The sequence below is a fragment of the Aeromonas sp. 75A genome (genome assembly GCF_051919425.1).
Lineage (GTDB): Bacteria > Pseudomonadota > Gammaproteobacteria > Enterobacterales > Aeromonadaceae > Aeromonas > Aeromonas veronii.
The window spans coordinates 633,241-690,911 of the sequence record NZ_JBQBES010000002.1; the positions used below are offsets into that span (position 1 = coordinate 633,241).

Consider the following 57,671-nt stretch of genomic DNA (forward strand, 5'->3'; position numbering starts at 1 on the left):
ATCACCAATAAAAATTTCGCTTTTGTCTGTGATTATTATGTTTTTTTATTTATGCAAACTCATTTTCAAATATATATTTCGTGCTAGTTGTGCGGGCCTAAGGACCACCCAACCAGTATAAAAGTTAGGCGATAGATATACCCCTAACATTTAATACCATGCCACATTTACCTTACAGACTTAACTCCTGAACAACAGAAATTTTGTCCAGACAAGCTATATCACTTAACCAGCCAATCTGATATAAAAATAAAAATTATGTTTTTAACATGGTAACTAACGGGCGAATCTTTTTAAATTTAAATAGATACATAAAAAATATATTGAGTAATTTACAAAATAAGCAATAGTAGCACCTTGCGTACCAATACTTGATACAAATAAATAGCTCAATGCAACAAATGACAAAGAAAAGAACGTTTCCGTGCAAACAAACCATTTGGTTGCACCACGCGACAACATTGGATAGGCGAAAAGCCAACTCGCAATTTTAATAACATCCCCAGTTAACTGAACAGCGAACAGATCACGAGCATTACGAAACTCATTGGTAAATAACAATGAAATCGCAACGTCACGTAGTAGATACACTCCTAGTGCCATTAGGGCAACAATAGGGATTATAACTCGTGCTGTTTTGTGAATTTCAGAAATAATAGAATCTACATCACTGAGAGATGATAAGCGTGGCAAGTAATAAGTGCCAAGCGCCATAGTTATCACCCCTAAATAGACTTCAGAGATTTTATACACCGCTTGCCATTGGCCAGTGGCATCCCAGCCTACTTGATCAATTAAAATATTGCGCACCAAGATTAGTGAGATCGGCACGGTCAAGGCACTGGTGATTGCCATCAGCATATAACCGCCGATTTGCTTGCGCGCTTTAGGCTCCACCGCGCCCCACCAATAACGCAGCTTAAACCAAGGCTGTCGCAGGTTAGCAATTAACATCACAACACCAATCAAGGCTGCTTGCACTGCGGCGGCTAATAGTGCACCTTCAATATTTTTCCAAGCAATCATGCCCAGCATAACGCAGCCAGAAATCAGCGCCGAGAGTACACCCAGGCATACATAACGGCGATATAACTGTTGACCGTTGATAACTGAGTTACACAATGTGCCAATAGCTGCGAGTGGCAATGTACAGATAGTAGCTATCACAATCCATGCCAAGGAATTATCTTGAAACAACCAAGCTGCGATAGACTTCGATAATATTAAGCCACAGGGAATTGCAACCAAAGAGATAATCAACACCCATTGAAAGGCCGCACGCCACCAAGGTGTACAGGCTTCAAAGCCTTGGTCCTTATATTCAGCGGTAAAACGTACGACTCCGCTACCGGCAGGTGCGTTAATAATCCCGTTCAAGCTACCAACCATACTTTGCACTTGGCCAAGCATGGCCAAGCCAGTGGGGCCAGTATAAATGGCCACCACCTTGGCAATAACAAACCCCATCGCCATTCTGAGCAAGGTTAATAACCCTGTCATAGCGGTGACTTTGAGTAAACGCTTCATGTATTAAACCCATTAACAGCAGCAATTACTTGCGCAACCGCAGCGTCACTCATCGTAGGGTCAAGCGGAAGAGAAAGAACTTGCTGATGGATATCCTCTGTCAATGGCAGAGATATACTGTTCCACTGGCTATATGCCTGTTGTTTATGTGGTGCGACTGGATAGTGAATCAGGGTTTGAATACCTTGCTCCATTAAATAAGCTTGCAGTGCTTCACGCGTTTCACAGCGCACAACAAACAGGTGCCAAACATGCGCCAACTCATCGATTACATTAGGCAAAATGACCAGTGGATTAGTGATCCCCGAGCGATAAGCTTGAGCAATTTGTTGGCGACGAATGGTCTCAGCTTCCAGATACGGCAACTTTACACGCAGCATGGCGGCCTGAATCTCATCAAGACGGCTATTCACCCCTTGATACAGATTTTCATACTTTTTATGAGACCCATAATTACGCAGAGCTTTAAGAGTCTGTGCAAGTTTATCGTCATTGGTGGTGATAGCACCAGCATCTCCTAGAGCACCGAGATTTTTACCCGGGTAAAAACTAAAGCCAGCAGCATCGCCCCAGTTACCAGCTCGTTGACCGTTCATCTCGGCACCATGAGCCTGAGCACAATCTTCCAGCACCAATAAGTTATGCTGTTTGGCAATGGCCATAATTTCTGGCATCGGGCACAACTGGCCATATAAATGCACCGGCAGAATGGCTTTGGTTTTGGGGCTAATGGCGGCGGCCAGCGTGGCGGGGTCGAGGTTATAGCTTGCAGGGTTTGGCTCAACCAATACCGGCACCAAGTCATTTTCAGTGATGGCCAGTACAGAAGCAATATAGGTATTAGCCTGGACAATCACTTCATCACCTGCTTGCAATTTACCCAGTTCCTTCCAAGCACGTAAGGTAAGGATTAATGCATCCAGCCCATTGGCCACACCAATCGCGTGCTTGGTGCTGCAATATGCAGCAAACTCGGTTTCAAATTGGATAAGTTCATTACCCATGATATACCAACCGGAATCAATGACGCGGGCACAAGCCTCTTTGAGTTCTTGTTGGTATTGATTGTTGATGGTTTTTAAATCGAGGAAGTTTATAGTCACTATTTTATCTCTTTAAATTCATTATTCCAAAAATCAATCACAACATCAGGATAACCACGATGAAAGCGGAAACGCCATGGGTAAGCCTTTTGCTTTATATTCTTATGCATTCGTAATATTTTTGCATCACAGATGATTTTTGATGGATTACCACTAGCCAACTTACCATCTGGAATATTATCTTTTATTACTGAACCTGCTGATATAACGCAGTCTTTACCAATGATAACACCAGGTAAAATTAGAGATTTAGAGGCTAAAACAGAATAATCCCCGATTGTAACCCCTAATAAATCTTCACTTGGTGGAGTTGGGTCATTTGTCAGTAATACCTCTGGGAATAGCCATACGAACTTACCAACATTAGAATATTTACCAATGTGAACATCTGCATGACATTTGGTATAGTCACCTATTGAACAGTCACCTTGAACATCAGAACGATTACCAAACTGACACCCATGACCAATAATAGCATTTTCTCTTACATTGACGTAATGACCTGTATTTAGTGCATCACCAATTTGAGAACCAGCATAAAAAACATTGTGACTTCTAATATTACAATTTTGGCCGAACACCAAATCTTTTTTTTGGGCAAGTGGTGTAGGCAAGCCAAGCTCACAAAACGAACCAACTTTTGTCCCAACACCAAGATGAACATGATCATGAACAATTGTATACGGCCCAATTTCAACATTTTCCTCAATAATTGCCAATGAAGAAATAATAGCCGATGGGTGTATTTTAACTGTCACTATGCTGTGCTCCCTGCATCCACTGTTAATGTCGTCCCCGTAATTGATGCAGCAGCATCAGATAGTAAAAAAACAACCGCGGATGCTGCATCATCAACATTTGCTAAACGCCCTAACGGACTGCGCCTTTTTATTGATGCTAACTTATCTCCTTGCAAACCCGCTGTCATTGCTGTTTCCATATAGCCAGGGGCTAATGTATTTACCGTAATATTAGCTTTACCTACTTCTCTAGCTAAAGACTTAGTAAAACCAGATAGAGCTGACTTTGTGGCACCATAAACGCTTAGTCCATTAAAGCCAGTGCTTCCGATTATTGAACCAACATTCACAATACGCCCTGCACCATTTAAAAGCATTGAACGTGAAGCATATTTTGTTAATAAAATTGGTGCGGTAACGTTTGTTGTAACTAATTGAAAAATATCCTTTTCATGCATAGTGGCCAAGACGCCATCATGTCCGATAGCGGCATTATTAACCAACCCAAACAGACGTCCATGCTCTTTGGTTATTTTTTTAACCAAATCAGATATCCCGTCTGTTTCAGAAAAATCATAGGTATAAAAAAAAGCTTTATCAGGAGAACTTTCAATTAAAGAAGAGAAATCCCCTTCACTTCTACTTATCCCTATAACTTTAAAATCTTCAGTGATCAATTTTTTAGATATTGCCAGCCCTAACCCTTTACTCGCTCCGGTTACAATAACTGTTTTCATGAAGCCAGATTCCTTTTTATTTTCCCAACTGAATTTTTCTCAATTTCATTGACAAACTTTATCAAAACAGGAATTTTGAATGAATCAAGGTATTTCTTCGTGTATTCCTGTATGCTTTTTTTCAAATCAGAACTGGCCAATCTGGGATCTATTATAACGACATCACAAGCCACCAACATGCCCATCATTGAACTTGCCTTTCCGAATACACGACATTCTGAAATCAATGGGTGAGTAAGTAATACATTCTCTATTTCTTCTGGAATAACTTTATTACCACCAACATTAATTGTTCCACTTTCACGACCTAAAAATAAAACCCTATCCCCTTTTATACAAACCAAGTCACCAGTATTAATATACCCAAACTCATCAAACTCAAAAGTCCCACTAACAATACTTTCTGCTGTAGAGGCTGATTTTATCCACAATGTTTCATTTTTTATTTTCAACGATGTAGATGTAGATGTAGATGTAGATGTAGATAATAGCGTTTTATTATCTATATAGTTTAACGGAAAACCTTCTTTTGCATCTTTAACAACAAAACCAACACCAGCTTCTGTTGAGGCATAGATATGCGATATTTTAGATAATGGGTATAGCCTTGATAAGCTATTTAAAATAGTTTGATCTGCAATTTCACCACCTAATGTAATTCTTTTCAAATCAATAGAATCACACCTAGGATTCATAAGCAATTTACGGAAAAATGATGGTGTTGCAGATAAGCAATTCACATTGGTCTGAACTAAAACATCTATAACCGATTCAAGACTATCTGCTTGCTCTAAAACCGTTAATTTAGAACCAGACATCAGAGCCTGAAAATAAACCTGCAAGCCAGCAAATCTATTAACATCGTATATCAGAGCCCAATTATAGAGTGGCCCCTTACTCAAATCGGTTTTGGTTGAATTGGTTAGTTGTTGCAAACCATAAGAAACTAATTTAGGCTTCCCGGTTGTACCAGATGTAGCTAATATCCAATTTCCATTTCGAGTGGTATTATCTGAATCTGTTTCTGCGAACTCAGTCAACTTATTAATTTCAATACCATCATCCATGCATCTAAAGATATATTCAATATTAGCTTTGTCAAAGAAAGAATTAACAACCTCATCATTGAGGCCAGATGGAATGATCAGGAGATTTTTAGCTAACTCAGATAATGAAGGCAGAATTTGACAAGCTAATGCTCTAGATTCAAAGCTGACAGCAATATTTTTTCCAGCACAAAAACCATATTCAATTAGTTTTTTTTCAGAAAAATCAACTATATCTGCATAAGTTAAATTGATGCTGTTATTAACCAAAAATGGACGCTCGCCCGGCACTAATTTTAAGAATGCCAGCAAACTGTTTACGTTTTTATTTTGCATACTTTTCATAAATAGCAACAAATTCACCGAATGTTTTGGGATATACAGCATCATCCATCATCTGGAATGGATCGTAATCAAGCTCTTCCTCTAACAACGTTACTAAAATAGCAAAACCTAATGAGTCTAATTCGGTTTCTAACAAAACCACCCCGTCAGCGATTTCTTCATACTGTTTAGATACATTAATTTGGTCTAAAGCCTCATTAAATTTATTTAAAATAACATTTTTCAACATAAAATCATCTCCATAATTAGAAAATAAGAAGTGTTATTGCGTATTTTGTTTAATATACCGAACAACTTTTGCCGGCGCTCCAACAACAACTGCATAGTCAGGCACATCTTTTGTGACTACTGCACCGACACCCACCATAGCATGTTTACCGATGGCAATCCCCGGTAATAAAGTAGCATTGGCCCCAATAGATGCATGGTCTTCAATAGTGATACGAGCAAACGCTTCAGGATACACTTTGGAACGCGGCATTTTATCATTGGTAAAGGTGGCACAGGGGCCAATGAATACGTTATTACCAATGGTGGTACCATCCCAAATATAGACGCCCGATTTCACGGTGACGTTATCCCCTAGCACTACATCGTTTTCAATCAGGGTATGGGCACAAATATTACAATTACGGCCAATGGTGGCCTCTTTCAGGACAACGGCGAACTGCCAAATGCGGGTGCCTTCACCTATATTGTTGCTTTTTACATCACTGAGCGGATGAATGAACATGGGTATTAGCCGCCTCAATAAATTGTGTATACTCGCGGATATAGTCTGACTCATCATAAAGCTGATCAGCCAACACCATCAGCACACAATCCTCAGAAAAGTCGTACATCTCGTGCCACTGCATGGCATTAATTAGCAGGCCTTTGTCTGGTGTTGCCAAGATCACGTCTTGTTTATCTTTGCCATCATCCATTACAAAGCGGCAAGATCCTTTTAAACAAATCGCGACTTGTTTAAGCACCTTGTGGGCATGAAAGCCACGAGCCACTCCTTGGGATGTGCCATAAATATAATAAACTCGCTTAATATCAAATGGGATGTGGCGATTTGATTCTAGCGCGACTAACGCACCACGCTCATCACCTAGCGCAGGAAAATCGATTAGATTAATCAGATTCATTGCAATCTCTATTATTTATTTAATAAATCAAACAAATATTGGCCATAGCTATTTTTGGCCATTTTATTTGCTGCATCGCTAAGTCGGTCATCTGTTAGCCACTTATTGCGCCAAGCGATCTCTTCTAAGCAGGCGATTTTATAACCTTGACGTTTTTCTATGGTTTCTACAAACGAAGCAGCATCGTGCAGGCTTTCATAAGTGCCGGTATCGAGCCAAGCAAAACCACGCCCCAGCAATTCGACATTTAGTTCACCAGCGTTGAGATACATCTCATTTAATGTGGTGATTTCCAGTTCGCCCCGATGTGAGGGTTGCACCTGCTTGGCCAGTTCCACGACCTTGTTGTCGTAGAAATAGAGACCCGTCACAGCGTATTGAGATTTGGGTTGGGCGGGCTTCTCTTCAATTGATACCGCCTTCATGTCCGCATCAAATTCCACCACGCCAAAGCGTTCAGGGTCTTTCACCTGATAGCCAAATACAGTGGCACCTCTTGAGCGCTGCGCCGCACGTTTTAAAATGGGCGAGAAGCCTTGGCCCCAGAAAATATTATCGCCCAAGGCCAAACAAACACTGGAATCACCGACAAACTGTTCACCAATCAAAAATGCCTGTGCCAACCCATCGGGGCTTGCTTGTACTGCATATTCCAGCGTGATGCCAAACTGGCTGCCATCACCCAGCAAACGCTGAAATGACACTTGATCGTCTGGGGTGGTAATAATCAAAATTTCACGAATGCCCGCCAGCATTAATACCGAAATCGGGTAATAGATCATCGGCTTATCGTATATAGGCAGTAACTGCTTGGAAACACCCATGGTAATCGGATAGAGACGAGTGCCTGAGCCGCCAGCCAGAATAATGCCTTTCATTATTTTTCTTCTCCGTACTGAAGATCAATCCAAGACTGATAGGCCCCACTCTTGACGTTATTGACCCACTGCTGGTTATCCAGATACCACTGCACGGTTTTGCGAATGCCAGACTCGAACGTTTCTAGCGGTTGCCAAGCAAGCTCACTGCTCATCTTGGTCGCATCGATGGCATAGCGGCGATCGTGACCGGGACGATCCGCTACATAGGTGATTTGCTCACGATAAGAGCCCGCCTTCGGCACCATCTCGTCCAGTAAATCACAGATGGTGTGTACCACCTCCAGATTCTGCTTCTCGTTATGACCGCCGATGTTGTAGGTCTCCCCGACCACGCCCGTGGTCACCACCTTGTAGAGCGCGCGCGCGTGGTCTTCTACATAGAGCCAGTCACGGATCTGGTCGCCCTTGCCATAGACCGGCAGCGGCTTGCCATCCAGCGCGTTGAGGATCACCAACGGGATCAACTTCTCGGGGAAGTGATAAGGGCCGTAGTTGTTGGAACAGTTTGTGACGATGGTCGGCAGACCGTAAGTCCGGCGCCAGGCGCGCACCAGATGGTCACTGGAGGCCTTGGAGGCGGAATAGGGACTACTGGGGGCGTAGGGGGTAGTTTCGGTAAAGAGTGGCAATGGCTCACCGGCTGCGACTTCATCCAGATGAGGCAGGTCGCCATACACCTCGTCGGTGGAGATATGGTGGAATCGGAAGGCCGCCTTGCGCACCTCGTCCAGACCGTTCCAATAGGCGCGAGCCGCTTCCAGCAACATATAGGTGCCAACGATATTGGTCTCGATAAAGTCAGCAGGACCTGTGATGGAGCGGTCAACATGGCTCTCGGCAGCCAGATGCATCACGGCATCCGGCTGGTGCAGGGTAAACACCCGATCCAGCTCGGCACGATTGCAGATATCCACCTGCTCAAACGCATAACGATCGCTTGACGATACATCGGCCAGGGATTCCAGATTGCCGGCATAGGTGAGTTTATCGAGATTGATAACGGAATCTTGGGTATCACGGATGATATGGCGCACGACAGCAGAACCGATAAAACCAGCGCCACCGGTAACGAGAATTTTCATAGATATGTTATCTCTTGCGAGGAGTTGATATAGATGCGGTTGCGGGCTGAGTCAGAAATAAAAAACTGCTCACAGGGGTCTCTTAACATCACCAGAATGTGTATTGGTGAGTACTATTTAATCAAGTTTGCGACAAATGCTATGGCTACCGCCCCTGGGTTACAGCCCCCAGTTTGCTGCTTTTAACCTGATTGTATTTGCTGTTGGTCATCACGTCCTCCAGCATTGTTATGTTGTGATGGTGCATAAGCATGTGTTCATTTCGCGTAATACCGCGAAAAAGAGCTTTGCTTGGAAAAACAGCGCACCGTACCAGCCCGATGGAGCGGAAGATTCTATCTCGATTCCGATAAGACTGCACACCAAAAATGTTTCAGCATCTTGTTTTCAATCAAGATTCGATAGAAAACCACAAGAGCTGTATGACCCCACCAAAGACACAATCAAAAATCAACCGAACATTGCCAATTGGAACAAAAAATGGGGCAACCGTTTTGGTTGCCCCATTTTCACATCAGATCCGAATAACCCCGCATTCTGATGGTGCAGGTTAGCGCAGAGAATAACTGCATGCCATCAGTCATGTTTTGACTCATGGGTATGGGTCAGGCGCTCTTCTTTGCTACTGTGTTTGGTGAAGTAGCGCATCACCAGCACAAAGAAGAGCGGTACGAAGAAGATGGCCAGCACGGTGGCGCTGATCATCCCCCCCATCACGCCGGTACCGATTGCGTTACGACTGCTGGCACCCGCGCCGGAGCTGATCACCAGCGGCAGCACCCCGAGGATAAATGCGAGCGAGGTCATCAGGATCGGACGCAGACGCAGGCGTGCCGCCTCCACCACAGCTTCACCCAAGCCCATCCCTTTGTCATAGAGCTCTTTGGCAAATTCCACGATCAAAATCGCGTTTTTTGCCGACAAGCCTATGGTGGTGAGCAGACCAACCTGGAAGTAGACGTCGTTCTCCAACCCGCGCAGGGTGGCAGCCACAATGGCCCCCAGTACCCCGAGCGGCACCACCAGCATCACCGAAAACGGAATGCTCCAGCTCTCGTAGAGGGCCGCCAGACAGAGGAACACCACCAGCAAGGAGATGGCGTAGAGCGCGGGTGCCTGTGAACCGGCCTGCCGCTCCTGGAAGGAGAGCCCGGTCCACTCGATGCCCACCCCTTCCGGCAGCTGTTTCACCATCTGCTCGATGGCTGCCATCGCATCACCGGTACTCTTGCCGGGCGCCGCTTCACCGACGATCTCCATCGCCGGTACGCCGTTGTAACGCTCCAGACGCGGCGAGCCGAAGCTCCACTCGGTGCTGGCAAAGGCGGAGAAGGGCACCATCTGACCGGCACTGTTGCGCACATACCAGAGTTTCAGATCTTCCGGGTTCATCCGGAAGGGGGCATCCGCCTGCATGTAGACCTTCTTGATCCGGCCACGGTCAACGAAGTCATTAACGTAGGACGAGCCCCAGGCGGTAGCCAGGGTGTTGTTGATGTCCGCGATGGATAGCCCCTGCGCCAGCGCCTTCTCGTAGTCGATCTTGATATCGAGCTGCGGCGTATCTTCCATCCCGTTCGGGCGTACCCGCACCAGAGTGGGATCCTGCGCCGCCATGCCGAGCAGCTGGTTACGCGCCGCCATCAGCTTGTCGTGACCAATACCGCCGCGATCCTGCAGGAAGAAGTCAAAACCGGTCGCCGTACCCAGCTCCGGGATCGGAGGCAGGTTGAAGGCGAAGACCTGCGCCTCCTTGATGCTGAACAGATAGCCCATGGCGCGGCCGATGATGGCATTGGCGCTGCGATCCGGGCTCTTGCGCTCGCTCCAGTCCTTGAGCTTGATAAAGGCCATACCCGCATTCTGGCCACTACCGGCGAAGCTGAAGCCGGATACGGTCAGCACAGAATCGACATTATCCTTCTCGTTTTTCAGGAAGTAGTCGCGCATGTCTGCCAGCACCACCTCGGTGCGCTGCTTGGTCGCCCCCACCGGCAGTTGGACCATGGACATGATGACCCCCTGATCCTCTTCCGGCAGGAAGGAGGTGGGCATCCGCATAAAGAGCACTGCCAACACCGCCAGCATGGCACCGTAGATCAGGCTGTAGCGCACGCCCTGCTTGATCACCTTGCGCACGCCGCTCTGATAGCGATTGGTACCGGCATCAAAGGCGCGGTTGAACCAGCCAAAGAAGCCACGCTTGGCCCCAAACTCGCCATGTTTCATCGGCTTGAGCAGGGTGGCACAAAGGGCCGGGGTAAGGATCAACGCCACCAGCACCGACAGCACCATGGCCGAGACGATGGTCAGCGAGAACTGGCGATAGATGGCACCGGTCGAGCCGCCGAAGAAAGCCATCGGAACGAACACGGCGGAGAGCACCAACGCGATCCCCACCAGCGCACCGGTGATCTGGGTCATCGACTTGCGGGTCGCTTCCAGCGGGGAGAGGTCCTCCTCGCTCATCAGCCGCTCCACGTTCTCCACTACCACGATGGCGTCATCCACCAGCAGGCCGATGGCCAGCACCATACCGAACATGGTGAGGGTGTTGATGGAGAAGCCGAACGCCGCCATCACCCCGAAGGTACCGAGCAGCACCACAGGCACCGCAATGGTCGGGATCAGGGTGGCGCGGAAATTCTGCAGGAACAGATACATGACGCAGAACACCAGGAAGATCGCCTCGATCAGGGTCTGCACCACCTCCTCGATGGAGATCTTCACAAACGGCGTGGTGTCGTAGGGGTAGACGATCTCCATGTTGGCCGGGAAGTAATCCGACAGCTCATTGAGCTTGGCACGCACCTTCTCGGCGGTATCCAGCGCATTGGCGCCGGTAGCCAGCTTGATGGCGACCGCGGCGGTAGACTGGCCGTTGTAGAGCGCATCGGCGTCATAGCTTTCGCCCGCCAGCTCGACCCGGGCCACATCTTTCAGCCGTACCTTGGAGCCATCCTGATTCACCCGCAGCAGAATGTCGTTGAACTGCTCCACGGTAGATAGGCGGGTCTGACCCATGATGGTGGCGGTGAACTGCTGATCTTCCACCGACGGTGTGCCGCCCAGCTTGCCGAACGCCACTTGGGCGTTCTGCGCCTTGATGGCTGCCTGCACATCACCCGGGGTCATCTGCACCCGGTTGAGTTTGTTGGGATCGAGCCACACCCGCATGGAGTACTGGCTACCGAACAAGGTGATATCCCCTACCCCGTCCAGACGGCTCAGGGGCTCCTTGATGTTGGAGACCACATAGTCCGCCAGATCGTCGTTGTTCATCGAGCCATCGCTGGAGATGAAGGCCGCGACCATCAGGAAGCTGCTGGAGGTCTTCTGTACCCGGATCCCCTGCTGCTGCACCTCTTGCGGCAGCAGCGACATCGCCTGCTGCAGCTTGTTCTGCACCTGCACCTGGGCAATATCGGGATCGGTCCCCGGCTGGAAGGTGAGGGTCACCGACACCCGCCCCGCGGAGTCAGACTGGGAAGACATGTAGAGCAGGTGATCCAGCCCGGTCATGTTCTGTTCGATGATCTGGGTCACCGAGTCTTCCACCGTTTTGGCGGATGCGCCCGGATAGCTGGCAGAAATACCGACAGCGGGCGGCGCAATGCTCGGATACTGGGCGACCGGCAATTTGATGATGGCCAGGCTGCCCGCCAGCATGATCACCAGCGCGATCACCCAGGCAAAAATGGGTCTGTCTATAAAAAATCGAGCCATGAGGCGACTACTCCATCCTACTTGTTGGCCGGGGTGTTGGACGCAGCTTGAGCAGACGGTGCATCAGCACCCTGCTCGGCGGGATTGACCACGGCGCCCGGTCGTACTTTCTGCAAGCCAGCGACGATCACCCGCTCGCCGGAGGTGAGCCCTGACTCCACCACCCAGTTGCTGCCGACGACACGGCTCAGTTGCACGTTGCGCAGCTCCACCTTGTTGTCAGCGGTTACCACCATCACGGTGGCACCGCCATTGGGGGTGCGAGTCACGGCAGTTTGCGGCACCAGCAGCCCTTGCGCCCGCTCACCCTCTTGCAGGGTGGCGCGCATGAACATGCCGGGCAGCAGCAGCTGGTGAGGGTTGGGCACAATCACCCGCAGGGTCACCATGCCGGAGGTCTCATCCACGGTCACATCGGAGAACTGCAGCGAGCCCTCTTCGCCATAAGTGGATCCATCTTCCAGCTGGAAGGTCACCTTGGCCCCTTTCTGCTCGTCCTGGGTCAGCTTGCCCTCGGCGACCAGTCGCTTGAGGCGCAACAGATCGGCGGTGGACTGACGCACATCCACATACATGGGATCGAGCTGCTGGATGGCGGTCAGGCTGTCAGCCTGCTGGGCGGTCACCAGTGCCCCCTCGGTCACCGCGGATTTACCGATGCGGCCACTGATGGGGGCGGTGATGCGGGTGTAACCGAGATTGATCTCGGCAGTACGCAAAGCCGCCTTGCTCGCCATGATCTCCGCCTTGGCCTGCTTCCAGCTGGCGTCGGCATCGTCATAGTCCTGACGGCTGATGGATTTGACCTTGAGCAGCTCCTGATAGCGCTGGGCCTTGAGGCGGGCACTCTGCTCGTTGGCCTCGGCCTTGGCCAGATTGGCTTTGGCGCTGGCGACTGCCGCCTGATAGACAGCCGGATCGATCTGATAGAGCAGATCGCCCGCCTTCACATCGCTTCCCTCGGTAAAGAGGCGCTTGAGGATGATGCCGCTCACCTGCGGACGCACTTCGGCCACCCGCAACGGGGCGCTGCGGCCGGTCAACTCGGTGGTCAACATCAGCGGACCGCTCTGCAGGGTCACCACGTTGACCGCCGCAGGGGGCATGCCGCCCTGTCCCTGGGGTGCGCCCCCCTTGTCACCACAACCTGCCAGCAAGCCTGTAGCCAGCAAGGCAAGACCAACTGAACGAGCAAGAATATGTTTATGCATGAAACACCTGAGCCTTTGCCAGTCAATGAACAATCAGGGCCACACGGGCCCTGTTGGTAAATAGTCGAAAGATGAGGCAATATACATACATTCATAAATGTATGTAAGTGACTTTTTGCTTGCATGAGGCACAAATTTCGATGGCCAGACGAACCAAAGAAGAGGCGCAGCAAACCCGCTGCCACATCATGAGCACGGCGCTGGATCTGTTCTGCTCTCAGGGCCTGGCCAAGACCAGCCTGACCGACATCGCCAGGGCGGCAGACCTGACCCGCGGGGCCATCTATTGGCACTTCAAGAACAAGGATGAACTCTTCATTTCGCTCTGGCAGGAGCTCTGCAGCCCCCTCGCCCACCAGCTCGATGCCTGCCTCAATCCAGATGAGCCGGATCCGCTGGGGCAACTGCGCCTCTTCTTCGAAGGGGTGCTCCACAGCTTCATTCACAATCCGGCCCAGCGGCAGATGTTCACCATCCTGTTCAATCTCGAATCGCTGGAAGGGGAAGCCATCTCACTGCGCGAGCATATCCGCAGCCAGTCCGCCAACTTCTTCCGGGATCTGGAGACCACCCTGGCCAATGCGGTACGGCGGGGCCAACTGCCCGCCAACCTCAACCTGCAGCGCGCCGCCACCCTGCTCCACTGCACTCTGGATGGCTACATCATCAACTGGCTCCACTTTCCGGGGCGGATCGACCTGCAGGGCGAATCCGCCTTTATGATAGAGAGCATGTTCACCATGCTGGCCCAGCCCCACGGGCCTGCCTGCGTCCGCTAACCGGCTCCGGCAACTTCATCACATCCAAATCGGGGCCTGACCGCGCGCTTTGGCAGTCAGGCCCCGATTTGTTACCCTGTGCGCCCCCTGCTTGAGGTAACCCCTGTGCCACACTCTGACGCCATCCCCGCTTCCCAGCCATTTAACGACCAGCACGCCCACGTTCGAGCTGCCTTTGTGGCGCGTCTCAAACCCGGTGCTCACCTGCTCAATGGTCAATGCGGTACGGGGGAGGATCTGTGCTGGCTGCGTGCAGAAGGGTATGTGGTCACCGCCTGTGAAGCGGTACCGGCCGACGCCAAAGTCGCCTCGCAGCAATCCGGACAAGCAGTGCGGGTCTGCCCGCTGGCGAAGATGCACTCGGTGCTCCCTTACGATGGCATCTGGCTAAGCCGCCCGCTTGATGGCGACGTGTCCACCCTTGTCCACCTGTTGCAACCGCTGGCGACCCTGCTCAAAGCGGGCGCTCCGCTCTGCTTCCCCCTGCAGCCAAGCGGCAAGATAAGTCACGCTCAGCTACAGCAACTGGTCACCACATCCGGGATAGCGCTGCAACTGGCGCCGATGGAAACCGCCTCGACCAACACGCCATCATGCACAAGTCAACACGCCAGCCAGTACGTCATGTTGCTGCGTGGCGATCATCAGGCCACCTAACGGGCTAATTCATCACGGATTTCCCCGTTCAACGCCAAGCCGACAGCTAGTCGGCGATCTTGACCTTCGACAATATTTAACTCGGCGTTAACGCAGAAAAGGCAGACATAACACGGCCGACGTGTTAAAAAGTGTGATTAATATCAAAATTTAATAACAAAACAGACAATACAACCAACTCCGGATTTCCTTATGAAACTTGTCCTGAAACTCATTGCTGGCATCCTTGCCGGTCTCTTGCTCGGTCTCTACGCCCCTGAGTGGGTGGCGCGCGTGCTGTTTACGGCCAAGACAGTGATAGGTCAGCTGATCACCTTCACCATTCCGCTCATCATTCTGTTCTTTATCATGAGCGGCATCGCCAGCCTGCCGAAAAACTCCGGCAAGCTGCTGGGCAAAACCGTGGCCCTCTCCTACTGCTCCACCATTCTGGCGGGGCTGTTCGCCTTTACCGTGGCGAGCCACCTGATCCCGCAGTTCACCACCGCCGCCGAGCCCACCACGGCCACGGCCATCAAGCTCGCCTCCTACGTCAATCTGGAGATCCCGCCGCTGTTTGGCGTGATGTCGGCACTGGCCGCCGCCTTCGTGTTCGGCATCGGCATCAGCGCCACCCAGGCCACCGATCTGCGCCAGGTCGCCGATCAGGGTCGTGACATCATCGACCGCCTGCTGGCCAAGGTGATCATTCCGCTGCTGCCGTTCTACATCGCCGGAGTCTTTGTCGAGATGACGGTAGAAGGCACCGTATTCGCCACCCTGAAAACTTTCGGCGTGGTGCTGGTGATGGCGATCCTGATGCACTGGATCTGGCTATCCGTGCTGTTCGTTGGTACCGGTCTGGCCCTTGGCCGCTCACCGGCCCAGCTCATCAAGAACATGCTGCCCGCCTACTTCACCGCGCTGGGTACCATGTCGAGCGCCGCCACCATTCCGGTCGCGCTGCAGTCGAGCAAGAACAACGGCGTGAGCGACGGTATCGCCAACTTTACCGTGCCGCTGTGCGCCACCATTCACCTCTGTGGCTCCACCATTACCCTGGTCACCTGTGCCACCGCGGTGATGTTCCTCTCCGAGCATCTGGCCATTCCGGGCATCGAGACCATGCTCCCCTTCATCATGATGCTGGGGGTGATCATGATCGCCGCACCGGGCGCACCGGGTGGTGGCGTGATGTCGGCGCTGGGCCTGCTCACCTCCATGCTCGGTTTCGGTGAAGCCTCCATCGCCCTGATGATCGCCCTCTATCTGGCGCAGGACAGCTTCGGCACCGCCTGCAACGTCACCGGTGACGGCGTGATTGCCCTGTGGGCGGATCGCTTCGCCAACGGTAGCGAGAGCGCAGCCCCCGTGGCCGAGGCCGAACAGGCGTAAGCTCGCCGGATAGCCCGACCATCCTCTGCAAAACCGCAGGCCCAAACCATGTTCGGGCCTGATTCGTTTCTGCCACCTTCCCTGCTTTTGTTAGTATTCCTCCTCCCCCTCTTTACCCCCCTCTGCCGTAGACAGCACTGGCGCTACCCTCTGCATCAGACAAAATTATTGGCATATGCTACATATGAGCGTATAAATGGCTTATGCCAATTAGGAGCCACCATGCCAAGACCCAAGATTGCCCGCCAGATCTGTGGCCGCCCCGCCAACAGCTGCTTCAAACCCAACGGCCGCCCCATGCATCAGCTGGAACAGGTCACGCTGGCCCCTGACGAGTTCGAGGCACTGCGCCTCGTCGACCTTCAAGGAATGCAGCAGCAGGAGGCCGCCCTGGTGATGGGGGTCTCCCGCCAGACCCTGGCCAATATCCTGAAAAAAGGGCGCTACAAGGTGGTGGAGTGTCTGAGTCTGGGCAAGGCATTGATGATGCAACCCGCCGAGCCCGACCACCCAACCAGTGGAGAAGAGCCGACATGAACGCTGTCACAACCATGACCGCCACCCCCAGCAACAGCGCCCTGATGCTGAGTCAGGGGTTGCTGGCTGGCCACTTTACCCGTGCCGAGCAGCTGCAAATTCTTAACCCCGAAGGGAACGTTATCGCCACCCTGGCCAATCCGGCCGCAGCCGAAGGCTGCCACGGCAAGCAAGCGCTACTCGACGCCCTCGCCCATCATCAGGTGGGTCAGGTGGTGGTGCGCAATATCGGCGAGCGGATGCTGAGTCGCCTGCTGGCGGCCAATATCCGGGTGCTGCAGTGCCGCTCTGCCCGCCTGCCGCTGCCCGCGCTGCTGGCCCCCGCCAATCTGCAACCTCTAACCGAGTCCAGTCAGGGCCGTCCGTCTCGCCGTCATCAGAGCAAGGCGACTATCCGTGCCATCCAGCCCGTCGGCGCAGGCCACAGCCATGCGAATTGTCACGGTGGTTGCAACAGTGGCTCCGATCACTGTTGCGCCAGTAGTGGCAATCAGGCAGAGAGCTCACGACAAGGCCATACTTGTTGCCACGGCAGTGAAGGCGCCAACCAGCAGGGCGGTTGCTGCCATCATCACTGATGCCATCGCCGTGCATGTCATCATCAAGGAGAAGAGATCATGTCCATCTGGTTGTTGAGCCTGCTCGCCTCGTTCGTGCTGATCCTGGCCATGGGCACCATCATCTGGTGGCGCCAATACCAGCTTGCCCAGAAACGGGAAGATAAAGAGGTACGCCCCTGTGGCTGCTCCAGTGCCTGCGCGGATCACCTCTACCAGATCAGCGAGCCGACGCCCAAAAAGTAACCTGACCGCAGCCGCCCTAGCCACAGATAGAAGGTCGGCAAAATAAGGGCGCGTGGAATCGAGAGGCGCATAAAAGAGAGGGGGCACCTGTTGGTGCCCCCTCTCTATATTTATTCCTCGTCATGCTTGAACCGCCTCTTTCCCCCTTATGCTCATCACACGCGCTCAACCCGGCTCGGCGCCGCTGGCCGCCACGTTCGCAGAGCAGGCCGGATCTTGATACTGCTGATAGATGGCATAAAACTCGGCCTTGTTCTGCAGGGCTGCGGCAACGCAGGCGGGATCAAACTGGCTGCCGGCATGCTCCTCCAGATAGGCAAACGCCGTCTCGAACGGCCATGCCTTCTTGTAGGGGCGCTCGCTGGTAAGGGCATCAAACACATCGGCCACCGTCACGATGCGCGCCGCCAGCGGGATCGCCTCCCCCGCCAGCCCCAGCGGATAGCCGGTTCCGTCGAAGCGTTCGTGATGGCTGGCGATGATATTGGTCAGCATATCGGTGTGATGAATGCCATCGAGACCAAACTCGTTGATCATCAGACTGATCATCTCCCGCCCCTTGCCGGGGTGGATCTTCATGATCTCGAACTCTTCCGGGGTCAGCTTACCCGGCTTGAGCAAAATGGCATCCGGCACCGCGATCTTGCCGATGTCGTGCAGCTCGGAGAAGAGGTAGATAAACTCCACCTCCTCATCGCTCAGCCCGCAAGTCGGGGCCAGCGTCTTGGCAATCAGCCGGGAGTAGGCCGACATCCGGTGCAGATGGTTGGCGGTCTCCTCATCCCGATAGCGACTGAACTCCCGCGCCGTGGTCAGCGCCCCGCCAAGGGTCTGGATGGAGAAAAACTCCACCGCAATGATGGCCGACAGCGCCTGTGCATAGGCCGACAGCTCGCTGCGGATCGGCTCCTCGAAATATCCCGGCTCCATGGCATCGCAAAACAGAAAACCAAACAGCTTGCTGTTGAACAGCAGCGGCTCGGTATAGCTGGAGGCATAACCCGCCTCCAGTACCTTGCGGCTGTGCTCCGATGCAGAGCCACGCAGGGCGTCGAGATTGCCGAGCACCCGGGGCTGCTTGTGCTCCGCCAGATAACTCAGGGAGGGGACATCGCTCAGCTTCACCTCATACTGCACCAGTGGCGAGGGCCCCTCGGTGCTGTGGGCAAAGGTCTTGAGCTGATCGGTATGGGGATCGTAAATCGCGATGGCCACCCGACTCAGCTTGTCAAAGCGCTGCCTGAGCGTGGCATGTACGCTCTGCATTTTTTCGCCAAATGAACTTTCCATCGCCTTCTCCAACGGGTTCCCGTACCGGGAGTATAGTGACTCCCGGTGCTCTTCTCTCTGTCACCAAATCAATATTGAGAGGAAAATCAACAAAGCAGCTTCCCCACAACAAGCCGGCATGGCAGAGGCAATAGCCCTATCAAGGGCGCGCCATCAACGGCTGTTGGTGCGGCGCAATCTTGCCTGGTCGGAGATATTGTTCGGTTCTGCCATGCTGGCTGTATAGTTTTTGGTTAACCATTCCGGTAAAATCCGCGCCCTTAAAGAAGAGCCACCTAAGAGTGATTGAGCGATGTCCAACACAAAACAGGCCCCCAAAGTAGGATTCGTCTCCTTGGGTTGCCCCAAAAACCTGGTCGATTCAGAACGCATCCTGACCCAGCTGCGTACCGAAGGGTACGATGTGGTGCCCAGCTATGACGATGCCGAGCTGGTCGTCGTCAACACCTGCGGCTTTATCGACAGCGCGGTGCAAGAGTCGCTGGAAGCGATCGGCGAAGCGCTGGCCGAGAACGGCAAGGTGATCGTCACCGGCTGCCTTGGCGCCAAAGAGAACCAGATCCGCGAGATCCACCCCAAGGTGCTCGAGATCACCGGCCCCCACGCCTATGAAGAGGTGCTGGGTCACGTCCACAAATATGTGGAGAAGCCGCAGCACAACCCCTTCACCAGTCTGGTTCCGGCCCACGGCGTCAAGCTGACCCCGCGCCACTACGCCTATCTGAAGATTTCCGAAGGGTGCAACCACCGCTGTACCTTCTGCATCATCCCCTCCATGCGCGGGGATCTGGTGAGCCGCCCCATCGGCGACGTGCTGGCTGAAGCCAAGCGCCTGAAAGAGGCGGGCGTGAAGGAGCTGCTGGTGATCTCCCAGGACACCTCCGCCTACGGCGTCGATGTGAAGCACCGCACCGGTTTCTACGACGGTATGCCGGTCAAGACCAGCATGGTCGCCCTGTGCGAAGAGCTGGCCAAGCTCGATATCTGGGTGCGCCTGCACTACGTCTATCCCTACCCGCACGTAGATGACGTCATCCCGCTGATGCGCGATGGCAAGGTACTGCCCTACCTCGATATTCCGCTGCAACACGCCAGCCCGCGCATCCTCAAACTGATGAAGCGCCCGGGTACGGTCGAGCGCACCCTGGAGCGGATCCAGAAGTGGCGCGAAATCTGCCCGCAGATCACCCTGCGCTCCACCTTTATCGTCGGCTTCCCGGGCGAGACCGAGGAAGATTTCCAGATGCTGCTGGACTTTATCGACAAGGCGGAGCTGGATCGCGTCGGCTGCTTCAAATACAGCCCGGTCGAAGGGGCGCTGGCCAACGAGCTGCCGGATCCGGTACCGGAAGAGATTCAGGAAGAGCGCTTCCAGCGCTTTATGGAGCTGCAACAGCAGGTCTCCATCCGCAAACTGGCCCGCAAAGTGGGTCAGGAGATGACCGTCATCATCGACGAAGTGGACGAAGAGGGTGCCACTGGCCGCTCCTTTGCCGATGCACCGGAGATCGACGGTCTGGTCTACCTCAACGGCGAGACCAGCCTCAAGCCGGGAGACATGGTCAAGGTGCGGATCGACGAATCCGACGAATATGACCTGTGGGCCAGCCTGATCAGCTAATTGAGGCTTTACCCGCCAAATGAAAAAAGCGCCTGCGGGCGCTTTTTATTGGCTCAATGTCGCAGGCAAAACCGCTGGCCTAGCTCAAATCATGGAGCGCCTTGCCAAGTGGCGGCATGAGGCGCAAGTCAGAAAAGCGCACCGCCAACCCCTGCCGCTCCGGCGTGCAGCACATCACCCCGATAAAACAGTGCTCGCTTGACGGGAACGGGGCGAGGCGCAGCAACGGCCACACCTTGCCATCGGTGGAGTATTGCAAACGCAGGCAGTCCGCCAGCCGGGTCAACCGCAACCAGAAGCGACGCGGGTTGCCGGTGAAAATACCGGTGGCCCAGTCAGAGCGCGGATTGGTCAGCACGCTGCCGATCATCGGCTGGGCATCGTTGTACTCTATCCCCGCTTTGAGCCAGTGCGCGTCGTCTTGCAGCAGCATCAGCCCCGCCTGATCGTAGAGGGTGGTGAACTCCCCCTCGACGCAGACCTGAAAGGTAAACTCCCCCGCCACCTCGCAACCATAGAGATGCCCGCTGTGGCGCTCGAAGCCATACCAGGTGCTGCGCCAAAAATCGGTCTGCCGATCTGTCACTACCTGCAAACCGTCGTCTGTCTGGTGCCACTCGGCCGGTTCATTGAGCCAGCGCCATTCCATCCCTTCCATCATCCTGCTTTGCTCCCTTATCCCGCGTAATCTCGCACAAACAGGGCTCGCCAACGCCTCGTCCGGTCACGACTGGTCATGGCTGCGCCTCTGCGGAATCCATAAAAGGAGTCAATAGTGTCGCTATTGCCGCCCCGATACAAGGCTTGTGCGTTGCGCCATCAGTGCGCCCCAAAAAGCGCGGGGGGCCTGATGGCCCCCCGCAAACACACCGGATGAGAAAATGCCTTACTTGGCGGCACTATCCTTCACGCACTTCTGGACAAAGCTGTTCTTGGCCGCGCCAGCCAGCTTCTTGTCGGCTGCCGCCTTCTCGCACTTGGCCGCCGGATCCACTGCCGCGCCCGTCTTCACGCACTTCTGGATAAAGCTGTTCTTGGCCGCTCCGGCCAGCTTCTTGTCCGCTGCGGCTTTCTCGCACTCGCCGGTCGCGGCGCCAGCGGCATCTTTCACACACTTGCCGACAAAGCTGGTTTTGGCGGCGCCGTTAAGCTTTTTGGCCGCAGCCTGCGCCTCGCACTGCAACTGGGCAGCGTCGTTGGCAAAGACCGGATTGGCCAGCAGCACGCTGCCGCAGAGCAGGCCGAACAGGATGGTACGCTTCATGGGAGATATCCTCTCTATCTGGTGATGTGTTTGCATGGTCATATTTGCATGACGATGTGTTGCAAATGGCTGTGATTGCAACAGCTGAGTGTTGCCGCAGATCCCCCGCCTCGCCAGCTCTGACCACGGAGCAGAGGGCAACCATCGCCAGCACTATAGCGCCGATTGCCGGAGCGGGGTTGCCCCCAGCCAGCCCCTCCTCAGCGGCAAGCCAGCCCCCCAATTCCAACCCACACCCGCCAACCCCAATAAAATCAAGGGCCATGGGAATCCTGCCTCCAGTCACACCCTTTTATTGAGCTAGCGCAAAAAACCAGTCATTACTGACAGTTACGTCACTTTTTGACTGGTGCGACCAGATTCGATTGGCTTAACATCCCCATCCGGTGCCTATTCATCAGTGATGGGCTGCTGCCCTCGCTGGTTAATGGAGCATTATGGAATGCTGTAATCCATGGGCGGTAGCGTGGGTTTGCATGGGATAACGTCTTGCTCAGAAAGGTACTTATCCCGGAGTTTTTAGACCAACAGGATTAGTTATGAAGGCTTATTTTTTGGATGTTTCGCAAGGTGATTCAACATTAGTTATAACTTCAGATAATAAATCCATACTGATTGATTGCAATTATAGCGATAGTGATTCAATCAGTATTATAAAAGAAATATTAAAACTTAATGAACTAGATGAAAATATCCTCGATGCTGTTTTCATTACACACCCACACGAAGACCATATAAAAGGAATTGGTCTAATTGACGAACACTTTACCGTAAATGCTATATATGAATCAGGTCACAGATTATTCGTACCAGATAATGAAAAACCTAAGCACTATATGGATATGCTTGCCTTTATTAGAAAGGCACCTAACAAAAACCATAAGCTCACAGCCTATAATGAATTCCATATTGGCTCTGCAAAAATAAGTGTATTTTCACCCACGAGAGCATTCCTATCAGATGAAAGACCAACAGAGAGAGATATTCATGATCAATGCTTGGTGTTTAAGTTAGAGGACGATAAAACAAGCATAATGTTTACTGGTGACTCCAGTATGAAGTCGTGGCAGGATTATATAGTTGAAAATTATTCTGATATCAAAGGCAAACCCAACCTGTTAAAGTCAGACATATTATCAGCAAGCCATCATGGTTCCAATACTTTTTTCTTTCCAACAGCAAGTAATGATGGAAACCCATATACTCTTGGCATGAAAAAAATAAGCCCCGACATAACTATAATTTCCGCTGGGAAAGCTAATCGCCATGGGCACCCAGATAGAAAAGCCTTGGAGATATATAAAAAAGAATCTATCAATGCAAATTCTGTATTTCAGACTAAGGATGTTGGGACAATATGTTTGCAAAGTAGGAATGGGTCTTATACCATAATGACTGAAAACATGCTTAAAAGCATCCAACATAGTACGTCTGATGCAAAGCTGCAGATATCTAATGACCCCCAATCCTCCCCCTTAATTCCATATTCAACAGACGTGGACATAAAATTTACGGCAAGCATCATTAACAAGCCTCAAGAGCATGGTGACTTAGTATATAAATGGACTGTTCAAAACAACTCAAAAAAACCAGATCGACACCACGATATGTACGAAGGACAAAAAGGCAGTTCGCATATTTATAGAAATAAAACGGCTTATGAAGGGATACACACTCTTTTATGCGAAGTCACAACAAAAACAGGGAAGAAAATATGCGCAAAACATATTCAGGTTAAGGTTAAAAAGTCATGAAAGAGAGAGGTATAGCATTTTCCGGTGGCGGTTTCAGGGCTACATTATTTGCTGTGGGCTCACTAATTAGAATTAACGAAGAGGGTCTCCTTAAAACTTTTGACACTTTTACAAGTGTGTCAGGAGGGGCAATAGCTATTGGGTACCTATCTTTAGTTTGGGATAAGCTTAATTTCATTCCACATCAAACAAAACATGGACTGTATTACGCCGACAATTTTTTTGAGGTTTTCGTAGAACCAATAATGACCTTCTGCGAACGTTCAATAGATATTAAAGCAATTACTAGAAGTATTTTGACATTAAAGAGGCCATGCTATGCCCTAGAAGATTACTATAATAAATACTTATTTAATGATGCAAAGCTAGAGCATATAACAAACGAGGCTGAATTTATTTTTTATGGCACAAACTATGATACTGGAGCTAGTGTTAGATTAACTAGAGACAGCATTAGAGATTACCAGTTAGGTACAGCGACAAAACATGGATTAAAACTCTCGTCAGCAGTTGCAATATCTAGTTCATTCCCCCCGTTCATGTCACCATATGTCATTAAAAACCCTAATATGGAATGGCAAGACTCTACATATAGCCAGATAAGAGACCAAGATAAAATTTTATATCTCAGACAGAACATGAGGCTTGTTGATGGTGGATTATACGATAACTTAGGAATCGAAGCTCTATGGAAAACAAAAGACCAACAAGAATATAAATCTGTTTTTGTAGCTGATGCAGGAGCCCCATTCTCAATTCCACAGTTCAATAACAAATTTATGAGAAAATTTCAAAACTGTATTATCCTTCAACAATTAAGGGTGACGGATATAATTATCCAACAACAGCGCGCATTAAGAAAACGTTGGTTGATCAGTAACTATAACACCCCTGGTTGTTATAATGGCATATATTGGGGCATTGATACTGACATAAGAAAATATAATGTAGAGCATATAATGAAACCAGAGTCACGTTTAATACACTTATCTCAATGTAAATCTTTAAGTACCCAACTAAGCCCCTTTAAACTAAAGACGAATAAAGATATTTGCAACTTTGCCTATGCCCTCTGTGATGCAGCACTATTAAGCTACAACAGACATCGGGCTGTTGAATCAAAATTTCCTTTTTGACTGTGAATTAGAGCATAGCCGCTACCAGATCGGCGCTCTGACATCTCAATCACAATAGGGCACTGTATTGGTTACCCCGCTGATGCGCCGAAACGACGCCATTGTGCCAGAGCGCGAAACAGGGATGGCCAGCGAACTGCGGCGGGGCTTTTCCCCCTTCGAGGGCAAAGCACTCGCCCAAATAAAGAGACCATGAACATAGATCGTCGATGATTCCCCCATCGACATTCGTCCAAACAGAAAAAATAAAAATCCCCCGTCACCGGGGGATTTTTATTTCTATCGGTTATCTCAGCTCGGCGGCTTATCCCACCAAAAACGCCCTTAACCGGGCAAACTCGGCTGGCAGGTTATGGGAGAGCAGCGGCAGCTCGGCATGCTTGGCAAGCGGGCCGGGCAGCGGCACATCGAGATTGAGGATCTCGTCCACCGACTCCTTGAACTTGGCAGGATGGGCGGTGCAGAGGAACACCCCCACTTCATCCTCGGCCAGCTGTTCCCCCAGCAGATCCCAGGCAATGGCGCCGTGGGGTTCGCAGAGGTAATCCAGCTGGTGCAGCCGTTTCAGGGCAGCGCGAGTCTGGGCGTCGTCACGCATGCCAGAACCCAGGGTCTCCAGCGCCCAGCCTTTGCGGCGGCACAGCTCTTCCACTCGTGGCCAGTTGTTGGGACGGCTCACATCCATGGCGTTCGACAGGGTTGCCACTGTCTGGTGCGGCTCCCACTGACCGGTTTTCAGGTAACGCGGCACGGTATCGTTGGCGTTGGTGGCGGCGATAAAGCGCTTCACCGGCAGTCCCAGCGCCTTGGCAATCAAGCCTGCGGTGAGGTTGCCAAAGTTGCCGGACGGCACGCTGATCACCGCCTTGGCGCGATCGGCTTTTGGCAGTTGGGCCACCGCTTCGAAGTAGTAGCAAACCTGCGCCAGCAGACGGCTGATATTGATGGAGTTGGCGGAGTTGAGGCCAATGGCCTTTTTCAGCGCTTCGTCGTCAAAGGCCTGTTTAACCAGCGCCTGACAGGCATCGAAGTCGCCGTCGATGGCAATGGTGCGGATATTGCCGCCGAGGGTGCAGAAGAGCTTCTCCTGCAAGGGGCTTATCTTGCCCTTGGGATAGAGGATCACCACCTCAATCCCCTCCAGCCCGTAGAAGGCGTGGGCCACGGCGGCGCCGGTGTCGCCGGAGGTGGCGGTGAGGATGGTGATCTTGTCGTTGGTGCGGAAGGCCGCGAGGCACTGGGCCATAAAGCGGCCACCGAAATCCTTGAATGCCAGGGTCGGGCCGTGGAACAGCTCAAGGGCATAAGTGCCGTCTTTCAATTTGACCAGCGGCGCCGGGAAGGTGAAGGCGGCCTTGATCAGCTCGCTCACTTTGGCGGCGGGCACTTCGTCCCCCAGCAGGTGGCTCAGGATGCGGGCAGAGCGTTCGGCCAGCGGCAGATCGAGCAGGGCATCCACATCGGCGAGCGGTTCGAGTTGTTCGGGGAAGAAGAGCCCCTGTTCGCGACCCAAGCCCTGACGCACCGCCTGCGCGAAGCTCACCTGTTCGCTGTTGTCCTTGATGTTGTAGAGATTCATAGCTCGCTTCCTGTTACCCGTGCCCCGGCCATGTCCAATTTGCAGACCCGGGCAAATCCATCTTCGTTCTGCACGAAATGTGCTTCCATCCAATCCTTCATCCGCTCGGCCTGCGCCAGATCCTTCATCACCACAAACACGGTGGGGCCGGAGCCGGAGATGCCGGTGGCGAGCGCCCCGTTCTGGGCCGCCTGCGCCCGCACCTCGGCAAAGCCTTCGATCAGCGCCGCGCGGTAAGGCTCGGCAATCACGTCTTTCAGTACGCTCGCCGCCAATCCCTCCTGTCCGGTGTAGCTGGCGTGGACAAAGGCAGCCAGGCGGCGGCCATAGGTGAGGCAATCCTGACGGCGATATTGGGCCGGCAGAATGGCGCGGGCAGCAGCGGTCGAAACCACGGTACCCGGGTAGCAGACCACCCAGTACCACTGATCGAACACCGGAATACCCTGACTGATGACGCCGTGCTCTTCCAGCACCAGCTGCATGCCGCCCAGATAACAGGGGGCCACGTTGTCGTAGTGAACGGAGCCGGAGATCTTGCCTTCCATCTCACCCATCAGCAGCAGCATGTCGTGCTCATTAAGCGGCGCGCCGTGAAAGGCGTTGAGCCCCTCCAGCGCCGCCACCACGCTGCAGGCGCTGGAACCCAGACCCGAGCCGACCGGCAAGTTCTTCTCCAGCACCATCGCCAGCGGCTTGAGTTTCAGGCCCCGCTTCTCCAGCGCCTCGCCATAGGCGACCCAGCAGTCATGGAGGATATTCTTTTTCGGATCGTCCGGCAGCTTATGGGCGTAGCGGCCCACAGAGGACAGCGCAAAAGGCACGTCAGCGGCTTTTACCTGCACCCGATCGCCGAGCAGAGAGCCATCGACGGGGGCGAGCGCCGCCCCCAGAACATCGAATCCCACGCTCAGGTTGGCGCTGGAAGCGGGCGCGTAGGCGACCACGCTACCGTTCTGATACATGTCTGAACTCATGCTTACAACTCCTGCTTCCAGTTCTGGGTGCGCAGCACGTCGGCAAAGACGCCCGCTGCAGTCACTTCGGTACCGGCGCCATAGCCGCGCAGCACCAGCGGGATCGGCTGGTAGTAGGTGGAGAAGAAGGCGAGCGCGTTCTCCCCGTCTTTGACCTTGAACAGCGGCTCGTCGCCACCGACCGCCTTGATGGCGACCTTGCACTTGCCACCCTCGATGGAGCCCACATAGCGCAGCACCTTGCCTTCACGCTGGGCGGCGGCGAACTGGTCGCGGAACCAGCCGTCCGCTTCGGGCAGACGGGCCATAAAGGCTTCTACATCGCCGCTCACATCAAAGCCGGGTGGCAGCGCCTGCTCTACCTCGACATCGGAGAGCTCCAGCGCCATGCCGGCTTCGCGGGCCAGAATGAGCAGCTTGCGCGCCACATCCATGCCGTTGAGATCGTCACGGGGATCCGGCTCGGTAAAGCCGTTGCTGCGAGCAATCTTGGTGGCTTCAGAGAAGGCCATCCCTTCATCCAGCTTGCCGAAGATAAAGGAGAGGGAGCCGGACAGAATGCCGTCGAAGGCACGCAGCTTGTCACCGGCCTTGATGAGGTTCTGCAGGTTCTCGATAACCGGCAGACCAGCCCCCACGTTGGTTTCATAGAGGAACTTGCGGCGAGTCTGGCGGGCGGTGCGGCGCAGCGCCTTGTAGTAATCGAGCGAACCGGTGTTGGCCTTCTTGTTCGGGGTGACCACATGGAAACCGGCGGCGAGGAAGTCGGCATACTGGACGGCTACTGCCTCGGAGGAGGTGCAGTCGACGATCACCGGGTTGATGATGTGGCTATCTTCCACCAGCTTTTTCACCCCGTCCAGCGAGAAGCTGTCGCGGGCTTCCACCAGCTGTTCGCGCCAGTTGGCGAGGTTCAGGCCATCCTTGTTGACCGCCATCTGGCGGCTGTTGGCGATGCCGACCACGCGAAGGCCAGTGCCCTGCTCGGCCAGTACCGGTTGCTGGCGGGCGATCTGATCCACCAGCGCGGCACCGACGCCGCCGACCCCGACCACAAAGAGATCGATAAACTGCTGGCTGCCAAAGAAGTTCTGGTGGCACGCCTTGATGGCTTCCGCCACCTTGCGATCCCGCACCACCGCCGAGATGGAGCGCTCGCTCGAGCCCTGCGCGATGGCGACGATATTGATGGAGGCTTGCGCCAGCGAGGTGAAGAAGCGGGCAGCCATCCCTTTGCTGGTGCGCATGCCGTCACCGATGAGGGAGATGATCGCCAGATCGCTGATGATATCCAGCGGCTCCAGCAGCTGGTTTTTGAATTCGAGCTCGAACTCGCGCTCCAGCACCTTGCGGGTCTTCTCACTGTCGTAGCTGTGGATACAGAAGCTGACGCTGTACTCGGAAGATGACTGGGTGATCAGCACGATACTGACCCCGGCGCGGGAGACGGCGGAGAAGATGCGACCGGCCATGCCGACCATCCCCTTCATGCCGGGACCGGAGACGTTGAACATGCACATGCCGGAGAGATCCGAGATGGCCTTCACTTTCAGGTCATCGTCGCCGCTCTCCGGGCCGATCAGGGTGCCCGGCCCTTGCGGGTTGAAGCTGTTCTTGATGAGGCAGGGAATGTGGAACTGGGCCACCGGCGCGATGGTTTTAGGGTGCAGCACCTTGGCGCCGAAGTAGGAGAGCTCCATCGCCTCCTTGTAGGAGAGGGTTTTCAGCAGGTAGGCATCCGGCACCAGACGGGGGTCACAGCTGTAGCAGCCTTCGACATCGGTCCAGATCTCGCAGCACTCGGCATCGACACAGGCGGCCAATACGGCTGCGGAGTAGTCGGAGCCGTTGCGACCCAGCAGCACGGTCTCGCCCTTGTCACTGCCGCCGGTAAAGCCCGGCATCAGGTAAAGGCAATCGCTACGCAGCCCCTTGGCGGCAAAGCGCAGGCGGGAGGCTTCGATATCGACATGGGCTTCCAGATAACCGCCGTCGGTCACCAGCAGCTCTTCCGGTACGATCAGCTCCAGATCCAGACCGCGCACTCGCAGCAGTTCGTGCATAAAGGCGATGGAGAGGTTCTCGCCACGGCTCAGAATGCGCGCCTGCACGTTGTCCGGGCAGAGGCCCAGCAGACGGATGCCCTGCATCAGCCGCTCCACCTGATCCAGCTCGGCGGTGAGACGGGCCAGCAGCGCCTTGTCATCGAGCGCCGGATAGGCCGCCTTCAACCCGGCCAGCAGGCGGGAGAAGATGCCATTGACTTCAAACAGGGTGGAACTGGCATCCATGCCGCGACTGGTCTGTTCCACCAGCGCCACCAGATGATTGGTCACCTTGGCAGGTGCAGAGAGCACCAGGGCTACCTGAGATTGGCCGTGGGTGTTGACCGCAATATCGGCCACCCGTAAAAAACGTTCTGCATCGGCCAGTGAAGACCCGCCAAATTTCAACACTCTCATCGCTTTCTCTCCCTGTAAATCTATGAAATTCAATCTAAAAACCAATCCAACAAAAAGGCCCGTACTGGGTGGGTACGGGCCTTTTCTGATTTCTGTGCTTGTTCGTCAGCGCATCAACCGGCCCCAGTGCCACCTGTGGTGGTACCGGTAATAATGGTGGTGGTGATGACGTTGGTGAATAACTGCATGACGAACACTCGTTGACGAAGCTGGCTTTTAGCAATACCGCGGCGGGCGATGGGCTGTCAACTTAAACCTCTTTGCCAAGTTTGCGCGCAAGGTCTTTGCAGAGCAGGTGGAGCATGTTCAAATCCCGCTGCGGCAGCATGGGTACCCGGTCCATCACCCACTGATGCAGTTTTTCATCCTGCGAAACTCCGAGTTCACCCAGAATTTCTGCTGTTTTGCTTTTCAGCACGCGAACCTGTCCGCTGTTATCAATATTTTCTGCTGCGACACTTGCCTCATCGAGCAGCGGGCTCAGCTCGTAGGCGTAGAGCATGATCGCCTGCCCCAGATTGAGGGACGGGTAGCTCACCTTGAGCGGCAGATAGCTGATGAGGTCGACCTCGGCCAGCTGCTCGTTGGAGAGGCCAGACTCCTCGCAGCCAAAGACGATGGCCACCTTGTTGAGGGAAGGTTTGGCGCTGATCTGGTCGCGAATTTCAGCCGGGGTGAGGTAGTGCTGGTAGCGACCACGCTGGCGGGCGGTGGTGGCGATCACCAGATCCATATCGGCCAGCGCCTCGGGCAAAGTCTCGAACGCCTCGGCCTGAGCCAGGATCTCCTGCGCGCCGTGGGCCACCCAGCTCGCTTCATCCTCTTCGTGTACCCGGCTTGCCACCAGTCGCATGGCGTCAAAGCCCATGGTTTTCATGGCGCGGGCGGCGGCGCCGACGTTGGCGGGACGGGCAGGTGCCACCAGGACAAAATAGAGCTTCATCGGGTTTCCTCACAGGCCGGACGGCCTCTCAAACAGACGGCAAACAGTCGTCAAACCATCGCCAAAACAGGGGCGCAATCTACCGTTTATCCGCGAAAATTGCCACTTGAACAGATGTTTCAATGTTGCCATAGTGGCCTGACGCACGCCTTTTTTGCGCCCGTTTTCCGGCGCGTTCGGCCCGAAGAATCACAAGGAAGAGAGAGATGCAGCAGCCATTGGAACAGGCCGTCGCCGAGACCATCTTGCAACGGTTCGAGTCGTTTTACAGCCGGTTTCTCGAGATCACCCGCGGCAGCAAGAGCCGCTTCGAGAACAGCGACTGGCTGGGAGTGCAGCTGGCGGGGCGCGAGCGCATTCGCCTCTATGACCACCATGTGGGGGCCACCGCCAGCTCCATCCGCCAGATGATGGGAGAGCACCACGCCACCCAGGAGCTGCTCAAGCGGGTGAAGGGGGCCTTCAGCGATCTGCTGCCCAAGTGCGAGAACTTCGAGGTGGCGGAGTCCTTCTTCAACTCCGTCTATCGCCGGATCTTTCGCCATCGCAATATCCGCGACGAGAACCTCTATATCCACCCCTTCGTCAGCCGCGGCGACAAGCCCGATCTCAGCGCATTGCTGCGCATCTATCGCACCGATCTCGCCCACCTGCCGCAGACCCTGAGTCAGCTGCTCGGCGATTACAGCTTCACCCTCCCCTACGAGGACAAGCAGCGGGATATTGTCGACATCCACCGCCATCTTGCCGAGAACGGCCCGCAAATCCTGCATGATGAACCCTTTGCCATAGAGCTGTTGAAAGAGGTGTTCTACCGCAACAAGGGGGCCTATCTGGTGGGGCTTATTCGGGTGAAGGATCAGGTCTTCCCCTTTATCCTGCCCCTGCTCAGCACCGGCCAGAGCATCTATGTGGACACCGTCATCTTCGAGCCGGATCTCGCCTCCATCGTGTTTGGCTTCGCCCGCGCCTACTTTATGGTTTATGCCCGCGAACCGGCGCTGTTTGTCGCCTTTCTGCGCCAGATCATGCCCCACAAGCCAGATTACGAGATCTACAACGCCATCGGTTGCCAGAAGCATGGCAAGACCGAGCTCTATCGCCACTACCGCCACCATCTGGCCCAGAGCCGGGATCAGTTCATCATTGCGCCGGGCATCAAGGGGATGGTGATGAGCGTGTTCACCCTCCCCTCCTACGATGTGGTGTTCAAGGTGATAAAAGACGAGTTCACTCCCCCGAAGGATGTGAGCCACGAGCAGGTAAAGGCAAAATACCGGCTGGTTAAACAGCACGACCGGGTTGGCCGCATGGCCGATACCCAGGAGTTCACCAACTTCGAGTTTCCCCTCGATCGCATCTCGCCCGAGCTGCTTGCCGAGCTCAAGACGGTGGCACCGTCGGCGCTCACCATCAGCGACGACAAGCTGGTGATCAAGCACCTCTACACCGAGCGCAAGATGATCCCGCTCAACCTCTATCTGGACAAGGCAGACGAGCAGCAGACCCGCCTCGCGCTGGAGGAGTACGGCAACGCCATCAAGCAGCTGGCGGCGGCCAACATCTTCCCGGGGGACATGCTGTTCAAGAATTTTGGCGTCACCCGGCACGGCCGAGTGGTCTTCTACGACTACGACGAGATCTGCTACATGACGGAGTGCAACTTCCGCCAGATCCCACCACCCCGCTACCCCGAGGATGAGTGGAGCGCCGAGCCCTGGTACTCGGTGGCCCCCAACGACATCTTCCCCGAGGAGTTCGCCACCTTCCTGCTGCAAAAGCCGCAGGTGCGGGAGATCATGCTGCAGCTGCACAAGGAGATGTTCGACGCCAACTACTGGAAGATGCTGCAGAGCAACATCAAGGTGGGGGTGTTCGAGGATGTCTACCCCTACCGGCGCAAGAAGCGCTTCAAGTACCAGCGCGGCGGCTGATCGCGCAGCGCCCGCGCACATCGCAGCAACGAAAAGGGGGTGGCCCAAGCCACCCCGTTTTGCTATCCGCTTTGCGCCTTAACTGCCGCGACGGCGGATCACCCCTTCTTGCATGGTGCTCGCCACCAGCATGCCGTCACGGGTAAAGAACTGACCGCGCACCAGACCGCGACCGCTGCTGGCGCTCGGGCTGTCTACCACGTAGAGCAGCCAGTCGTCGAAGCGGAAATCCCGGTGGAACCACATGGAGTGATCGATGGTCGCCACCTGCATATCAGGCTCCCAGTACGACACCCCGTGGGGCTGCAGCGAGGTGAGCAGGAAGTTGAAGTCGGAGGCGTAGGCCAGCAGGTATTTGTGCACTCGCAGATCGTCCGGCATCTGGCCGTTGGCCTTGAACCATACGTGACGCACCGGATCCTGCACCGTCGGCCGAATAGGGTCGACCAGGGTCACCGGGCGCATCTCGATGGGCTGCTCGCAGAGGATCTTGTCCCGCAGGGAGGCCGGGATCAGGTTCTCGTAGGGGCGCACCAGCTCCAGCTCGCTCTTGAGCTCCTCCGGCGGGGTGATGCCGGTGGGCATCTGCGCCTGATGCTCGAAACCGTCGGCCGGCACCTGAAACGAGGCGTTGAGATAGAAGATGGGCTTGCCGCCCTGAATCGCCTTGACCCGGCGGGTGGAGACGGTCTGGCCGTCACGGATATTCTCAACGTCATAGACGATGGGACGGGTCACATCCCCTGGGCGCAGGAAGTAGGAGTGAAAACTGTGAACCTGACGACCGGTCTCGACCGTCTGCTTGGCGGCTGACAAGGCCTGCCCCATTACCTGTCCGCCAAACACGGCCCGCAGACCGAGATCCTGGCTCTGGCCCCGAAACAGGCCCTCCTCGATTTTTTCCAGCGCCAGCAACGCCAGCAGCTCATCAAGTACCTTGCTCATCGTTCACTCCTCTATCAGAGCCGCACAGGCTAACAAGCTCACCGGAGCAGAGCAACCTCGGCCACGTCTTAGCGGGCAAGCTGACGACAGAAACGCCCCGCCCCCCCCTTACCCACCGCCCTTTGGCCTGTGCAGGGCGGGTATTGGATGTAAACATTGGATACAAAAAAGCCCGCACCATCTGGTGCGGGCCTTTTGCTTGGCCGACTACGCGCTATTTGACGGCGCGCAGTACGCAACGGGTTGTCGGCTTAGGACACCTCCGGTCATGGTGGCGACTGTACCACCTAAAAATGGTGTCCGGGATGATTAGACCACTACAATATGATGTACAAAGCGACACAAAAAGGTTATAAAAAATACTCAATGGTGTAAAAACACCCCCTTCGAAATACCTTTATTTTTTTACTGTACGATTTCATTGGGGTCTTTGATGCCGAAGGTTGTTGGCACGATGCTTGATATTTAGGAAAAACAACTTATTCGATCAAAGGACGAAACATGGCGTTATTGAGATACGCAAACTTAGGAATTCACCGGCCAGACATCCTGCTTAGTAAAGCAGTGAGTGGTCTTGGTGACTTTTATAAGTATTTAGTCACCACTCGAAAATACCTAGAAAGTACGAAGGCTGTTAAAGCGATAGCTTGGGAGAAGCTGGACGATGCTCAACGTGGAGTATGGATACAATTAGTTGAGCCAGCTGATAACTGCGGTGATTTCGAAAAGAACTTAAAGCTCTTTTTAGATGAAAGTACCGACACGGTATACGAAGCAAGCCCCGCGAGATGGAAAGCCGTGGGTAGTGCTGCTAGAGAATGCCCAAATTGTAAAAGTCACGGTAAACCTAAAATGGCTTATGCAACTGAGGAGCATGCGGACGAAATTGCGAGTGAATTAGGTAATGGGCTGTCGTCGTATGAGTGTCCAGACGGTTATGGTTGGCATTTGACTGGGAAATCACAAAGCAATGTTGGATTCAATAAATCCAACGCAATTTCAGTCCTAGACAGAAATGTAGAAAATGACAGCTTGTTATTGGATCGTTTACCTGACCACGACTATTTGGTTATTCGTCCAAACACATACCAGTTAAAGTGTCAGATTAATGCATTACAAAGCTTACAAGACACACCTTCTATTCACCATCTTCCGCTATTGAGGCTGTTTGAAGGTAAGGATCATGCTAAGTGGCCGAATGTTCCTTATGATGAGCACTTATTTAACGATGACTACTACGTTCTTGCTGATGGTGCGAGGGAGGGAACATCTCAGCAGCGTGAGTTTGTAAATATTGCACTCAATACACCAGACTTTGCCTTCCTTGAGGGCCCCCCAGGATCTGGTAAAACTACAGCCATTTGCGAACTGATTCTTCAATTCATAAAGCGAGGTAAGCGGATCTTACTTTGTGCATCAACTCACGTTGCTGTTGACAATGTTCTTGAGAGAATGATGTCTGAGGAAAATATTTATCGCGACATAGTGTTACCTGTGCGGATTGGAGATAAATCAAGCGTTTCTCAAAAGGCAAAGCCATGGCAATTGGAAGAGTTCGTTAAAACTGAACGCACAAGATTGCTAAAACATCTTCAGCAACAACCACACATTTCAGTTAGTCAGAAGTTACTTAAAAGTAAGGTCGGTGAAGGTAAACATATTGTTGAACGTCTTGTTCTTGAAGCAGCGAATTTAGTTTGCGGGACAACCATTGGTTTGCTTCAGCATCCTGATATCAAAAATAAACAATCAACATCGCCAATCTTCGATGTGATGATTATTGACGAAGCATCAAAAACAACGTTTCAAGAGTTTTTGGTGCCAGCAGTACTTGCCAAGCGTTGGATCATGGTGGGAGACCCAAAACAGCTTTCGCCTTATGTTGATGATGAAGCTACCGAAGTAAATTTGAAGCCATGTTTACAGGATAGTTATCAGCGAGAAGCATGCGCAGATGTTTTCTCTGCTCGACAAATTAATTTTCAGAAACGAGAAGTATCCTTGGTTTGCACTGACGATGAAAAGACAATTGAATTTTATCATCAGCAAGCAAAGGCCAAAAATGTATTGGTTGCATCATCTAAAGGACCTAAGACAGCTATCCCTTACGCATCAGTAGTCCTTGGTTCGTCAGCGTTCATCGCTCAGAATGCTAATCACCTTCCCCTAGATTTGACGACCATAAGGGGGCTACCTGCGTTACCGAAAAAGTTAGAAATGCGACTTGCAGCGCATTCGAGATTAACTCGTACAAAAATCAAGACCGAGTCAGATAGCTGGGAATCTCAGTTAGCGTGGCGACTGGCTCGTATGTACGAACAGCGCCTAAATACAGAATCTAACGGAAGTTCTAAAACTGCTAACAAGTTAGAGGAAGATATCAAAGCGCTACTACCATTTGACTCAGAAAAAGATACGTTCACTGCAATAGACAGGGTACGTAGGATCGCACTGCCTTCTATTCTTGAATCACTGCAAGTTGGATTTGAACGAACAGAGTATCAGAAACAAGGCACCGCTCTGTCTGATGGACTTCCAGCCAGTGTTTTGGATCAACGACAAATACGGCTTAGTTACCAGCACAGGATGCATCCAGACATTGCCGAGTTTTCCCGAGTACATATATACAATGAAAAAGCACTGCAAAGCCCTGATGGCCAGGCTGAAAAGCGGGACTGGGGATATCGAAACGGCTCACATCGTTGTATATGGCACGATGTTAAAGGTCGAAAAGGAAAAGAAGGTGAAATTACCGCTGAAGTAGAAGAAATATTAAAAGAGTTAAGTCGCTTTGATTCTTGGGCAAAATCAAACCTACATGTTGATAAAAACCAACAAAAGCCTTGGGAAGTTGCTGTTTTGGCTTTCTATCGGGCGCAAGAGCGAGCTATACGTAGAGCTTTACGAAAGTGGACGGGAAATCATCACGGAGTAAGGCATTTCTATCGAGGTGAAAAATCCTCACCGTATATTGATATTCAGATATGTACCGTAGACCGTTTTCAGGGGCATGAGGCTGACTTTGTCATGCTTAGTTTCGCAAATAATCATCCCACGAGTTTTCTCGAAAGCCCAAATCGCTTGAATGTGGCAATTACGAGGGCCAAGCATCAGCTCATTGTGTACGGAAACCGATCTGCAATGCAAAAGGCATCGGGTGTGTTAGGTACTTTTGCAAGCAATTCATACTGGTCTACAACCATTGAGACTGAATCACAGGAGGCACTATGAGCCAAGACATCATACTAAAACGAGAAATTAAGACTGAAACTTGGCTCATACAGGGTGAAATCGCGCTGGCAGATAGCCGTCCAGAAATTAACTGCGTGCTGCAATTCCTTCACGACTATCCAGATGCGAGTTCAGCAGAGTGCTCTGAGCATTTATTTGGAGATAAAATTGGACGTCGTGTCGTTGCTGATAGGTTACTAAATATATGTCGGTTATATGGACTTGCTGAGTCTAGTCGAGACCAATACAGGCTCACTGAATCAGGATCGATTGCTCTTGAGAAAGATCAAATCCTAGTACCAGAAGATGGATGTTGGAGCCTTTGCGTTTGTCATGAGCCTTTATTGCCTCATCCACTTCTTACTATTGAAGCGCACACAGAGCCTAGTGCAGTGTCAATCGGACTTGGAAAAAACAGAAACCAGCTAAATGAAAGAGCAAAGCGACTAGTTGAGGTTCCTCAACTAGTCAAAGACGTTTGTGGCCTGAAGGTTGAACCAATAGGTGGTGGTTCGGAAGTACGCGTTGACAAAATTGAACTCAAAGGTGAGCGCATCTCACCTCAAGGAAAACCGTATTACATCGAGTGGAATGTGACTGATGGCAATGTCGATGTGAAGCGCGGAAAGGATCTTATATTTTCACGTCGGGTTGAACCAATCAACCGTCAGCAAGTTTTGAAAGTACTTCTGCATAGTGAGGGCTTGCTTGAACAATGGGATGAGCAAACTGAAATCTTGTCAGTGGTTTTCGAAAATACTACTGAATCTGAGCGAATCAATATGAAACGCTCGGTAAGTGTAAAAAGACCATCTGTTCACAAGTTGGGCTCGTTTGATGCGATGAAGTTACACAATATTTCTATATCATCATTGACTGAATTGGATGCTAGAAAGTGGTCTGAATGGAGATTAGAGAAAAATATCAATATGTACGCCACTAATAGCAAATACCAAATTTGGAGAGAGAAAGCACTCGAACCTTTTAGAGATTGGAATTTTACACTACCTGATAGGGCTGAACTGGCAAATCAGTTTTGGATTGAGGAAGACCAGCAAAATCAGCGTACCTGGCATGTAATTGCTGCCCATGATTGGAACCTATAAGGAATAATAGTGATGAATCTAATTGAAAAGTTTACTAAGACAGAAACCAAGATTGTTGATCAATCAAATACCAAGTTGCCCCCTGTGCTTTTGCCTGTTTTACCTAAACAGGTATCTGCTCCGCAACCTATTAATAGCTCTTTGTTCTGCAATGAGCTCCAATCAAGAGTTGTCGAATTAATCGATAATGCCGAGCACTCGGTTATTCTTAGTACGTTTTTGCTTGCTGATGAGAATGTCGAATCTGCTGTCCTAAAAGCTGCAAAGCGCAAAGTTAGTGTGTACATACTATTGGCATGTGAGACTCGTCTTGATGGCGATGTGCCTGACGATGACTTTGGTAAGAAGTGTCTTGTGCAACATAAGGAAATGTTAAATAAATTGTCTGGACATGTTCACTTTGCATCTGCGCCGCATTTCCACGCAAAAGCCGTTGTTATAGATGCATTACATGAAACTGGTAATGCGAAAGGGTTGCTTTTAACGGCAAACCTTACAGAAGAAGCTCTTTTACGAAATGAAGAGTTGGGGGTCTCGCTTTCACGCCATCAAATAGCTGAGATCGTGAATGTGTTCCGTTGGGCAATCTTCGAGAGTGCGCAGCACCATATGACAAGCCGTGGTGAATTCTCAGCATATAAGTCGCCGGGCAATGTCAGATATCCAAGGGAATTAACTGAAATACTGGTCACATCGAGTGAAGACGCTCGAATTAGGGAACACGCATTAGCGTTGATCAATCAAGCGGAAAATGAACTCATCATATCGAGTTTTGGATGGCAAGAGGACCATCAACTTGTAAAATCAATATGTGAACGTGCGAAGTCGGGGCTAAAAGTCACCATACTATCTCGCCAAAGACCCGCAGCCATGCCAGCGTTGTTGGCTATGAAACAGGCTGGTGCATCGGTGATGTGTTTTAAATGGCTACATGCCAAAGCGATTGTAGTAGATGGAATGCATGGCATGGTGATGTCGGCCAATTTTCAAGCGCATGGTATGGATCAAGGCTTTGAGTTAGGCGTAAAGCTCACAGGTACTCAGGTAAAAGAGCTGATGAATTGCTTCGATGTGTTTTTAACTAATAGCCATAATCAATTGCACATAGATATGAGTCTAGGGATGATTTCTGGTGGTTTTGAAGCTTGGGAAAATAATATATTCAAGAGGTACTCTGTCAGCGAAGTAGACATTGTTGAGTTATCTCCTATAAAAGCAGATTGTTTGTCTGATATGGATAAGCACCAAAAAATACCCAATGCAAACTGGCGGGAAAAAACCTCGCACAAGATTGAGTATAAATGGCGTATAGAGCCACCAGTTATCACTAACGCCAGTCCAGAGTATTTCAAACCTTTAACGGCTAAGGATGAAACTTCTAAGAAGCAGGATTCAGGATCGCCTAGAGAAAGTTATGAGCCAAAGGTTGTTCGACTGACAAAAAAACAGTTAGCTATTACGGTTCGTCAAGAATCCGAACTTGCCATGGCAACAAGGCTGAAGCAAAGTGAATTGCCAAACGCCCTAATTGTATTGGAGGCGTGACTTTGGATAACAAAAACACGCTGCTTTGTTGGCACTCAAAAAGAGCTGGGGTTGAGGTATTAGACGAAGCGTTAAAGCGGCTTAAGAATCGTAAAGTTTATGTTGGCAAAGTAATTGTGCTTACTCAGTCAGCTGGGGATAACAGTCTGTACAAAGAGCATGAATTTGGCGATATACAGATTACCTTTCGAACTGTAGCTATCGAGAACCCAGCTGATCACAACGAAATTTATCACGCAATAGAATCTGAGATTATTCCAGAGCTAAAGCTTGAACAGCATCTTCATATCAATGTATCGCCGGGAACTCCGGCGATGCATGCTGTTTGGTTGATTCTTCATGCTCGGGGGCATTTTCCACGCGAAACAATCCTCTGGTCATCACAATATAACCCCGATACCAAAAGAACCAGCATTGTCAAAGTTGATTTCAGTGTAAACACGTATCTGGCAGAGATCTCTGCTATTTCAAGTTCAGAGAGCGGTTACGCCCTTTACGATTTAGACCCTAAATCAAAAGCAAGGCAGAATGCATTACAAACGTTAAAGCAGTTCTCTTGCGTTCCCAAAGCTCCGTTACTTGTACTGGGTGAACGTGGTACAGGGAAAACGAGACTAATTGAAACCGTTGTCGGTAGGGTAAAGCAAAAGCAGGTTGTTACGCTCGCATGTGGAGGACTAGATTCTCAAGTGGTTGATAGTATGTTGTTTGGCCACGTAAAAGGGGCGTTCACTGGGGCGGAAAAGAATCGCAATGGGCTTTTGAAAGAAGCAAATGGAAAAGTATTGTTCTTGGATGAGATACAAGATTTACCAACTTCGGTTCAGCGAAAGCTGGTTCGAGTGCTTCAAGATAACCATCACAGTTTTCGCCCTGTTGGAAGTGACATTGAGGAAGCATCTGACTTCGAGCTAGTTTGTGCGAGTAATAAATCACTTGAGCAATTGGCAACGATACTCGATGCTGATTTCTTTGATCGTGTATCCATGCTAACAATAACAATACCTCCACTTCGTGCATGCAGAGAAGATATTTTGTCGGATTGGCAAAGAATCTGGCAGGAAGTTAATGTTAACCCCAATCTGCCTGCGGAAGCTCCAGTGTCAAATGAGTTAATCCAGTTTTTTAACTCGGCATATTTACTAGGTAACTTGCGTGACCTAAAAAAGCTGGCATACATGTCTTGTGCTTTTTTGAGCTCTCAAACTACAGAGTTGGCAATCTCTAGCTCATTAGCTTCGTTGGGCGAGCCTGTTATCCAGGAGGATAGTCCTGACACAAGGTTTGCATTTGGTGATTTATCCAAGACAACTAAGGATGAGTTAACGAAAGCGTTTCATAAGGAATTTGCAACAGCTGCCAAAAAGCAATTCGGTACATGGGTTAAAGCCGCAGAAGCATTGAAGGTGGATCAAAAAACTTTGCAAAAGTATATGAGAGACAATTGAGTTATTTTGATGTCCCATTGTATCCATCTGGTTCTGGTCTTGGGGACCAACTTGAAGTGTAACCATTCACCGATAGCGGGTTGACAAATGCAATACCAATCAGACTTACCCGACTGGCAGAGACTGGACTCCGTGATGCTGACCCCTGAGCGGTCCGAACCAGAGCAAAAACAGGCGGCTTAAAACAGGTTTACGGGACAACTATCTTGAAAAACGCTGATAATCAGATCACCAATCCAGTTTTTCATATCTATTTCTGATGGTTATCGCTATAAGTCATGATCAGTATATTGTCTAGTCCTGAAATAGGTTTACACATTTTCAACTAGCATTTCTCTACTCAGAACCCCCTATTTACCGCATCGGGGGTTCTGTATTTCAACGCATGATGCGGCCGCTCCTCGTTGTAAATATCTACTGCTTCACGCACCATTTCCCGCGCTTGCGCCAAATCCTGCGGGCTTTGCAACAATAACTCTCCTTTCAAAATCCCGTTCACCCGCTCCGCCAACGCATTCTGGTAACAGTCATACCCATCCGTCATCGAGCATTTCACCCCGTACCGTTCATGTAATGATTGATACAGCCCCGAGCAATACTGCACGCCGCGGTCTGAGTGATGGATTAGCTCCCCGCTGCCACACCGTTGCTTCAGTGCTTTCTTGAACGCCATCGCCACCGACTCCGCGTGCATCCCTTCGTGCACGTGATGGCCCACTATCTTGCGTGAGTACGCATCCGTCACCAGGCTCAGGTACAGCGGCCCGCTCCTGGCTGGCAGATAGGTGATATCTGCGACCCAGACCTGCTCCGGTGCCACCGGCGTGACCTGCTCTGGTCCCGCCTTGAGCAAGTTGGGATGACGGTAGAAACGGTGAAAACTGTGGGGGGTCTTGTGATACGCCCGTCTGGGCTGCACCAGCAGGCGGTGTAGTGGTCTAATCATCCCGGACACCATTTTAGGTGGTACAGTCGCCACCATGACCTGAGGTGTTCAATGACAAGATTACGTCGCTCATTTACTGCCGAATTCAAACTCGAAGCCGCATCCCTGGTGCTCGACCAGGGATATTCTGTCCCCGAAGCCAGTCGTTCACTGGATATCGGTGAAACCATACTTCGCCGCTGGGTTCGGCAACTGCAATCCGAACGCAGTGGCACTACCCCAATCAGCAAAGCACTGACTCTGGAGCAGCAAAAAATTCAGGAACTGGAAGCCCGCATCAACCGGCTCGAACGTGAGAAGGACATTCTAAAAAAGGCTACTGCTCTCTTGATGACGGACGAGTTCACACGTTCGCGCTGATAGACCGATTAAGGGAGCAAGCCCCCATCACTCTGGTCTGCTGCGCCTTCGATGTTCCCACCTCCTGTTTTTACGATTATCTGGCTCGCTGGCGGACGATTAACCGTGAGCGCATGCAACAGCGCTCTGAGTTGCGCCGTTTGTTCAAAGAGAGCAGGGATTCGGCTGGCAGCCGCGCCTTGATGTCGATGATGCGAGAGTTGGGGTATCAGATTGGTCGATTCAAAGTACGTAACCTGATGAAGGAAGCCGGCCTGGCATCCAAACAGCCGGGCGCACACCGCTATAAGGTGGCACGGTCTGAACGACCGGACATTCCCAATCTGCTGGCCCGCGAATTTGATGTCCAACAACCCAATCAGGTGTGGTGTGGCGATATCACCTACGTCTGGGCAGGTGGTCGTTGGCATTACCTGGCAGCGGTGCTTGACCTGCATACCCGGCGGGTTGTGGGGTGGGCGATGTCAGATAAACCAGATGCCGAGCTGGCCATCAAAGCACTTGAGATGGCGTATCAGCAGCGGGGTTGTCCGTCAGGCGTGCTGTTTCACTCTGACCAGGGCAGCCAATATGGCAGCCGGGCATTTCGGCAACGACTGTGGCGCTATCGCATGACCCAGAGTATGAGTTGGCGTGGCAACTGCTGGGATAACGCCCCGATGGAACGGTTGTTCAGAAGCCTGAAGTCAGAGTGGCTCCCGGCAAGGGGATATATGAGCCTGCGGGAAGCAAAGCGGGATATCAGTTATTACCTGATGGATCACTACAACTGGCGACGTCCACATCAATACAATGACGGGATACCGCCAGCAAAAGCCGAGGATCGGCCTAACCAAGTGTCCGGATTTAGTTGACCACTACAGGACAATGAAAATAAAAAAGCCCGTATCTGTTGATGCGGGCCTTTGCTTGGCCGACTGCGCACTTGAACGGCACGCAGTTCGCAACGGGCTATCGGCTTACTTGCTGCCGGTGCCTGAGTTGCGGGTAGAGGCTTGCGGCTTGCGACGGGCTGTGGTGGCGCGAGCGCGCGGCTCTTTGCCCTGCATCTCTTTGTGACGCTGCACAGCGCGACGGATCTGGGCGGCCTGCTTGTGACGGCTGGTTTTGCCATCCTGCTGCAGATCGACCTTGGATTCGGTCTCCGGCGGCAGGTTGACCAGACCGCGCAGGTAGTTCACTTCCGGCAGTTTCAGCTCTTGCCAGCCGCCGCGCGGGATGCCGCGGTCCAGCTTGACATCGCCGTAGCGGATACGCATCAGGCGGCTCACCTGCACTTCCTGGGATTCCCACAGGCGGCGCACTTCACGGTTGCGACCTTCGGTCAGGGTGACGTTGAACCACTGGTTCAGACCCTCACCGCCAGCCGGTTTGATCTTGTTGAACTTGGCGGTGCCATCTTCCAGCTGCACGCCCTTGCGCAGACGCTGCAACATGGCTTCGGTGATCTCGCCAAAGACACGTACCGCGTATTCCCGCTCAACTTCGTGGCTCGGGTGCATCAGGCGGTTGGCCAGCTCACCGTCGGTGGTGAACAGCAGCAGACCGGAGGTGTTGACGTCGAGGCGGCCGACCGCGATCCAGCGGGCACCTTCCATCTTGGGCAGACGATCAAACACGGTGGGACGACCTTCCGGATCGTGACGGGTACACATCTCCCCTTCCGGTTTGTGGTAAGCCAGTACGCGGCAGATCACTTCCTCTGCGGCACGGGTCTTGACCTGGTGACCATCCACCCGGATCACGGCGTTCACTTCGACGCGATCCCCCAGTGTGGCGACCTTGCCATCCACACTGACCCGACCTGCGGTGATCAGGGCCTCCATCTCACGACGGGAGCCGTGACCCGCGCGGGCCAACACTTTTTGCAGTTTTTCACTCATCGGGGTTACCTGATTGTTGATCGCTGCCCACTGGTGAAAGGGGCAACGGGGTTAACTGTAAAAAACGCCGGTTGGAGCGCTCGCCACAGTTGAAAAATGTATATCTCGGTGACATCGGCACACTTGGGCGCCATTCACCGGGCATCGCTCTCCCCGTCCACCGCAGAGGGCAACAGGGGTTGCAGTTCCGGATCCAGCTCGGGGAGCTGCTCCAGACTCTGCAGATTAAAGTAATCCAGAAACTCTCTGGTGGTGGCGAGCAGCTCGGGGCGACCCGCCACCTCTTTGTGGCCTATGCTGCGCACCCAGCCACGCTCTTTCAGGGTATTCACTATCTGGCTCGACACCGCCACCCCGCGGATCGCTTCTATCTCGGCCCGGGTAATGGGTTGGCGATAGGCGATCAGGGTCAGTGTCTCCATCACGGCGCGCGAATAACGCGGCGCCCGCTCGCTCCAGAGCCGCGAGAGCTCTTCGGCATACTCCTGACGCGCCTGAAAGCGCCAGCCGGAGGCGACCTCTTTGAGCTCGACGCCTCGCGAGCTGTAATCTTGCCTGATCTCGGCCAACAGCAGCTGAACATAGCGACTGGTCACCGGATAATCCGCCAGCACGCTGCTTTTCAGCTCGCTGACATTGAGCGGACGACCGGCCACAAACAGCGCCGCTTCGATCAGAGTCTTGAGTCGTTCAGTGGGCAGCGCCACGGTTGCCCTCCTCGCTCTGCTCGGCCAATGCGAAATGGATTGGGCCAAGGGGTTCTGCCTGCAGGATCCAGATCAGTCGCTCCTTGCACAGCTCCAGCAGGGCCAGAAACGTCACCAGAACCCCCATGCGCCCCTCTTCGGCGCGCAGCACCTGCTCAAGGCGCAGGGTCTGCCCCAGCGTGAGCATGGCGAGGATCTCCGCCATGCGCACCCGGGTCGGGATCTGTTCGCGGCGGATCTGGTGATGTTCGAAATGAGTCGCGCGTTTTACCACACTTTGCATGTAAAGGGCGAGCTCAACCAGCGAAACATCGGGCGCCAGTGGCTTGAGGGCGCCAAAATCAGGGGGCAAGGCAGCGGCGATATAAATCTCCCGCTCCACCCGTGGCAGCTCATTGACCCGCTCCGCACCGACCTTGTAACGCTCGTACTCCTGCAGGCGGCGGATCAGGGTCACCCGCGGGTCTTCTCCCTCATCTTCATCCTCCAGCTCCGGCGCCTTGGGCAGCAGCAGGCGGGATTTGATCTCCGCCAACCAGGCCGCCATCAGCAGATATTCGGCTGCCAGCTCAAGGTTGAGCCCCTGCATCAGCTCCACGTACTCCATGTACTGGGCGGTGATCTGCAGGATTGGCAGGTTGAGAATATCGAGCTGCTGGCGCCGGATAAGGTAGAGCAGCAGATCGAGCGGCCCCTCGAAGGTATCGAGGAACACCTCCAGCGCATCGGGCGGGATGAACAGATCCTGGGGCAGCTCGTGATAGGGCTGCCCCAGGACTTTCGCGATGGGTAGCGCGGAGCCAGCCCCCGTCTCGGCGGAAGGGACTGTCACCGGTTCAGCAACATCACTCAAACGGGGTCGGATCTCCGGCGCCGCGACGACGCAATACCGGCTCGTCGTCAGAGAAATCGACCACGGTCGTGGGCTGCTCGCCCAGATAACCGCCGTTGACCACCAGATCGATCTGCTTGCCCAGCTTGTCGAAGATCTCTTCCGGGTCGAACTCGGCCATCTCGGAGTCCGGCAGGATCAATGTGGTAGAGAGCAGCGGCTCGCCGAGGGCTTCCAAGAGCGCCTGGGCAATCTTGTTGTCCGGCACCCGGATGCCGATGCTCTTCTTCTTCTCGTTCATCAGGCGGCGCGGCACCTCTTTGGTCGCCTTGAAGATGAAGGTGTAGGCGCCCGGGGTGTTGTTCTTGATCAGGCGAAACGCGCTGTTGTCGACCTTGGCGTAGGTGGAGATCTCGGAGAGATCGCGACACACCAGGGTGAAGTCGTGGTTGGCGTCGAGGCGACGGATGCGGCAGATGCGCTCCAGCGCGCCCTTGTCACCCATCTGGCAACCCAGCGCATAACCGGAGTCGGTCGGATAGACGATCACGCCGCCGTTCTGGATGATCTGTACCGCCTGACCGATCAGACGGGCCTGGGGGTTTTCCGGATGTACGTAAAAATGCTGACTCATGGCTTGTTCTCGCAATGGGGGCAGCAATACCTGCCCGCTCGTATGGTCACGGGTCAAAGACCCATGACACTACCTTAACCTGTTTGTGGCCGCTTCGCTGATGCCGTTACCGACTCGCCAGCAGCTCGGCGTGTTGCTCGGTGGTGAGCCCAAAGTGACTTGGATAGGCCAGCCATACGGGCATCCCCTCTTTGGGCAGCCAGAGGTGGCGGCCCAGCTCGGTCCAGTTGGAGGGGAAGTGAAAATCCGATCCCACCGAGATATAGAGGTCGTGCTCCTTGGCCCACTGGCCCAGATTGGCCCGCTCCTGCGGGCTCTGCTGGGGCAACGAGACCTCCATGGCATCGCCACCGGCCGCTTTGAAGGCCACCAGCAGCCGCTTAATCCACTTGGCGGTGAGATCGTAACGGCTGGGGTGGGCCAGCACCGCCAGCCCACCCGCGGAGTGAATGGCGGCGATGGCTTCGCTCATCTCGGGCCACTCGGCCGGGGCATACCCTTTATTGCCGCGGCTCAGGTACTTTTTGAATACCTTCTGCATGTTGTCGGCCACACCGCGCGCCACCAGCACCCGGGCAAAGTGGGCGCGGGTCACGGCAGCATCACCGGCGAGCGCCTTGGCCTCTTCATAGGTGCCGGGGATGAGGCACTTCTCCAGACGACGCCCGATTTCCAGCGCACGCGCCTCACGACGGGCCAACTGACCGGCCAGAAAGTCGGTCAGCTGCAGATTTTTTTCATCCACCCCCAGCGCCACGATATGGATTTCGTGATGCTCCCAGCCGGTGGAGATCTCGACCCCGCTCACCAGTCGCAGCGGCAGTTGCTCGGCGTCGATGGTGCGGCGCACCTCATCAAGCCCGGCAAGGGTGTCGTGGTCAGTAACTGCTAACACCTCGACCTGTTTTTCGGCGGCGCGGCGCACCAGTTCGGCTGGGCTCAGCACCCCGTCGGAGGCAGTGGTATGGCAGTGAAGATCGAATCTCATCAGGTTATTCCGCTCTCGTGGTCAGGTCACCATTCATGGCAAATCGGTGAAAGAAGGCTAAAAAGCGACTTGACTTGGCCGCGGCTTTATCGTTTTCTGTAGGCACTTCATTGCAAACATCTTTTTACAGGACTTTATCATGCAAACGACTTCCATCCTGACCATCTGGTGGTGGCACACTCCCTGACATGCGGGCGTGTGGTCGTTGCTGTACCTGTAATCTGACAGCAAATTAAGAACCCAAAGAAAAAGCCCGCTGACCCCAGCGGGCTTTTTTATTATCCGGCAAATGGACCTGTGATGAAACCGAGAATTCAGACAAGCAAGCTGACCTGGCGATGGCGCCCCTGAACCAGCCACCCCGGACCAATTAAATTTTCAAGGAATTCAACGTCATGAACATCGGTAAAACGCATCACACGCAAGGGAACGCACTATGACAGCCACACATCGCCTTCCTCTGGGTGAATTCGATACCCTCAAACTCAACGCCCCCTATGTGGCCGATCCGCTGGCGCTCTATACCCGCCTCTGTCAGGGCCGCCCCAACAACCTGCTGCTGGAATCGGTGGAGATCGACTCCAAGGCGGGCAAACAGAGCCTGCTGCTGGTCGATGCCTGCCTGCGCATCGAGTGCCGTGGCCGCACCGTGCGGGTTCGCAGCCTGAACGACAACGGCGCCCAGTTGCAGAGCCTGCTGGCCGAACGGCTGCCCGTGGTGGTGGCCCGCTCGCTGGTAGATGGCGAATTGCAACTCGACTTCCCTGCCTCCGATCGGGAGCAGGACGAAGACTCCCGCCTCAAGGGGAGCAGCGTGCTGGACGTGCTGCGCACCCTGCAGCGGGAGCTTGATTGCCAGCTCGGCAAAGAGGCACTGTTTATGGCGGGCAGCTTTGCCTATGACCTCATCGCCTCTTTTGAAGATCTGCCCGAAGTGCCACAGGGGAGCAACGACTGCCCCGACTACTGCTTCTACGTGGCCGAAACCCTGATCACCATCGATCATATCGAACGCACTACTCAACTGCTGGCCTGCATCTTTGGCGGCGATAGCGACGAAAGCCTGGTGGAAGACAGATACACCCGCCTGACCGAGCGACTCACCGACTTCAAACAGATTTGCCAGCAACCCCTCTGCGCCGAACTGACCACCCAACCCCTGACCGGTGGCATGAGCGTGGACAAGAGCGACAAACAGTTCTGCGCCGAGGTAGAGAAGCTCAAGGGCTTTATCCGCCGTGGCGACATCTTTCAGGTGGTGCCGTCCCGCTGCTTCTCCCTGCCCTGCCCGAGCCCCCTGGCCGCCTATCGCCGCCTCAAGCAGACCAATCCCAGCCCCTACATGTTCTACGTGCAGGATGAGGGCTTCACCCTGTTTGGCGCCTCGCCGGAGAGCGCGGTGAAATTCTGCGCCGCCAGCCGCGATGTGGAGATGTACCCCATCGCCGGTACCCGCCGCCGTGGTTTCAACCCGGATGGCAGCATCAACCGCGATCTCGATGGCCGTATCGAGCTGGAGCTGCGTCAGGATGAGAAAGAGGTGGCCGAGCACCTGATGCTGGTGGATCTGGGCCGCAACGACATCGCCCGCATCTCGGAGCCCGGCACCCGCTACGTCAAAGAGCTGCTGAAAGTGGATCGCTACAGCCACGTGATGCACCTGGTCTCCAAGGTAGTCGGCACCTTGCGCGCCGACCTTGACGCCCTTCACGCCTATCAGGCCTGCATGAACATGGGTACCCTCACCGGCGCCCCCAAGATCCGCGCCAGCGAGCTTATTCGCATGGTGGAAGGCAAGCGCCGCGGCAGCTACGGCGGCGCGGTCGGCTACATCAACGGCGCTGGCGAGATGGATACCTGCATCGTCATCCGCTCCGCCTTTGTCAAAGAGGGCGTGGCCCACGTGCAGGCCGGTGCCGGTGTGGTCTATGACTCCAAGCCGCAAGCCGAAGCGGACGAAACCCGCGCCAAGGCGGCCGCCGTGCTGGCCGCCATCGCTGCCAGCCATGGCACCTCCCTGCAAGCCCTGAGCGCCCAGCAGGAGCAACATAAGGACGTGAGCCATGACTAACATTTTCCTGCTCGATAACTTCGACTCCTTTACCTACAACCTGGTGGATCAGTTCCGCTCCCTCGGCTATCCGGTGCGGATCTACCGCAACAGCCTGCCGGCCAGCCGCATCATGAGCGAGATCGCCGCCTGCGAAGGGGACGCCGTGCTGGTGCTCTCGCCGGGGCCGGGCGCCCCCCACGAGGCGGGTTGCCTGATTGATCTGATCAAGCTGGCCCGTGGTCAGGTGCCCATCCTCGGCATCTGTCTCGGCCATCAGGCCCTGTGCGAAGCCTACGGCGGCACCGTCGGTGCGGCAGGCGAGATCGTCCACGGCAAGCGTTCGCTGATTGAGCACAACGGCCATGGCGCCTTCGCCGGTCTGCCGAGCCCGCTGCCGGTGGCCCGCTACCACTCGCTGGTCGCCACCTATGTGCCGGAAGAGCTGACGGTGATTGCCCACTATCAGGGGATGCCCATGGCCATCGAGCAGCAGGATGAGCGGGTACTGGGCTTCCAGTTCCACCCGGAATCCATCATGACCTCGGAAGGGGCCCGTCTGCTGACCCAGGCGCTCGCCCATATCACCCGTCCAGAAAGCAGCGTGCGGTAAGGAGACCAACATGCATCAACATCTCAACACCCTCTATCAGGGTCAGTCTCTGAGCCGTGAAAGTACCCGCGACGCCTTCGGTCAGGTGGTACGTGGCGAAGTGGACCCCATAGTTCTCGCCAGTTTATTGACCGCTCTCAAGATCAAGGGGGAGACCCCGGAGGAGATCGCCGGCGCCGCCGAGGCCCTCTTGGCAGAAGCGCGCGACTTCCCGCGTCCGGATTATGAGTTCTGCGACATCGTCGGTACCGGTGGCGATGGCCTCAACACCATCAACGTCTCCACCACTTCGGCACTGGTCGCCGCCGCCTGCGGCCTGAAAGTGGCCAAGCACGGCAACCGCTCGGTCTCGAGCAAGTCGGGTTCGAGCGATCTGCTGGACAAAATGGGCATCAAGCTCGACATGAGCCCGGCGCAGGCGCGCCGCTGCCTCGATGAGCTCGGCATCTGCTTCCTGTTCGCCCCCCAGTACCACGCCGGCGTGCGCCATGCCATGCCGGTGCGCCAAGCCCTCAAGACCCGCACCCTGTTCAACGTGCTGGGGCCGCTTATCAACCCCGCTCGCCCCACCTATCAGCTGATGGGGGTCTATGCCCCCGAGCTGGTGCGCCCCATCGCAGAAACCCTGCTGGCACTGGGGCTGAAAACCGGTATGGTGGTTCACGGTGCCGGGCTGGATGAAATTGCCATCCACGGCCCGACCCAGGTGGCCCAGATCCGTGACGGCGAGATCCGCGAATTTCTGCTCACCCCGGCTGATTTTGGCCTCGAGACCTATCCGGTCAGCGCCATTCAGGGTGGTGAGCCTGAAGAGAACCGTGCCATCACCGCCGCCATTCTGGAAGGGCGTGGCACTCCAGCTCACAACGCCGCCATTGCCGCCAATGTGGCGCCACTGCTGCTGATGGCGGGCAAGGCGACAGACCTCAAGAGCGCAGCGGCCGAGGTGCTGGCAGTGCTGGCGAGCGGCAAGGCAGCGGAGCTCGCCGCCCGGCTCGCCACTTTAAGCCATCAGGATGCTGGCCATCAGGAGGCATGATGTCAGCCACCATGTCGCACAGCAGTCATTCAGAACGCCCACAGGGCAAGAGCCAGTTTCGCAAGGATAACGAGATGTCAGACCTTATTGCCCCCCATGCTTTTCTGAACATGGCCTCCATCAGCCAGACCATCCTCGGCAAGATCGTGGCGGCCAAACAGGAGTGGGTTGCCGCCCGCAAACTGGCCCAACCGCTGGATAGCTTCCAGAGCGAGCTGACCCCCAGCGATCGGGATTTCGCAGGCGCCCTCAAGGCGGGCTCCACCCGCTTTATTCTGGAGTGCAAGAAGGCCTCCCCCTCCAAGGGCTTGATCCGCGACGATTTCAGCCCGGAGGACATCGCCGACATCTATGGCAAATACGCCACCGCCATCTCGGTGCTGACCGACGAGAAGTTCTTTCAGGGGGATTTTGCCTTCCTGCCGCGGGTGCGCAGCCGCGTATCGCAGCCGGTGCTCTGCAAGGATTTCATGATTGACCCCTATCAGGTCTATCTGGCCCGCCACTATCAGGCTGACGCCATCCTGCTGATGCTCTCGGTGCTCACCGACGAGGGCTATCGCGCCCTGTTCGCGGTCGCCAAAGAGCTGGGCCTTGGCGTACTCACCGAGGTGAGCAACGAAGAGGAGCTGACCCGGGCCATCGCGTTGGGGGCACCGGTCATTGGCATCAACAACCGGGATCTGCGCGACTTGAGCGTCGATCTCAACCGCACCAAACAGCTGGCTAAAGATATTCCGAGCGATCGGGTGGTGATCAGCGAATCCGGCATCAATCACCGCGCTCAGGTGGCAGATCTGCGCCACCACGCCAAGGGCTTTCTGGTGGGCTCGTCATTGATGGCCGAGCCGGATCTGGAAGCGGCTGTGCGCAAGCTGGTACTGGGTCAGAACAAGGTGTGCGGCCTGACCCGTGCCGAAGATGCCGCCGCCGCCCATCAGGCGGGTGCGGTATTCGGGGGTCTTATCTTTGTGGCGAAAAGCCCGCGCTATGTAGACATCCCCGCCGCCCGCGCCGTGATGGCGGGTGCGCCGCTCTCTTACGTCGGGGTATTTCGCAACGCCCAACCCGCCACCATCGCCAAGACGGTGGATGCACTGGGGCTCGCCGCAGTCCAGCTGCACGGGGATGAGGATGCCGCCTACATCGAGGAACTGCGTCCGCTGCTGCCAACTGGCTGCCAGATCTGGAAAGCGGTGGGCGTCTCTCTTGGCAAGGAAAGCGACGAGCCGCTGCCCGCCCTCGACTACCCGGCCGATCGGCTACTGCTGGATACCAAAGTAGGCAGCCAGAGCGGTGGCACCGGTCAGGTGTTCGACTGGGCCCTGCTGGCCCATCTCGATAAAGCCAAGCTGATGCTGGCGGGGGGCCTTAATCCCGACAACGCCCTGCAAGCGGCACAAGTGGGCTGCCTCGGCCTTGATTTCAACTCCGGGGTAGAGAGTGCCCCGGGCCAGAAGGATGCGCACAAGATTGCAGCTGCCTTCGGCGCTCTGCGCAACCTGTAACGCAACCTGTAACGCAACCCTTTTTGATGTTTCGATTTAGCTAATACAAGGAAGAAGCCATGACCCTGCTCAACCCGTTTTTCGGTGAATTTGGCGGTATGTATGTACCCCAAATCCTTATCCCCGCCCTGCTCCAGCTGGAGAAAGCCTTTGTCGATGCCAAGGATGATCCCGCCTTTATCGCCGAGTTTCAGTCCCTGCTGACCGAGTACGCCGGTCGCCCTACTCCACTCACCCTGACTCGCAATCTGACCAAGGGCACCAAGACCCGCCTCTATCTGAAGCGTGAAGATCTGCTGCACGGCGGCGCCCACAAGACCAACCAGGTGCTGGGTCAGGCGCTGCTGGCCAAGCGGATGGGCAAGAGCGAGATCATCGCCGAGACCGGTGCTGGCCAGCACGGCGTGGCCACTGCCCTGGCCTGTGCCCTGCTCGGCCTCAAGTGCCGGGTCTATATGGGTGCCAAGGATTGCGAGCGCCAGAAACCGAACGTCTTTCGCATGAAGCTGATGGGCGCCACCGTCATTCCGGTGCACTCCGGCTCCAGCACCCTGAAAGATGCCTGCAACGAGGCGCTGCGCGACTGGGCCGCCAACTACGAGTCGGCCCACTACCTGCTCGGCACCGCCGCCGGTCCGCACCCCTTCCCCACTATCGTGCGGGAGTTCCAGAAGATGATCGGCGAAGAGGCCAAGGCCCAGTGCTTCGAGAAGGAGGAGCGGCTGCCCGATGCAGTGATCGCCTGCGTCGGCGGCGGCTCGAATGCCATCGGCATGTTTGCCGACTTTATCGATGAGTCGTCGGTGCGCCTGATCGGCGTAGAGCCGGGCGGCCACGGCATCGAGAGCGGCGAGCACGGTGCGCCACTGGGTCACGGCAGCAAGGGAGTCTTCTTTGGCATGCACTCCTACCTGATGCAGGACAATCAGGGCCAGATCCAGGAGTCCTACTCCGTCTCGGCAGGGCTGGATTTCCCCTCCGTCGGCCCGCAGCACGCCCATCTGGCCGCCATCGGCCGCGCCGAGTACCCCTCGGTAACCGACAAGGAGGCGCTGGACGCCTTCCAGGAGCTGGCCAAATCCGAGGGGATTATCCCGGCGCTGGAGTCCTCTCACGCGCTGGCCCACGCCCTCAAGATGGCTCGCAGTGAACCGGAGAAAGAGCAGGTGCTCATCGTCAACCTCTCCGGCCGTGGCGACAAAGATATCTTCACCGTCGCCGACATTTTCGAGAAAGAAGGAACCTTGTCATGAACCGTTACGCACAACTTTTCTCCCGTCTGGATGCGGTCAATCAGGGCGCCTTCGTGCCGTTCGTGATGCTGGGTGACCCCACCCCCGAACTCTCCCTGGCCATCGTCGATGCGCTGGTCGAAGGGGGCGCCGATGCCCTCGAGCTCGGCATTCCCTTCTCCGATCCGGTAGCGGACGGCCCCACCATTCAGGGCGCCGCCCTGCGGGCCTTTGCCAGCCACACCACCCCGGATGACTGCTTCGATCTGCTCGCTCGCATCCGAGCCAAGTACCCGCAACTGCCCATTGGCCTCTTGGTCTACGCCAACCTGGTCTATGTGCGCCACATCGATGGCTTCTATGAGAAGTGCCAGCAGGCGGGCGTGGATTCGGTGCTGGTGGCCGATGTGCCGGTGCAGATGTGCTCCCCCTACAAGGCGGCCGCCGACAAGTTCGGCATCGACAGCATCTTTATCGCCCCGCCCAATGGCGATGCCGAGACCCTGAAACAGGTGGCGGAGCTGGGCAGTGGTTACACCTATCTGGTGAGCCGCGCTGGCGTGACCGGTGCCGAGACCAAGGCCGGTATGCCGGTGGATGGCCTGATCAATACCCTGCGCGAGTTCAAGGCGCCCCCCGCCCTGCTCGGCTTTGGCATCAGCGAACCGGCTCAGGTACGTGAAGCCATCGCCGCTGGCGCCGCCGGTGCCATCTCCGGCTCCGCCGTGGTGAAGATCATCGAGACTCACCACCAGAACCCGGAACATATGCTGACTCGTCTGAAAGAGTTTGTAGAAGGGATGAAGGCCGCGACCAACCGCTAAGGTCGGATAATGGGGTCAGCTGGTAGTGACCCTGATCTGCCAGTTCGCATAACCATGTAAAAGGGAGCCTGACCGGCTCCCTTTTAATGTCTCTGATCAACCTCTTCTAGGGGCTCGCCAAGACATTGCGTCCAGAGCCTCCAGCAGCCTCACCACGCTTTCCACTTCCACCGCATCGAAGTCATCACGTTCCTCATCATGAACGCCCTTGTTCAAATATGTCCAAGTCAACGTGGTTTGGGGGATGCCTAGTAGCGTATTGAGGTGAGCCAATAGCGGAGCTTTATTATCATGGGTAAAATGCGCAGCCGCATTAAGTCTCGCACGCAGGGTATCGCACAGATCGCGCAACCCAGGCTCACCACCGGCGCGATTCAGTTCCAACCGTAAGGCGCCCAGATCATGGTTGCCCAACCAACCCCATATCTTACGAGTCAAATGCTCAAGAGCCTGGCGACAGGCCGTTAACGCCGAGCGATGGTCACGCTCCAAGCAAGCAGCTCTGGCCTTGAGTAGGTAACCCCGAGGAGCTCCTCCTCTGACTCTGGGTTGATGATCCCCTAGATGATGGTCAAGCAAATATAGTTTGCAGTGAGCTTGTCGGGCTGGTGGCAGATTATTCTGAATATCCTTGATGAACTCGTTGCTATGGCAAGTCACGATGAACTGAGTCTGCTGGAAGCGCTCATCTTCAAACAAGGTGGCCCTGATGCCACTGCGATGATCATGGTCGATGGCGTTGAGTACATCATCAAAGATAATCAGCGGCGTATTGATGGATTGAGCTTTGGCGATCAGTATTGCCAAGCCCAAGCAGCGAATGTGCCCCTCGCTTAACACTTGGAGGGCATCAACAAAACGCTCAGGTTGGCCGCGAAAGGCTAGTTCAATCACATCATTACCGGTAACGGGTAGCCGCAGTGCAGCCAACAGGTCATGTTCATGATCGTGTCGATTGAAGTCGTTGTAGAGACCCAATGCTGCCTCGCTGATCCCGGCCATCAATCGAGCAGGGAGCTGTTCGCGATATTGACGTAGGTATTGAAGAAATTGGTTATAGGCAGTGTTGAAAAGCCCATCTGATTCCATTTGCAAGCGCTCTTGCCGCACTTCCTCCACCAATGGTGCATTGACATCATTAAAGGCAGCTATTCGTTGCAGTGCGGCGGCCAGCTCTGTCTCAAACTGGCTACGTTTGCCATCTTGAACCCGGATCTGAGCATATAGCTCTTGAAGGCGCTGACGTTCGGCAAGCAAGGGGATACGCTCTTCATGCTGCTGACGAATGGTTTCGTCCCGCTCAGCAATGTGTTTGGCAGTGTCAACCAGCGCGTCCAAATAGGCTTTATTGGCAGCGTCAAACAAGGGGGTCCACCAAGTTGCCTCCTGTAATGTCGACAGCTGCTGCAAGAAAATGGCAGAAGGAGATATGGGGACGGTAGGGTCAGTTGTCATGAAGGCTAACAGAGTATGTATTTGTCCTCTCAACTCATGGGCTGCTTGTTGCAATGACAGTTTCGCTTGGTCTCGTTGAGTCTCAAGCTGCACAAGCTCAAGCAGTTGTGCAAGACCAGCTTCAGCATGTATGTAGGGATCCCGAGTAACATTCGTCAACGGGGTATCACAAGCTGGACAGTGATCGCCGTGCTGTTCCCTGAGAGCCAAAAGCGCTTGGTAAAGCCCCTTGAAAGAGACTTGTTCACTACGTTGATGCCACTGGTGGTTGAGCTCGGTGAGCGTGCGTTGTTCACGCTGCAAGGTGTCCAATGCATGGACAAAGTGTTCCGAGGTAAGTCCGATGACAGCAGGAATCTGCTGAGTAAGCCGCTCATCCAGTTCCAACAATCGACCAGGCTGTTCGGGGGTGCCAACCGTCTGTTTGAGTGTCGCATAGTCTTGGGCAATGCCAGATTGCTCGGCCAGCAGAGCCTCTTCCTGTGCCAGTTGAGAGCGGCTCGCAGCCGCCTGATCTCGGCGCTGCTCATCTGCGGCCAGTGCTTGACGACGCAAATTCAACGCTTGTGCCTTGTCGGCAGTCAATGTCAGTTGCTGGGTAATAGCACCATTAAAGTGGCTGACAAATAAGTTGAATGGCTCCATGCCAAACAGGGTCGCTATCAAATCTCCGCGTTGTCCAGCTGGACGAGCTGCCAGACGTGAGAACGTATCTATGCGGTTCTTTTCTACAAAGCAGAAACGATAGCGCTCCGCATCCACCGGTACCTGCTGCGGCCCTTGCGGAGTGGAGCCTTGTAGCTCGGGAGCAACAAATCGACCTTCATGGATATTACGCAAATAAGTGGGCAATTGGATTCGTTTAGCTTCAGCTTCATCCACGGCGCCAAGTAATGCGTATTCCAGAGCCTCACAAAGGCTGCTTTTTCCACTGCCATTAGGACCATACACCAGGGTCAACTGCTGATTGAGTTCGAATTCAACCTGATTGCGGAATCCGCGAAACGGTCCAAGACGCATGCTGTGCAAACGCTGAAACGACCATTCGCCCTCTTCTTGGTCGATAGGACCCACTTCTGGCGCCCCTAGCCCCTGCTGCGCCCAGTGGGCACGCATCAGACTAACCAACCTGATTGATCGCTGGCTCTGGTGACGCGTCGTTCGGGATAGTGTGTCAAAGTGGTTCAGACACAAGGAAGCGAGTCGACGCACATCTTCAGGAACAGGGGGATTGGATTGGTAAAGCTCATGGACGAAGGCTCGAAAGTCATGTAGGGCGGAAGGCATTGGGGCTCCTTGTAGAGTTAATTATCATTTACCCGAAAGTATGCCTTTTCTGTGCTTTCGATAGAGTGCGCCACCCCACACAATAGCCGCAGCGGTTACAGGGTAATTAGACGCCCCCTACCTTTCGGAACAAATAGCGCCATCGCCAGCACACAAACTTATGAGCGTTCCAGTTTTGGTTTGCTCCACCAACAATATATCCAACCACTATTCCCAACCTCACCAATGTCCCCCCCCCTGCCCCAGACCCGCCACCCCATCAATCCCAGCATCAATACAACCCCCGGCAGCCATACCCAGTAGAGCTCGGAGAGAATCACCGCTTCACCTCGGGCGGTGAGATAGGCCTCCAGCTTGAAGGGGGCAACCCGGATCACCTGCCAGGGGGCAAAGAAAC

General features: G+C 54.0%; 49 protein-coding genes and 1 pseudogene (1 of these 50 running past the window's edge). 22 read left to right on the plus strand and 28 right to left on the minus strand.

Translation table 11 applies throughout. The features are described from left to right. Positions 1-276 precede the first annotated feature (276 nt). Genes ACTG2T_RS02765 through rfbB form a run of 10 tightly spaced genes read right to left on the minus strand, consistent with a single transcriptional unit; the run spans position 277 to position 8,594 of the window. Positions 277-1,527: an O-antigen translocase gene (locus tag ACTG2T_RS02765; RefSeq protein ID WP_330124996.1), complete on the minus strand. Its 1,251-nt coding sequence runs from the start codon at positions 1,525-1,527 to the stop codon at positions 277-279. Continuing rightward, positions 1,524-2,630 carry a DegT/DnrJ/EryC1/StrS family aminotransferase gene (locus ACTG2T_RS02770; protein WP_330124997.1) on the minus strand — a complete coding sequence of 369 codons (1,107 nt, stop codon included), beginning with the start codon at positions 2,628-2,630 and terminating at the stop codon, positions 1,524-1,526. The genes ACTG2T_RS02765 and ACTG2T_RS02770 overlap by 4 nt, the downstream gene beginning before the upstream one ends. Continuing rightward, entirely contained in the window at positions 2,630-3,388 is a 759-nt protein-coding gene (locus ACTG2T_RS02775) for an acyltransferase (protein ID WP_330124998.1), read from the minus strand. Before ACTG2T_RS02775 ends, ACTG2T_RS02770 begins: the two co-directional genes overlap by 1 nt. Continuing rightward, on the minus strand, positions 3,388-4,107 hold the full coding sequence (locus ACTG2T_RS02780; RefSeq protein ID WP_330124999.1) for an SDR family NAD(P)-dependent oxidoreductase: 720 nt from the start codon (positions 4,105-4,107) through the stop codon (positions 3,388-3,390). Before ACTG2T_RS02780 ends, ACTG2T_RS02775 begins: the two co-directional genes overlap by 1 nt. Beyond that, positions 4,104-5,498 (minus strand): class I adenylate-forming enzyme family protein, encoded by a 1,395-nt coding sequence (locus ACTG2T_RS02785; protein WP_330125000.1) that lies wholly within the window; start codon positions 5,496-5,498, stop codon positions 4,104-4,106. The genes ACTG2T_RS02780 and ACTG2T_RS02785 overlap by 4 nt, the downstream gene beginning before the upstream one ends. Continuing rightward, positions 5,479-5,727 carry a hypothetical protein gene (locus tag ACTG2T_RS02790; RefSeq protein WP_330125001.1) on the minus strand — a complete coding sequence of 83 codons (249 nt, stop codon included), beginning with the start codon at positions 5,725-5,727 and terminating at the stop codon, positions 5,479-5,481. Before ACTG2T_RS02790 ends, ACTG2T_RS02785 begins: the two co-directional genes overlap by 20 nt. Before the next feature lie 33 nt (positions 5,728-5,760). Next, on the minus strand, positions 5,761-6,231 hold the full coding sequence (locus tag ACTG2T_RS02795; RefSeq protein ID WP_330125002.1) for an acyltransferase: 471 nt from the start codon (positions 6,229-6,231) through the stop codon (positions 5,761-5,763). Then, complete coding sequence (locus ACTG2T_RS02800) at positions 6,209-6,631, minus strand: sugar 3,4-ketoisomerase (protein WP_330125003.1); 423 nt, start codon at positions 6,629-6,631, stop codon at positions 6,209-6,211. Before ACTG2T_RS02800 ends, ACTG2T_RS02795 begins: the two co-directional genes overlap by 23 nt. 11 nt (positions 6,632-6,642) lie before the next feature. Continuing rightward, the gene (gene rfbA / locus ACTG2T_RS02805; RefSeq protein WP_330125004.1) at positions 6,643-7,509 is read right to left on the minus strand and encodes a glucose-1-phosphate thymidylyltransferase RfbA; all 867 of its coding nucleotides are present in this window, start codon (positions 7,507-7,509) and stop codon (positions 6,643-6,645) included. Beyond that, positions 7,509-8,594: a dTDP-glucose 4,6-dehydratase gene (gene rfbB / locus ACTG2T_RS02810; RefSeq protein WP_330125005.1), complete on the minus strand. Its 1,086-nt coding sequence runs from the start codon at positions 8,592-8,594 to the stop codon at positions 7,509-7,511. Before rfbB ends, rfbA begins: the two co-directional genes overlap by 1 nt. 136 nt (positions 8,595-8,730) lie before the next feature. On the opposite strand from rfbB, the gene ACTG2T_RS02815 reads away from it, so the two are divergent. Further along, complete coding sequence (locus tag ACTG2T_RS02815; RefSeq protein ID WP_330125006.1) at positions 8,731-9,135, plus strand: hypothetical protein; 405 nt, start codon at positions 8,731-8,733, stop codon at positions 9,133-9,135. A gap of 35 nt (positions 9,136-9,170) precedes the next feature. Here the strand turns inward: ACTG2T_RS02815 and ACTG2T_RS02820 are convergent, their stop codons facing one another. Continuing rightward, complete coding sequence (locus ACTG2T_RS02820; RefSeq protein WP_323874810.1) at positions 9,171-12,320, minus strand: efflux RND transporter permease subunit; 3,150 nt, start codon at positions 12,318-12,320, stop codon at positions 9,171-9,173. A gap of 17 nt (positions 12,321-12,337) precedes the next feature. Then, complete coding sequence (locus tag ACTG2T_RS02825) at positions 12,338-13,531, minus strand: efflux RND transporter periplasmic adaptor subunit (RefSeq protein ID WP_021231193.1); 1,194 nt, start codon at positions 13,529-13,531, stop codon at positions 12,338-12,340. 140 nt (positions 13,532-13,671) lie between these two features. On the opposite strand from ACTG2T_RS02825, the gene ACTG2T_RS02830 reads away from it, so the two are divergent. The 6 genes from ACTG2T_RS02830 (at position 13,672) to ACTG2T_RS02855 (ending at position 17,681) form a co-directional block, all read left to right on the plus strand. Next, the gene (locus ACTG2T_RS02830) at positions 13,672-14,310 is read left to right on the plus strand and encodes a TetR family transcriptional regulator (protein ID WP_193859840.1); all 639 of its coding nucleotides are present in this window, start codon (positions 13,672-13,674) and stop codon (positions 14,308-14,310) included. Between the two features lie 105 nt (positions 14,311-14,415). Continuing rightward, a complete protein-coding gene (locus ACTG2T_RS02835) occupies positions 14,416-14,967 on the plus strand; it encodes a class I SAM-dependent methyltransferase (RefSeq protein ID WP_330125007.1) in 552 nt (183 codons plus the stop codon). Between the two features lie 192 nt (positions 14,968-15,159). Beyond that, positions 15,160-16,341, plus strand: coding sequence for a dicarboxylate/amino acid:cation symporter (locus ACTG2T_RS02840; protein WP_330125008.1), 1,182 nt, complete (start codon positions 15,160-15,162; stop codon positions 16,339-16,341). A 222-nt stretch (positions 16,342-16,563) separates the two neighbouring features. Then, entirely contained in the window at positions 16,564-16,878 is a 315-nt protein-coding gene (locus ACTG2T_RS02845) for a DUF134 domain-containing protein (RefSeq protein ID WP_005338107.1), read from the plus strand. After that, positions 16,875-17,456, plus strand: a complete 582-nt coding sequence (locus ACTG2T_RS02850) for a NifB/NifX family molybdenum-iron cluster-binding protein (protein WP_252657212.1) — start codon at positions 16,875-16,877, stop codon at positions 17,454-17,456. The genes ACTG2T_RS02845 and ACTG2T_RS02850 overlap by 4 nt, the downstream gene beginning before the upstream one ends. A gap of 39 nt (positions 17,457-17,495) precedes the next feature. Beyond that, positions 17,496-17,681 (plus strand): hypothetical protein, encoded by a 186-nt coding sequence (locus ACTG2T_RS02855; protein WP_005338109.1) that lies wholly within the window; start codon positions 17,496-17,498, stop codon positions 17,679-17,681. 165 nt (positions 17,682-17,846) lie between these two features. Here the strand turns inward: ACTG2T_RS02855 and ACTG2T_RS02860 are convergent, their stop codons facing one another. Beyond that, the gene (locus tag ACTG2T_RS02860; protein ID WP_330125009.1) at positions 17,847-18,971 is read right to left on the minus strand and encodes an HD domain-containing phosphohydrolase; all 1,125 of its coding nucleotides are present in this window, start codon (positions 18,969-18,971) and stop codon (positions 17,847-17,849) included. 292 nt (positions 18,972-19,263) lie between these two features. Here ACTG2T_RS02860 and rimO point away from each other — a divergent pair, with 292 nt between their 5' ends. After that, on the plus strand, positions 19,264-20,592 hold the full coding sequence (rimO, locus tag ACTG2T_RS02865; RefSeq protein ID WP_216958579.1) for a 30S ribosomal protein S12 methylthiotransferase RimO: 1,329 nt from the start codon (positions 19,264-19,266) through the stop codon (positions 20,590-20,592). Between the two features lie 79 nt (positions 20,593-20,671). Here the strand turns inward: rimO and ACTG2T_RS02870 are convergent, their stop codons facing one another. Next, entirely contained in the window at positions 20,672-21,253 is a 582-nt protein-coding gene (locus tag ACTG2T_RS02870) for a DUF1349 domain-containing protein (RefSeq protein WP_330125010.1), read from the minus strand. A 225-nt stretch (positions 21,254-21,478) separates the two neighbouring features. Beyond that, positions 21,479-21,856 carry a hypothetical protein gene (locus ACTG2T_RS02875; RefSeq protein WP_005338113.1) on the minus strand — a complete coding sequence of 126 codons (378 nt, stop codon included), beginning with the start codon at positions 21,854-21,856 and terminating at the stop codon, positions 21,479-21,481. A gap of 539 nt (positions 21,857-22,395) precedes the next feature. Between ACTG2T_RS02875 and ACTG2T_RS02880 the strand changes: the two genes are divergently transcribed. Both ACTG2T_RS02880 and ACTG2T_RS02885 read left to right on the plus strand, forming a co-directional pair. After that, a complete protein-coding gene (locus tag ACTG2T_RS02880) occupies positions 22,396-23,610 on the plus strand; it encodes a ComEC/Rec2 family competence protein (RefSeq protein WP_330125011.1) in 1,215 nt (404 codons plus the stop codon). Next, the gene (locus tag ACTG2T_RS02885; protein ID WP_330125012.1) at positions 23,607-24,746 is read left to right on the plus strand and encodes a patatin-like phospholipase family protein; all 1,140 of its coding nucleotides are present in this window, start codon (positions 23,607-23,609) and stop codon (positions 24,744-24,746) included. Before ACTG2T_RS02880 ends, ACTG2T_RS02885 begins: the two co-directional genes overlap by 4 nt. Positions 24,747-25,050: 304 nt before the next feature. Here ACTG2T_RS02885 and thrC read toward each other — a convergent pair whose 3' ends face one another. The 4 genes from thrC to ACTG2T_RS02905 all read right to left on the minus strand — a co-directional run bounded on the left by thrC (position 25,051) and on the right by ACTG2T_RS02905 (position 30,707). Then, positions 25,051-26,325 carry a threonine synthase gene (gene thrC, locus ACTG2T_RS02890; protein ID WP_330125013.1) on the minus strand — a complete coding sequence of 425 codons (1,275 nt, stop codon included), beginning with the start codon at positions 26,323-26,325 and terminating at the stop codon, positions 25,051-25,053. Continuing rightward, positions 26,322-27,302, minus strand: a complete 981-nt coding sequence (thrB, locus tag ACTG2T_RS02895; RefSeq protein WP_330125014.1) for a homoserine kinase — start codon at positions 27,300-27,302, stop codon at positions 26,322-26,324. Before thrB ends, thrC begins: the two co-directional genes overlap by 4 nt. Positions 27,303-27,304: 2 nt before the next feature. After that, positions 27,305-29,764 carry a bifunctional aspartate kinase/homoserine dehydrogenase I gene (gene thrA / locus ACTG2T_RS02900; RefSeq protein WP_330125015.1) on the minus strand — a complete coding sequence of 820 codons (2,460 nt, stop codon included), beginning with the start codon at positions 29,762-29,764 and terminating at the stop codon, positions 27,305-27,307. 250 nt (positions 29,765-30,014) lie between these two features. Beyond that, positions 30,015-30,707 (minus strand): tRNA/rRNA methyltransferase, encoded by a 693-nt coding sequence (locus ACTG2T_RS02905; protein ID WP_330125016.1) that lies wholly within the window; start codon positions 30,705-30,707, stop codon positions 30,015-30,017. 206 nt (positions 30,708-30,913) lie between these two features. Here ACTG2T_RS02905 and aceK point away from each other — a divergent pair, with 206 nt between their 5' ends. Next, positions 30,914-32,641 (plus strand): bifunctional isocitrate dehydrogenase kinase/phosphatase, encoded by a 1,728-nt coding sequence (gene aceK, locus ACTG2T_RS02910; protein ID WP_330125017.1) that lies wholly within the window; start codon positions 30,914-30,916, stop codon positions 32,639-32,641. 78 nt (positions 32,642-32,719) lie between these two features. Here the strand turns inward: aceK and tesB are convergent, their stop codons facing one another. Next, positions 32,720-33,586: an acyl-CoA thioesterase II gene (gene tesB / locus ACTG2T_RS02915; RefSeq protein ID WP_019445657.1), complete on the minus strand. Its 867-nt coding sequence runs from the start codon at positions 33,584-33,586 to the stop codon at positions 32,720-32,722. A gap of 501 nt (positions 33,587-34,087) precedes the next feature. Between tesB and ACTG2T_RS02920 the strand changes: the two genes are divergently transcribed. From ACTG2T_RS02920 to ACTG2T_RS02935, 4 genes are read left to right on the plus strand one after another with little or no spacing between them, the layout of a single operon-like run. Next, positions 34,088-36,817, plus strand: coding sequence for a DEAD/DEAH box helicase family protein (locus ACTG2T_RS02920; RefSeq protein ID WP_330125018.1), 2,730 nt, complete (start codon positions 34,088-34,090; stop codon positions 36,815-36,817). Then, complete coding sequence (locus ACTG2T_RS02925) at positions 36,814-37,923, plus strand: hypothetical protein (protein ID WP_330125019.1); 1,110 nt, start codon at positions 36,814-36,816, stop codon at positions 37,921-37,923. Before ACTG2T_RS02920 ends, ACTG2T_RS02925 begins: the two co-directional genes overlap by 4 nt. Before the next feature lie 12 nt (positions 37,924-37,935). Beyond that, on the plus strand, positions 37,936-39,468 hold the full coding sequence (locus ACTG2T_RS02930) for a phospholipase D-like domain-containing protein (protein WP_330125020.1): 1,533 nt from the start codon (positions 37,936-37,938) through the stop codon (positions 39,466-39,468). 2 nt (positions 39,469-39,470) lie between these two features. Beyond that, on the plus strand, positions 39,471-40,916 hold the full coding sequence (locus ACTG2T_RS02935) for a sigma-54-dependent transcriptional regulator (protein ID WP_439973772.1): 1,446 nt from the start codon (positions 39,471-39,473) through the stop codon (positions 40,914-40,916). A gap of 340 nt (positions 40,917-41,256) precedes the next feature. Here the strand turns inward: ACTG2T_RS02935 and ACTG2T_RS02940 are convergent. After that, positions 41,257-41,847, minus strand: a pseudogene (locus tag ACTG2T_RS02940) (IS3 family transposase); the annotation flags it as partial. A gap of 66 nt (positions 41,848-41,913) precedes the next feature. Here ACTG2T_RS02940 and ACTG2T_RS02945 point away from each other — a divergent pair. Next, a protein-coding gene (locus ACTG2T_RS02945) for an IS3 family transposase (protein WP_439973773.1) occupies positions 41,914-43,076 on the plus strand; the annotation gives its coding sequence in 2 pieces (ribosomal slippage) (positions 41,914-42,169 and positions 42,169-43,076; 1,164 coding nt in all). A gap of 105 nt (positions 43,077-43,181) precedes the next feature. Here ACTG2T_RS02945 and rluB read toward each other — a convergent pair. From rluB to rnm, 5 genes are all read right to left on the minus strand, one after another. Continuing rightward, positions 43,182-44,105 (minus strand): 23S rRNA pseudouridine(2605) synthase RluB, encoded by a 924-nt coding sequence (rluB, locus tag ACTG2T_RS02950; RefSeq protein WP_005347347.1) that lies wholly within the window; start codon positions 44,103-44,105, stop codon positions 43,182-43,184. A gap of 134 nt (positions 44,106-44,239) precedes the next feature. Next, the gene (scpB, locus tag ACTG2T_RS02955) at positions 44,240-44,812 is read right to left on the minus strand and encodes an SMC-Scp complex subunit ScpB (RefSeq protein WP_005350230.1); all 573 of its coding nucleotides are present in this window, start codon (positions 44,810-44,812) and stop codon (positions 44,240-44,242) included. Continuing rightward, a complete protein-coding gene (locus ACTG2T_RS02960) occupies positions 44,796-45,665 on the minus strand; it encodes a segregation and condensation protein A (protein ID WP_330124159.1) in 870 nt (289 codons plus the stop codon). The genes scpB and ACTG2T_RS02960 overlap by 17 nt, the downstream gene beginning before the upstream one ends. Next, entirely contained in the window at positions 45,658-46,278 is a 621-nt protein-coding gene (locus ACTG2T_RS02965; protein WP_005338129.1) for an L-threonylcarbamoyladenylate synthase, read from the minus strand. Before ACTG2T_RS02965 ends, ACTG2T_RS02960 begins: the two co-directional genes overlap by 8 nt. 106 nt (positions 46,279-46,384) lie before the next feature. Beyond that, positions 46,385-47,266, minus strand: coding sequence for an RNase RNM (gene rnm, locus ACTG2T_RS02970; protein ID WP_330124158.1), 882 nt, complete (start codon positions 47,264-47,266; stop codon positions 46,385-46,387). A 436-nt stretch (positions 47,267-47,702) separates the two neighbouring features. Here rnm and ACTG2T_RS02975 point away from each other — a divergent pair, with 436 nt between their 5' ends. The 6 genes from ACTG2T_RS02975 to trpA are packed head-to-tail and all read left to right on the plus strand — an operon-like array spanning position 47,703 to position 54,532. After that, positions 47,703-49,337 carry an anthranilate synthase component 1 gene (locus ACTG2T_RS02975; protein ID WP_330124157.1) on the plus strand — a complete coding sequence of 545 codons (1,635 nt, stop codon included), beginning with the start codon at positions 47,703-47,705 and terminating at the stop codon, positions 49,335-49,337. Continuing rightward, positions 49,330-49,929: an aminodeoxychorismate/anthranilate synthase component II gene (locus ACTG2T_RS02980; protein ID WP_005359135.1), complete on the plus strand. Its 600-nt coding sequence runs from the start codon at positions 49,330-49,332 to the stop codon at positions 49,927-49,929. The genes ACTG2T_RS02975 and ACTG2T_RS02980 overlap by 8 nt, the downstream gene beginning before the upstream one ends. A gap of 10 nt (positions 49,930-49,939) precedes the next feature. Then, positions 49,940-50,968 carry an anthranilate phosphoribosyltransferase gene (gene trpD / locus ACTG2T_RS02985; RefSeq protein ID WP_330124156.1) on the plus strand — a complete coding sequence of 343 codons (1,029 nt, stop codon included), beginning with the start codon at positions 49,940-49,942 and terminating at the stop codon, positions 50,966-50,968. Next, positions 50,968-52,476, plus strand: coding sequence for a bifunctional indole-3-glycerol-phosphate synthase TrpC/phosphoribosylanthranilate isomerase TrpF (gene trpCF, locus ACTG2T_RS02990; RefSeq protein WP_330124163.1), 1,509 nt, complete (start codon positions 50,968-50,970; stop codon positions 52,474-52,476). Before trpD ends, trpCF begins: the two co-directional genes overlap by 1 nt. A 59-nt stretch (positions 52,477-52,535) precedes the next feature. Then, positions 52,536-53,729 carry a tryptophan synthase subunit beta gene (trpB, locus tag ACTG2T_RS02995; protein ID WP_330124155.1) on the plus strand — a complete coding sequence of 398 codons (1,194 nt, stop codon included), beginning with the start codon at positions 52,536-52,538 and terminating at the stop codon, positions 53,727-53,729. Then, a complete protein-coding gene (trpA, locus tag ACTG2T_RS03000) occupies positions 53,726-54,532 on the plus strand; it encodes a tryptophan synthase subunit alpha (protein ID WP_330124154.1) in 807 nt (268 codons plus the stop codon). Before trpB ends, trpA begins: the two co-directional genes overlap by 4 nt. 96 nt (positions 54,533-54,628) lie before the next feature. Here the strand turns inward: trpA and ACTG2T_RS03005 are convergent, their stop codons facing one another. Beyond that, positions 54,629-57,061, minus strand: a complete 2,433-nt coding sequence (locus ACTG2T_RS03005; protein ID WP_330124153.1) for an AAA family ATPase — start codon at positions 57,059-57,061, stop codon at positions 54,629-54,631. A 371-nt stretch (positions 57,062-57,432) separates the two neighbouring features. Further along, positions 57,433-57,671 carry the 3' portion of a metal-dependent hydrolase gene (locus tag ACTG2T_RS03010; protein ID WP_330124152.1) on the minus strand. Its footprint extends 364 nt past the window's final position, so 239 of the gene's 603 nt are visible here — the last part of the coding sequence; its start codon lies off the right edge, out of view — the gene reads right to left on this strand; its stop codon occupies positions 57,433-57,435.

Excerpts from the sequence above, each read along its gene's own strand:
- ACTG2T_RS02765 (WP_330124996.1), bottom strand. The coding sequence starts at position 1,527 with ATGAAGCGTTTACTCAAAGTCACCGCTATGACAGGGTTATTAACCTTG.
- ACTG2T_RS02780 (WP_330124999.1), bottom strand. The coding sequence starts at position 4,107 with ATGAAAACAGTTATTGTAACCGGAGCGAGTAAAGGGTTAGGGCTGGCA.
- ACTG2T_RS02785 (WP_330125000.1), bottom strand. The coding sequence starts at position 5,498 with ATGAAAAGTATGCAAAATAAAAACGTAAACAGTTTGCTGGCATTCTTA.
- ACTG2T_RS02790 (WP_330125001.1), bottom strand. The coding sequence starts at position 5,727 with ATGTTGAAAAATGTTATTTTAAATAAATTTAATGAGGCTTTAGACCAA.
- ACTG2T_RS02795 (WP_330125002.1), bottom strand. The coding sequence starts at position 6,231 with ATGTTCATTCATCCGCTCAGTGATGTAAAAAGCAACAATATAGGTGAA.
- ACTG2T_RS02800 (WP_330125003.1), bottom strand. The coding sequence starts at position 6,631 with ATGAATCTGATTAATCTAATCGATTTTCCTGCGCTAGGTGATGAGCGT.
- rfbA (WP_330125004.1), bottom strand. The coding sequence starts at position 7,509 with ATGAAAGGCATTATTCTGGCTGGCGGCTCAGGCACTCGTCTCTATCCG.
- rfbB (WP_330125005.1), bottom strand. The coding sequence starts at position 8,594 with ATGAAAATTCTCGTTACCGGTGGCGCTGGTTTTATCGGTTCTGCTGTC.
- ACTG2T_RS02815 (WP_330125006.1), top strand. The coding sequence starts at position 8,731 with ATGCTATGGCTACCGCCCCTGGGTTACAGCCCCCAGTTTGCTGCTTTT.
- ACTG2T_RS02820 (WP_323874810.1), bottom strand. The coding sequence starts at position 12,320 with ATGGCTCGATTTTTTATAGACAGACCCATTTTTGCCTGGGTGATCGCG.
- ACTG2T_RS02825 (WP_021231193.1), bottom strand. The coding sequence starts at position 13,531 with ATGCATAAACATATTCTTGCTCGTTCAGTTGGTCTTGCCTTGCTGGCT.
- ACTG2T_RS02830 (WP_193859840.1), top strand. The coding sequence starts at position 13,672 with ATGGCCAGACGAACCAAAGAAGAGGCGCAGCAAACCCGCTGCCACATC.
- ACTG2T_RS02840 (WP_330125008.1), top strand. The coding sequence starts at position 15,160 with ATGAAACTTGTCCTGAAACTCATTGCTGGCATCCTTGCCGGTCTCTTG.
- ACTG2T_RS02845 (WP_005338107.1), top strand. The coding sequence starts at position 16,564 with ATGCCAAGACCCAAGATTGCCCGCCAGATCTGTGGCCGCCCCGCCAAC.
- ACTG2T_RS02850 (WP_252657212.1), top strand. The coding sequence starts at position 16,875 with ATGAACGCTGTCACAACCATGACCGCCACCCCCAGCAACAGCGCCCTG.
- ACTG2T_RS02855 (WP_005338109.1), top strand. The coding sequence starts at position 17,496 with ATGTCCATCTGGTTGTTGAGCCTGCTCGCCTCGTTCGTGCTGATCCTG.
- ACTG2T_RS02860 (WP_330125009.1), bottom strand. The coding sequence starts at position 18,971 with ATGGAAAGTTCATTTGGCGAAAAAATGCAGAGCGTACATGCCACGCTC.
- rimO (WP_216958579.1), top strand. The coding sequence starts at position 19,264 with ATGTCCAACACAAAACAGGCCCCCAAAGTAGGATTCGTCTCCTTGGGT.
- ACTG2T_RS02870 (WP_330125010.1), bottom strand. The coding sequence starts at position 21,253 with ATGATGGAAGGGATGGAATGGCGCTGGCTCAATGAACCGGCCGAGTGG.
- ACTG2T_RS02875 (WP_005338113.1), bottom strand. The coding sequence starts at position 21,856 with ATGAAGCGTACCATCCTGTTCGGCCTGCTCTGCGGCAGCGTGCTGCTG.
- ACTG2T_RS02880 (WP_330125011.1), top strand. The coding sequence starts at position 22,396 with ATGAAGGCTTATTTTTTGGATGTTTCGCAAGGTGATTCAACATTAGTT.
- ACTG2T_RS02885 (WP_330125012.1), top strand. The coding sequence starts at position 23,607 with ATGAAAGAGAGAGGTATAGCATTTTCCGGTGGCGGTTTCAGGGCTACA.
- thrC (WP_330125013.1), bottom strand. The coding sequence starts at position 26,325 with ATGAATCTCTACAACATCAAGGACAACAGCGAACAGGTGAGCTTCGCG.
- thrB (WP_330125014.1), bottom strand. The coding sequence starts at position 27,302 with ATGAGTTCAGACATGTATCAGAACGGTAGCGTGGTCGCCTACGCGCCC.
- thrA (WP_330125015.1), bottom strand. The coding sequence starts at position 29,764 with ATGAGAGTGTTGAAATTTGGCGGGTCTTCACTGGCCGATGCAGAACGT.
- ACTG2T_RS02905 (WP_330125016.1), bottom strand. The coding sequence starts at position 30,707 with ATGAAGCTCTATTTTGTCCTGGTGGCACCTGCCCGTCCCGCCAACGTC.
- aceK (WP_330125017.1), top strand. The coding sequence starts at position 30,914 with ATGCAGCAGCCATTGGAACAGGCCGTCGCCGAGACCATCTTGCAACGG.
- tesB (WP_019445657.1), bottom strand. The coding sequence starts at position 33,586 with ATGAGCAAGGTACTTGATGAGCTGCTGGCGTTGCTGGCGCTGGAAAAA.
- ACTG2T_RS02920 (WP_330125018.1), top strand. The coding sequence starts at position 34,088 with ATGGCGTTATTGAGATACGCAAACTTAGGAATTCACCGGCCAGACATC.
- ACTG2T_RS02925 (WP_330125019.1), top strand. The coding sequence starts at position 36,814 with ATGAGCCAAGACATCATACTAAAACGAGAAATTAAGACTGAAACTTGG.
- ACTG2T_RS02930 (WP_330125020.1), top strand. The coding sequence starts at position 37,936 with ATGAATCTAATTGAAAAGTTTACTAAGACAGAAACCAAGATTGTTGAT.
- rluB (WP_005347347.1), bottom strand. The coding sequence starts at position 44,105 with ATGAGTGAAAAACTGCAAAAAGTGTTGGCCCGCGCGGGTCACGGCTCC.
- ACTG2T_RS02965 (WP_005338129.1), bottom strand. The coding sequence starts at position 46,278 with ATGAGTCAGCATTTTTACGTACATCCGGAAAACCCCCAGGCCCGTCTG.
- rnm (WP_330124158.1), bottom strand. The coding sequence starts at position 47,266 with ATGAGATTCGATCTTCACTGCCATACCACTGCCTCCGACGGGGTGCTG.
- ACTG2T_RS02975 (WP_330124157.1), top strand. The coding sequence starts at position 47,703 with ATGACAGCCACACATCGCCTTCCTCTGGGTGAATTCGATACCCTCAAA.
- ACTG2T_RS02980 (WP_005359135.1), top strand. The coding sequence starts at position 49,330 with ATGACTAACATTTTCCTGCTCGATAACTTCGACTCCTTTACCTACAAC.
- trpD (WP_330124156.1), top strand. The coding sequence starts at position 49,940 with ATGCATCAACATCTCAACACCCTCTATCAGGGTCAGTCTCTGAGCCGT.
- trpCF (WP_330124163.1), top strand. The coding sequence starts at position 50,968 with ATGTCAGCCACCATGTCGCACAGCAGTCATTCAGAACGCCCACAGGGC.
- trpB (WP_330124155.1), top strand. The coding sequence starts at position 52,536 with ATGACCCTGCTCAACCCGTTTTTCGGTGAATTTGGCGGTATGTATGTA.
- trpA (WP_330124154.1), top strand. The coding sequence starts at position 53,726 with ATGAACCGTTACGCACAACTTTTCTCCCGTCTGGATGCGGTCAATCAG.